47 protein-coding genes and 1 pseudogene (1 of these 48 running past the window's edge) are annotated in these 57,671 nt (G+C 50.8%); 23 read left to right on the top strand and 25 right to left on the bottom strand.

Translation table 11 applies throughout. The features are described 5' to 3' along the window. A partial coding sequence (locus CTZ24_RS24010; RefSeq protein ID WP_208724453.1) for an integrase core domain-containing protein occupies positions 1-259 on the top strand: 259 nt, incomplete at its 5' end. Between the two features lie 137 nt (positions 260-396). Beyond that, positions 397-798, top strand: a complete 402-nt coding sequence (locus CTZ24_RS24015) for an H-NS family histone-like protein (protein ID WP_208726971.1) — start codon at positions 397-399, stop codon at positions 796-798. A gap of 111 nt (positions 799-909) precedes the next feature. On the opposite strand, the gene CTZ24_RS24020 is transcribed toward CTZ24_RS24015, so the two are convergent. From CTZ24_RS24020 to CTZ24_RS24035, 4 genes are all read right to left on the bottom strand, one after another. Beyond that, positions 910-1,206: a hypothetical protein gene (locus CTZ24_RS24020; RefSeq protein ID WP_208726972.1), complete on the bottom strand. Its 297-nt coding sequence runs from the start codon at positions 1,204-1,206 to the stop codon at positions 910-912. 687 nt (positions 1,207-1,893) lie between these two features. Beyond that, a complete protein-coding gene (locus CTZ24_RS24025; RefSeq protein WP_208727108.1) occupies positions 1,894-2,112 on the bottom strand; it encodes a hypothetical protein in 219 nt (72 codons plus the stop codon). Between the two features lie 489 nt (positions 2,113-2,601). Beyond that, positions 2,602-3,162: a plasmid replication initiator RepA gene (gene repA / locus CTZ24_RS24030; protein WP_244634099.1), complete on the bottom strand. Its 561-nt coding sequence runs from the start codon at positions 3,160-3,162 to the stop codon at positions 2,602-2,604. 79 nt (positions 3,163-3,241) lie between these two features. Continuing rightward, entirely contained in the window at positions 3,242-4,075 is an 834-nt protein-coding gene (locus CTZ24_RS24035) for a DUF932 domain-containing protein (protein ID WP_208726973.1), read from the bottom strand. A gap of 630 nt (positions 4,076-4,705) precedes the next feature. Here CTZ24_RS24035 and CTZ24_RS24040 point away from each other — a divergent pair. Further along, entirely contained in the window at positions 4,706-5,239 is a 534-nt protein-coding gene (locus CTZ24_RS24040; RefSeq protein ID WP_208727065.1) for a DUF2778 domain-containing protein, read from the top strand. Next, positions 5,236-5,451 carry a hypothetical protein gene (locus CTZ24_RS24045; protein ID WP_208727109.1) on the top strand — a complete coding sequence of 72 codons (216 nt, stop codon included), beginning with the start codon at positions 5,236-5,238 and terminating at the stop codon, positions 5,449-5,451. Before CTZ24_RS24040 ends, CTZ24_RS24045 begins: the two co-directional genes overlap by 4 nt. A gap of 104 nt (positions 5,452-5,555) precedes the next feature. On the opposite strand, the gene CTZ24_RS24050 is transcribed toward CTZ24_RS24045, so the two are convergent. The 5 genes from CTZ24_RS24050 to CTZ24_RS24070 form a co-directional block, all read right to left on the bottom strand. Next, complete coding sequence (locus tag CTZ24_RS24050; RefSeq protein WP_208726974.1) at positions 5,556-6,122, bottom strand: DUF5983 family protein; 567 nt, start codon at positions 6,120-6,122, stop codon at positions 5,556-5,558. Positions 6,123-6,925: 803 nt separating this feature from the next. Then, on the bottom strand, positions 6,926-8,203 hold the full coding sequence (locus tag CTZ24_RS24055) for a DUF4034 domain-containing protein (RefSeq protein ID WP_244634100.1): 1,278 nt from the start codon (positions 8,201-8,203) through the stop codon (positions 6,926-6,928). Between the two features lie 451 nt (positions 8,204-8,654). Further along, positions 8,655-8,864, bottom strand: coding sequence for a hypothetical protein (locus CTZ24_RS24060; protein ID WP_208726975.1), 210 nt, complete (start codon positions 8,862-8,864; stop codon positions 8,655-8,657). Positions 8,865-9,004: 140 nt separating this feature from the next. Then, positions 9,005-9,583: a hypothetical protein gene (locus CTZ24_RS24065; protein WP_208726976.1), complete on the bottom strand. Its 579-nt coding sequence runs from the start codon at positions 9,581-9,583 to the stop codon at positions 9,005-9,007. Between the two features lie 58 nt (positions 9,584-9,641). Then, positions 9,642-9,989, bottom strand: coding sequence for a hypothetical protein (locus CTZ24_RS24070; protein WP_208726977.1), 348 nt, complete (start codon positions 9,987-9,989; stop codon positions 9,642-9,644). A gap of 388 nt (positions 9,990-10,377) precedes the next feature. Between CTZ24_RS24070 and yidI the strand changes: the two genes are divergently transcribed. Continuing rightward, positions 10,378-10,824, top strand: coding sequence for an inner membrane protein YidI (gene yidI, locus CTZ24_RS24075; protein ID WP_208726978.1), 447 nt, complete (start codon positions 10,378-10,380; stop codon positions 10,822-10,824). An 862-nt stretch (positions 10,825-11,686) separates the two neighbouring features. Here yidI and CTZ24_RS24080 read toward each other — a convergent pair. Continuing rightward, the gene (locus CTZ24_RS24080) at positions 11,687-11,971 is read right to left on the bottom strand and encodes a hypothetical protein (RefSeq protein WP_208726979.1); all 285 of its coding nucleotides are present in this window, start codon (positions 11,969-11,971) and stop codon (positions 11,687-11,689) included. A 292-nt stretch (positions 11,972-12,263) separates the two neighbouring features. Between CTZ24_RS24080 and CTZ24_RS24085 the strand changes: the two genes are divergently transcribed. Then, a complete protein-coding gene (locus tag CTZ24_RS24085; protein ID WP_208726980.1) occupies positions 12,264-12,512 on the top strand; it encodes a hypothetical protein in 249 nt (82 codons plus the stop codon). A 797-nt stretch (positions 12,513-13,309) separates the two neighbouring features. Here the strand turns inward: CTZ24_RS24085 and CTZ24_RS24090 are convergent. The 4 genes from CTZ24_RS24090 to CTZ24_RS24105 form a co-directional block, all read right to left on the bottom strand. Next, positions 13,310-14,098 carry a hypothetical protein gene (locus CTZ24_RS24090; RefSeq protein ID WP_208726981.1) on the bottom strand — a complete coding sequence of 263 codons (789 nt, stop codon included), beginning with the start codon at positions 14,096-14,098 and terminating at the stop codon, positions 13,310-13,312. A gap of 61 nt (positions 14,099-14,159) precedes the next feature. Next, complete coding sequence (locus CTZ24_RS24095) at positions 14,160-14,924, bottom strand: hypothetical protein (protein WP_208727066.1); 765 nt, start codon at positions 14,922-14,924, stop codon at positions 14,160-14,162. A gap of 92 nt (positions 14,925-15,016) precedes the next feature. Further along, positions 15,017-16,483, bottom strand: coding sequence for a DUF1254 domain-containing protein (locus tag CTZ24_RS24100; protein WP_208726982.1), 1,467 nt, complete (start codon positions 16,481-16,483; stop codon positions 15,017-15,019). A 73-nt stretch (positions 16,484-16,556) separates the two neighbouring features. Continuing rightward, positions 16,557-18,008 (bottom strand): DUF1254 domain-containing protein, encoded by a 1,452-nt coding sequence (locus tag CTZ24_RS24105; RefSeq protein WP_437180294.1) that lies wholly within the window; start codon positions 18,006-18,008, stop codon positions 16,557-16,559. 804 nt (positions 18,009-18,812) lie between these two features. On the opposite strand from CTZ24_RS24105, the gene CTZ24_RS24110 reads away from it, so the two are divergent. Both CTZ24_RS24110 and CTZ24_RS24115 read left to right on the top strand, forming a co-directional pair. Continuing rightward, complete coding sequence (locus tag CTZ24_RS24110) at positions 18,813-20,327, top strand: DUF1254 domain-containing protein (protein WP_208726984.1); 1,515 nt, start codon at positions 18,813-18,815, stop codon at positions 20,325-20,327. Between the two features lie 334 nt (positions 20,328-20,661). After that, positions 20,662-21,386: pseudogene (locus tag CTZ24_RS24115) on the top strand (IS110 family transposase). A 568-nt stretch (positions 21,387-21,954) separates the two neighbouring features. Here the strand turns inward: CTZ24_RS24115 and CTZ24_RS24120 are convergent. From CTZ24_RS24120 to CTZ24_RS24130, 3 genes are all read right to left on the bottom strand, one after another. After that, positions 21,955-22,164: a YdgH/BhsA/McbA-like domain containing protein gene (locus CTZ24_RS24120; protein ID WP_013512655.1), complete on the bottom strand. Its 210-nt coding sequence runs from the start codon at positions 22,162-22,164 to the stop codon at positions 21,955-21,957. A gap of 227 nt (positions 22,165-22,391) precedes the next feature. Further along, positions 22,392-22,583: a DUF6404 family protein gene (locus tag CTZ24_RS24125; RefSeq protein WP_208726985.1), complete on the bottom strand. Its 192-nt coding sequence runs from the start codon at positions 22,581-22,583 to the stop codon at positions 22,392-22,394. Between the two features lie 58 nt (positions 22,584-22,641). Beyond that, a complete protein-coding gene (locus CTZ24_RS24130) occupies positions 22,642-22,923 on the bottom strand; it encodes a hypothetical protein (protein WP_071783572.1) in 282 nt (93 codons plus the stop codon). 817 nt (positions 22,924-23,740) lie between these two features. On the opposite strand from CTZ24_RS24130, the gene CTZ24_RS24135 reads away from it, so the two are divergent. The 12 genes from CTZ24_RS24135 to CTZ24_RS24190 all read left to right on the top strand — a co-directional run bounded on the left by CTZ24_RS24135 (position 23,741) and on the right by CTZ24_RS24190 (position 40,518). Further along, on the top strand, positions 23,741-24,481 hold the full coding sequence (locus CTZ24_RS24135) for a YMGG-like glycine zipper-containing protein (protein ID WP_208726986.1): 741 nt from the start codon (positions 23,741-23,743) through the stop codon (positions 24,479-24,481). A gap of 87 nt (positions 24,482-24,568) precedes the next feature. Next, complete coding sequence (locus tag CTZ24_RS24140) at positions 24,569-25,051, top strand: hypothetical protein (RefSeq protein ID WP_036626139.1); 483 nt, start codon at positions 24,569-24,571, stop codon at positions 25,049-25,051. Positions 25,052-25,136: 85 nt separating this feature from the next. Next, positions 25,137-26,279 carry a tellurite resistance domain protein gene (locus tag CTZ24_RS24145; RefSeq protein ID WP_208726987.1) on the top strand — a complete coding sequence of 381 codons (1,143 nt, stop codon included), beginning with the start codon at positions 25,137-25,139 and terminating at the stop codon, positions 26,277-26,279. Positions 26,280-26,328: 49 nt separating this feature from the next. Further along, positions 26,329-27,786 (top strand): SrfA family protein, encoded by a 1,458-nt coding sequence (locus tag CTZ24_RS24150; RefSeq protein ID WP_208726988.1) that lies wholly within the window; start codon positions 26,329-26,331, stop codon positions 27,784-27,786. Between the two features lie 16 nt (positions 27,787-27,802). Next, positions 27,803-30,877 carry a virulence factor SrfB gene (locus CTZ24_RS24155; protein ID WP_208726989.1) on the top strand — a complete coding sequence of 1,025 codons (3,075 nt, stop codon included), beginning with the start codon at positions 27,803-27,805 and terminating at the stop codon, positions 30,875-30,877. Then, the gene (locus tag CTZ24_RS24160; protein ID WP_208726990.1) at positions 30,877-33,570 is read left to right on the top strand and encodes a virulence factor SrfC family protein; all 2,694 of its coding nucleotides are present in this window, start codon (positions 30,877-30,879) and stop codon (positions 33,568-33,570) included. The genes CTZ24_RS24155 and CTZ24_RS24160 overlap by 1 nt, the downstream gene beginning before the upstream one ends. Then, positions 33,564-34,553: a flagellar basal body-associated FliL family protein gene (locus tag CTZ24_RS24165; protein ID WP_208726991.1), complete on the top strand. Its 990-nt coding sequence runs from the start codon at positions 33,564-33,566 to the stop codon at positions 34,551-34,553. Before CTZ24_RS24160 ends, CTZ24_RS24165 begins: the two co-directional genes overlap by 7 nt. Further along, on the top strand, positions 34,553-36,511 hold the full coding sequence (locus tag CTZ24_RS24170) for a vWA domain-containing protein (RefSeq protein WP_208726992.1): 1,959 nt from the start codon (positions 34,553-34,555) through the stop codon (positions 36,509-36,511). Before CTZ24_RS24165 ends, CTZ24_RS24170 begins: the two co-directional genes overlap by 1 nt. Next, positions 36,511-37,239 carry an ABC transporter ATP-binding protein gene (locus CTZ24_RS24175; protein ID WP_208726993.1) on the top strand — a complete coding sequence of 243 codons (729 nt, stop codon included), beginning with the start codon at positions 36,511-36,513 and terminating at the stop codon, positions 37,237-37,239. The genes CTZ24_RS24170 and CTZ24_RS24175 overlap by 1 nt, the downstream gene beginning before the upstream one ends. Beyond that, positions 37,229-38,443, top strand: a complete 1,215-nt coding sequence (locus CTZ24_RS24180; protein ID WP_021184030.1) for an ABC transporter permease — start codon at positions 37,229-37,231, stop codon at positions 38,441-38,443. The genes CTZ24_RS24175 and CTZ24_RS24180 overlap by 11 nt, the downstream gene beginning before the upstream one ends. Before the next feature lie 43 nt (positions 38,444-38,486). After that, positions 38,487-40,070, top strand: a complete 1,584-nt coding sequence (locus tag CTZ24_RS24185; RefSeq protein ID WP_303464524.1) for an SUMF1/EgtB/PvdO family nonheme iron enzyme — start codon at positions 38,487-38,489, stop codon at positions 40,068-40,070. A gap of 1 nt (position 40,071) precedes the next feature. Beyond that, positions 40,072-40,518 (top strand): IrmA family protein, encoded by a 447-nt coding sequence (locus CTZ24_RS24190; RefSeq protein WP_367617730.1) that lies wholly within the window; start codon positions 40,072-40,074, stop codon positions 40,516-40,518. Between the two features lie 119 nt (positions 40,519-40,637). Here the strand turns inward: CTZ24_RS24190 and CTZ24_RS24195 are convergent, their stop codons facing one another. The 5 genes from CTZ24_RS24195 to CTZ24_RS24215 all read right to left on the bottom strand — a co-directional run bounded on the left by CTZ24_RS24195 (position 40,638) and on the right by CTZ24_RS24215 (position 44,657). Continuing rightward, entirely contained in the window at positions 40,638-40,988 is a 351-nt protein-coding gene (locus CTZ24_RS24195; RefSeq protein ID WP_208726994.1) for a hypothetical protein, read from the bottom strand. A gap of 350 nt (positions 40,989-41,338) precedes the next feature. Then, positions 41,339-42,115 (bottom strand): MipA/OmpV family protein, encoded by a 777-nt coding sequence (locus CTZ24_RS24200; RefSeq protein ID WP_021184033.1) that lies wholly within the window; start codon positions 42,113-42,115, stop codon positions 41,339-41,341. An 81-nt stretch (positions 42,116-42,196) separates the two neighbouring features. Then, positions 42,197-43,471 carry a sensor histidine kinase gene (locus CTZ24_RS24205; RefSeq protein WP_208726995.1) on the bottom strand — a complete coding sequence of 425 codons (1,275 nt, stop codon included), beginning with the start codon at positions 43,469-43,471 and terminating at the stop codon, positions 42,197-42,199. 4 nt (positions 43,472-43,475) lie between these two features. Then, positions 43,476-44,180: a response regulator gene (locus CTZ24_RS24210; RefSeq protein WP_208726996.1), complete on the bottom strand. Its 705-nt coding sequence runs from the start codon at positions 44,178-44,180 to the stop codon at positions 43,476-43,478. 135 nt (positions 44,181-44,315) lie between these two features. Continuing rightward, a complete protein-coding gene (locus CTZ24_RS24215) occupies positions 44,316-44,657 on the bottom strand; it encodes a hypothetical protein (protein ID WP_208726997.1) in 342 nt (113 codons plus the stop codon). A 342-nt stretch (positions 44,658-44,999) separates the two neighbouring features. Between CTZ24_RS24215 and CTZ24_RS24220 the strand changes: the two genes are divergently transcribed. The 3 genes from CTZ24_RS24220 to CTZ24_RS24230 all read left to right on the top strand — a co-directional run bounded on the left by CTZ24_RS24220 (position 45,000) and on the right by CTZ24_RS24230 (position 52,594). Beyond that, positions 45,000-48,212, top strand: coding sequence for an autotransporter domain-containing protein (locus CTZ24_RS24220; protein ID WP_208727069.1), 3,213 nt, complete (start codon positions 45,000-45,002; stop codon positions 48,210-48,212). A 153-nt stretch (positions 48,213-48,365) separates the two neighbouring features. Beyond that, the gene (locus CTZ24_RS24225) at positions 48,366-51,356 is read left to right on the top strand and encodes a hypothetical protein (protein ID WP_208726998.1); all 2,991 of its coding nucleotides are present in this window, start codon (positions 48,366-48,368) and stop codon (positions 51,354-51,356) included. A gap of 107 nt (positions 51,357-51,463) precedes the next feature. Then, positions 51,464-52,594, top strand: coding sequence for an HNH endonuclease signature motif containing protein (locus CTZ24_RS24230; RefSeq protein WP_208726999.1), 1,131 nt, complete (start codon positions 51,464-51,466; stop codon positions 52,592-52,594). A gap of 141 nt (positions 52,595-52,735) precedes the next feature. On the opposite strand, the gene CTZ24_RS24235 is transcribed toward CTZ24_RS24230, so the two are convergent. The 3 genes from CTZ24_RS24235 to CTZ24_RS24245 form a co-directional block, all read right to left on the bottom strand. Next, entirely contained in the window at positions 52,736-53,128 is a 393-nt protein-coding gene (locus tag CTZ24_RS24235; RefSeq protein WP_208727000.1) for a nuclear transport factor 2 family protein, read from the bottom strand. 118 nt (positions 53,129-53,246) lie between these two features. After that, positions 53,247-54,938, bottom strand: a complete 1,692-nt coding sequence (locus CTZ24_RS24240; RefSeq protein WP_208727001.1) for an ABC transporter ATP-binding protein/permease — start codon at positions 54,936-54,938, stop codon at positions 53,247-53,249. Then, positions 54,938-57,671, bottom strand: partial view of a M16 family metallopeptidase gene (locus tag CTZ24_RS24245; protein WP_208727002.1) — the 3' portion only. The gene runs 38 nt beyond the window's last position; only the last 2,734 of its 2,772 coding nucleotides appear in the window; its start codon lies beyond the right edge, outside the window; it ends in the stop codon at positions 54,938-54,940. The genes CTZ24_RS24240 and CTZ24_RS24245 overlap by 1 nt, the downstream gene beginning before the upstream one ends.

The following is a 57,671-nucleotide window of genomic DNA, read 5'->3' on the forward strand; positions in this document are numbered from 1 at the left end:
AACGCGGGCGTTCGCCCGGATGCTGGGGCTTGAGCCATGTACGACCGCAGTTCGTAGCCCGGAAAGCAATGGCATAGCAGAAAGCTTCGTGAAAACGATAAAGCGGGATTACATCAGTGTGATGCCAAAACCGGACAGCCAGGTAGCGGTGATGAACCTGGCGGAGGCGTTCAGTCATTACAACGAACATCACCCGCACAGCGCGCTGGGATATCGCTCGCCGCGGGAATATATACGCAGAAAGTTATCACAACCGTAAGAGAGAAAAGGCGTCTGGATATATAGGGTCAAATCCATCTGAATTGTTCATTATCAATATACTTAATGACAGGCTTAATTCTAAAACATAAAGCTAATTCTTTTCTGAATTTAACGACCCAGATCCTGGAGATTTACATGAGTGAGTCACTTAAGGCTTTAAATAACATCCGCACACTGCGCGCACAGGCTCGCGAACTGGCATTAGCTGATCTTGAGGAAATGCTTGAGAAGTTCAGTGTTGTGGTAGCTGAACGTCGTGAAGAAAGTCATGCAGAAGAAGCCGCCGAGCGTGAGAAAGCAGAAAAACTCGCTAAATATCGCGAGCTGCTTCTGGAAGATGGTATTGATCCCACTGAATTGCTGGGTGCTTTGCAGGGAGCAGGTAAACCGCGTGCAAAACGTGCCCCCCGTCCGGCTAAATATAAATATACTGACGAAGACGGCCAGGAAAAACACTGGACCGGTCAGGGCCGCACTCCGGCGGTGATCAAAGCGGCAATCGATAGCGGTAAATCTCTGGATGATTTCCTCATCTAAATAGTCTTTCGATGTGATGTGGGCTAAGTGCCCACATCCATTCATCTCTAAAACGCAAAACTTCATCATCGTCTTAATTTATTCTTCAGATATTCCTTTTTCTGCTGTGATTCAATAGCGCGGTGTTTTCGTGCCCCGTTTACCCGTATAGGGATTGTAATTTCCTTTAGCACTGAAGTTATCATATTGAGTATTGTCTTTATGTGTCCGCATGTATGAAGACACATGATTTCCGTTGCTGCGTGTATAGCTACTGACGTGATCGTGCCAGGCGCTGCTTCCTGTTCCATAGTGACCCGAGGCAGACGAATGGTATGAGCCAGTGGACGGTATATGATAGCTATAGCCCCTGGCGTGAGCAGCACCTGCTGCTGCAAGCATAAGTGCTGTGATAATCAATTTTTTCATAACACTATCCTTTTATTTATTTATGCAATTCATCATTGTTAATGACATTAAAAGTGTCTGTGGTTTTTATATCCTGCCTTAGCCCTTATTCCTGGCCCATTTGTATACGCTGACCTGAAAGGCTGAGATATGCAGTCCTGTTCCTGGCGTTTTTGAGTGTGGGTTACAGCATTTGAGGCACAAAGGCCATATTTTCGGGACAGCAGACTGCTAAGCCATACGGACTAAAAGCGCACAGTAATTATTGTGCGCCGACGGAGTTGGCCCGGCAAGGCAGAATGCCGCCGCAGGGACGTATCTCCGCGTAAGCGGGCCGACAGGGCCGCATACGGGCGTGTTACTCAGGTCGTACAGCTACAAGACGCGCAGCCAGCTTCAGATTATAGTTACATCATACATTTTCAATGCAATAACATAACGGGCCTACGGCCCGGGCGTGCCGCTTCTCAGGAGGTTCATGCGCTCTCATGTCAGAGGTTTGCACGATTTTTGGTGGAGAGGGGCATAGTGGTTGCAGAAGTGTTCCTGTCATATGTTATGGTGTTTATGTTTGTTGTAACTAACCTCAAAGTAAGAGTATACTGTTACTGGAATTTATTATACGAGTTCCTCCCCTGTCTTCTCTTATCATCTGTATTTGGCCTTCTGTTATCCCGCCCAAATCACATCATGCAGAGAGCCAATTTCTTACATCTGAAATGTATTCCCTTTACCCTCCCCTTCAAGTTCCAGTAGCAATGAACTCAGCACGCGACAGGCCCCCCCTTTCACCAGGCGATTTAAACCGGCATTCAATGCCTTGGGACTGTCTTCATGGAAAATTTTGGCCAAATCGCGAGTGGTGAAGACATAACGCCCTTTCTTATCGAATGCGTTTAAGCGCTCAACGGCTCTCATTTTGTCCATCAATAAGTCCTCGCGAATACCACACAAGCATAATATTCATGTAAACATAAGCGGAAGACATCTACCAGGTACACATGAATACCACAAAAATATAGTATTACCGTGAACTTGATAACCCCCTCTCCTCCGTAATGCTGCTGAACATCTTCTAATTCTTTTTAGATTCTTTCATCTGACTGAAAGTCAGGAATGTATTGCCAGTAGCAACATCAACGAATGCCGCTATCGTGATTTCGTCGTTTGCAGATAAATGTGTATAACCCGATGTTGATGCATTCAGCACCCGGCGTGTGTATCGAAATTCGTCCTTCGAACGTTTTAAAAGCCATCGGCCTGACCAGATAACTACGATTTTATCGCCAGCGGAGGTGGTAAAGTCATGTTTAAAAATCAGTGGGTGGGTTCAGGTGTGCGTTCACATCCGAGTCCAAGAAGATTGAGGTTCTGCCAGACCAGCCGGTTAAAACTGTCACTGTCCATATTGAACAACTAATGGTTTGGCAGCGTCCTGATCAGCCATGACGATATCGCCTGTCGACGCTCATCAATACGCAAGGGCGCCAACCGTTTTCTGCGCTTGCCGCGTACGGATCGGATATGTCGATGACGAAGCGTGTTAATCCGCGCGCGTTCATACCATTGATGACGCACTTCACGTACAGACATTGATGTGCCAGCCTCAGCTTTGCACTCCCCTTCTGTCTCGATCCGGGCATTGCGTTGCGCAAGCAGCTTATCCATATTCACGCCGCACAGTTGCCAGAAGCGGTCCGTGAGTCTGATATGACGGGGCATCCAGTATTTCTCGATCGGATCCCATTCAAGCTCCGGCATTTCGATAAGGCCAAACCAGGCGAGTTCCGGAATTAACCGGGACAGACGTGATGGCTCAACCCGTGTTTCAGGAACCACGTTCCTGTCTGCATCTTTCGGGCTTAATTCTTCTGCCAGCCGCCCGATGTTGACCGTTACAATCCAGGTGGCCCGGTCTGGACCATGCCGGAATACAGACCAGTGTGAACGCGCAACGGCTACCCGCAGAAACAACAAACCAGGATCAAGTCAGACATCACAGCAGGCCTAATCGTGGTCAGTGTCGGGCGGTGATGTGCCCCCCGCCCGGCAGGGATCAGGATTTGATATCTTTCATTTTCTCAGCCATCTCCCACAGCGCCCGATTCAGTTTTATATCACCATCAATCCCCGTCACCGGTCGCGTGCGCTGCGATTTTCCTTTCGCCGTTCTTCCCCATAATCCGCCCTTCGTCAGGTTTTCCTGCACACGCTGGTAAGTCGTCCAGAGATCATTTGGCCGATCCTCTTCACGACGAATCGACAGCACATCATCCGGATTCAGCGGGATATGTTTTCTCTCCCCCCTGTCGTCATATTTCCAGTTAAGGGCCGTCTCAGCGAAAATCCGCTGTTCCTCCGGGTTCAGTGCGATGTTTTTCATCTGCTCACTGGAATCGCGGATGCCGTCAAAAATACCCAGCACTTCATAAGCGCCCTCGATAACCCTGCTGACGACATCACCTTTGTGTGGCACACGAACCTCCCCGAATGTCTTGCCGCACACCATGCCATTCATGCAGACGAACCGAAACATGCCGGGGATCATCTGATAGCTGCTGCTCCCGTCGTGGCTGTTAAGGAGGATAATTTCCGGAACTTCGCTGCCCGTGATCTGGCCTTCACGGCGCAGGCGCAACATATGTTTTGTATGCTCACGCTTATCCGCATTACGCACGCGCGTCTGACAGGCAAAGAATGGCTGAAAGCCTTCATGGCGTAAGTTATTCAGCAGGGTGATGGTGGGAATACAGGTGTAACGCTCACTGCGCGACTGATGTTTATCTTCCGAGAAAATACTCGGTACGTAGCGCATCAACTCATCATTGGTCAGCGCGCGTTCCTGACGGATTCCGGTGGCAGAACGAAAAACAGAGGCTAAACGGGCCATATTGACTCTCCTGAGTGGTTTTTAAATGACTTTCTTCTGGCGTTGTCCTTTTGATGGTGTGTTGCCATCGCGGAAGGCCGCTGCCGTGAAAATGACCAGACCCGGTCCATCAGGGATGAACACAAGGGTGCTGACAAAGCCGCAGCGCAAGCGAACGACCACAGGGAGGGAGTGCGAACGGGTGAAGACAGCAGGCGCAGCCTTTACCCTTGTGAGTATCCCGGACCGGGTTAGCGTCTTTCACGGCAGAGGCAGTCCGTGATGACTTCCGGAAACTAAAGGAGAGAACGGGAAGTTAAAACGGGCAACGCCCGTTTCCCTAATGGGGCGGCGCAGGCGTCAGCCTGCTGCAAGCCTGGTGGTAAGATTGCGGTGAGAGTCGGACAGACAAACAGATCATGTTGCCCTGTACTTTTATACCAGGAGCGGAGCTCTTTCGTGGCAGCATCAGACCGTTCGGAATGTTCTGAGAAAGTACGCCCGAAAGAGGAAAACCGGATAATTGACGGCCATAAGATTGTCTGTTGTGTAAGATATTGTTTGCGTTGAACAAGCCGGAAAATCTGTCATCGTTAAGCAGCAATGAATGCTGTCGATTACGACCTCATGACAATTACAGGAGTTTCACTGATGCAGATCTGCATGATGGACTATGGGAGGTTATCCCCGGATGGGAGGACACTGAAGTTGATGTGTTATGGCGTAGGGTATTTTGATGTTCTGTCCGGTATTGAAAAATACATAAATAATCCAGACTGCTCTGATCATGAAAAAGCCGCCATCCCGCCCGGGACATACTGGATAGTAGACCGGCCTCAGGGAAGCCTCTTCAACCAGTTAAGGGCAGAAGCCATTGATATGGCCCATTTATACAGAAATCACCATTCAGAGTGGTTTGCGCTGTACAACAGCCACACAATGAGTGACCACGTCTTCGTTAATGGGGCGCGTCGCGGAAGTTTCAGACTGCATCATCTTAATACTGATGGTTCTGGTGTGTCATGGGGATGCATAACCCTGTACCGGGCAAATGAATTTCAGGTTCTGAGGCGTACACTGCTGAGCAGGCCTAAAGTACGCGTCCCGGGTGGAAATGGGTTGATGGCTTATGGTCGGATTGATGTTCGTGGTGTCCCGGATTTTTCAAAGTGTGATGTAAGATGAAGATAATTATTTTTTTCGCGATTCTGATTGCAGGTGTTTTACTGATACCAGATAGCGTAATTGGCTCTCTGGTTGATCACCTGAATATTATTCAGGGAGATGGCGAAGAAGGAATGAATAATTTCGACTTTACGGTTCTTATAATCAAGCTGGTTATATCTGTATTGGTAGCGTTATTTGTTTTAAGTTTCTTCCGCAAGAGCTTACCTTGATACTAACCGCATCAATGGCTGCTGTTGTTAATCCTGATATAGCGCTGATATGAAGATCGGGCAGCAAAAGGCCCACCATCGGTGGGCCGGGGAATTAACAACGCTTACCATGTGAAGGTTTCGAAAAACTCCAGCTCGTCACCCAGGGATGAAAAATAGATCATACTGACCCTGCCCTTTTTATGGCAGGTATGAATCAGTTTTCGTGCCTGCCGGGAGAGCCCTTCGCTTTTCAACCGCAGAATAGGGAACGATACGGCATCCAGCCTGATTAAATACCCAAACCCGGTCGCCAGAATCCATTCATTGTCTCCATATACCTCGCTGAGATAGCAGAGAATGTCATTGTCTTCTCTGGTGATATGAGCAGTACTGCACTCCAGACAGGTCAGGACACTCCAGTCCGGTAAAGTGACTGTTTTGCCCCATCCGAGTGGTTCGATAAAATCACTCCATTGCCATTCAACGTTCTCAGGGACGTTGTATGAGAATACCTGCAACGGCAGGCCCAGCACCTCAGCCAGCCGTTTACCGAGATCAGTTAATATGTCATCACTCCGGGTGAATTCAGCCCACACCAGTCGCTGACCATGTAAAAAAACAGCTTCATACCCATTACTCAGGGTAATAATGGTCACACCATAGGGTGCATTCACGGTAAATGTCTTCACGTCCTTATTCCTCCAGGATTTTGCCTTGCGGCTTATTCCGGCGTTCCTCTTCCGGTCTGGACCGGTTGCGAAACGCCCCTCATTGCGCAGACGCCCGGGCAGCGGAACGACCGGCTGCAAGGGAAGAGGACTGATTTTTTAGGCTCTTTGAAAAAATCTGGCCGAAAGCAGCTTGCTGCGACCCTTGTAGTGAGGGAGAGAACGATGCCAGTCTGCATTAAGCAATGAGGGGCTTTCGTAATGGCCTTGAGGGGTAAATACGGAAGTTGACCTGGACGTTGCCATCAGATCCCAGCCGACAGGACCAAAACGCTTTTACGATTTGGCAGAGTCTGGCGGCCACTATTCCACCGCCAGACGAAGGGGCACCGCCGACGGCAACACCGGGAAGCAGTCCGGGCCATAAGGAAATATATCAGAGAGTTATGCTACCGGAAGAAGTTATTGATTATGCGCCCAGGGCTTTAATAATCAGCGTAGTTACGGCTGCCACAGCCCCGACCATGCCAGTGGCGATGGCAACGGGCCACCAGGGCAGCAATCAGGCAGGGCTACCCCTGCCTGGTAACCGGATCAGATTTCCCCACTGTCCTCGTAATAACCGCACTCGCAATGGATTCTGTAATACGTGTTGATCGAGCCCTCTGCTCGCTCCCAGGACCGATAAGACGCACCGCCGGCACAACGCGGGCACTCACAGATATCCGTATCATCATCAAGTGTGTCACCAGGCGCCATACTTCCACCAAACGCACACACACCAGGTCTTCGATCCGTTGCAAGGACGTTCTCAATTCCTGGCATCACTCTGAAGCCCGTATCGAACTACCTTCGGTCTGACCTTCAGGAAAAATACCAGATAACGGAAAGTTCGCAGCTAGCGCATTATATAAAACTTCAACCTGAGATGTCAGGTTACGATATCGTGTTTGCCTGGAGAGGTCGTCAAAGACTTGCAACTCATCTTCAAACTCATAAATCTTCATCATGGAGAAGAGTAAATTGAAGACCTCAGTTGCCCGGTAAAAGATGATCCAGGGTGAGGAGAGTCTGACAATATCATGTAATGATTGATAAATACTCCGCACCATCGCCTCGTTTGAGGCCTGGCGGTCGGCAGGCATAGTTGTCAGAACATGGTAACAAAAATCAATATATTCAAATCGGGTCAGAGAGTCTTCTTCAGCACTGAGGTGATCATTAACGAACTCGACAAATTGTTTCTCACTCTTTTCCAATGCTTTTCGTAAGTTGATCGATGGCAGGGTATTATAAGCTGTTAGTCGATCGTATTCTTTCTCCCGTTGTAATGTTTTCATCTGCAACGCAGATAAACCTGAGCAGTAATCACTTGCCAGAAATTGATTAACTTTCTCATATTTTTCATCACCATACCATCTTGACGACAGAAACCTGATGACCGTTTTTCTCGACTCAATATGGTCTGGTACGGTTGTCAGGATGGACCTCAACCAATAGAGTGGAATGAAACTCATTTCTTCTTCAGTCGGGGCCGGTAGGGTTATGTTGATCGTCCCTTCTGGAAGTCGATATCCGGCAAATGAAGATATATAATCCCTGGCTTCTGGATTGTAATCGGTGCAGGAGAAGTTAATCGGCTGATTGACGGAAAACTCCAACCATTCAGGCATACCAAATCGACCTGACGCTTCTAATAACTTATTAAAGGCCGCGACACTTTCAGGATTGAATTCGAGTGCCTTAAGCGCCCAGTAAAAGAACTGGTCGTTGGCAATACTCAATCGCATGCGTTGCGCGGGAGTAACGCGATCTATGGTTTTTATGCCACGCTCATTGGCGGCGGTCATGTACCAGAAACCTGCAATGAAGTCATAAGGATAATAACTCTGCGGCATTTCCTGCTGCCAGGCATGAAGTTGTTTCAGAATCTCATTTGCATCTTCAACCTGAGGGTTAAAAAGGAACTGAATCTGCAGAACCTTATGTAAATCTTGCCCCTTCAGCTGTGCAAACAGCAACTCAAGGTTTTGGTAGTTCCTTTGACTTAAATTACGTTTTGCGTGCTGTTGTAAGTCATATATTTCAACGAGAGATTGCATGAGTAAACGTCCTGTTCCTAAATCATGATGTCATTGTATAAGTGCGAAAACGCCATGTTCTTAAAAAATGAGGAATTAAAGGGATAGTTCAATAAAAAAATATGTCTATGGGGATCATCTGATAACACTTAGTGGTAACCATTGATTATAATCAGACAAATAAATTACTCACACAAATTCTAAATTGACCGAGCCACCTGACCTATGCAGGAAATGTATACCCATATGTTTATTGAAATTTACTGGAATTAATAACCTGGCCAAACGCCATAAGATTCCGCAGGGTGAGATCGCATTAGCAGCTAAATATAGAGGTTTATTATTCAAAACAGCGCAGTCGAGAGAGAAAGAAACGATTCAAAGGCCTGCCAGGAAATGTCCTTAGCAAGCCTCGTATTTCTATTCAGACGATCAAGAAAACATTCAGGCTAAAGTTCCATTAGAGAGGAAATCAACACTCTTTTTTCTTAACATGATCCCATATTGCGCATGCCAGCATGTGAAACAGGAAAGCCCATGCAGCCAGAAATGCACATCCCAATAACCCAAAGTAAAAAAGTAAATTCGGTACACCACCACAAATTATCAGTGTTGCTGTGAAAACGAGCACACACCAAAACCCTTTTAATACATAGCCAGATAACGCTTTAAAATCACTCATTCTGTAATATCCAGATAGCTTTGCCGGTCATGGCCATCATCTTCAGTCCCGCAGGATGATAACAAACATAACAGATAATAATATGCCCTGAACCATACATAACTGGTTCTTTTTGACTTTTTTGGTTCAGGGCGTGCTGATTAATTGTTAATGTGCGAGGCTACGCTTTTAGCAACTTGTACTGCCACATCATCCCATGCACTCTCAAGGATGCCTGTTGCAGAGGTCCCACCAATAGTGGGATCTTTCTTATACGAAGAGAATTGCTGGGTCCAGGTCTTACCATTCAGGTTAAATGATGCATTCAACGTAACTTTACCAACATCTATGGCCGGAGTGATATTGAACATACCTGCCGAGTACTCAAATCCAGAATGAGCCTCAAGTATGGTAATCGTCAGGTCCTTACCATTTGGAACCAGGTCGGCATAGGTAGAAATTGCCTCTTCAATGCGTGATGACAGAGCAACACCCGTTGGTACTCGAGTACGAGAACCACCACCAACAAAGCCATCTGAACCCTGAATATCAATTCGTTGCGGGAAGTCAGCTGGGTTCCATGTGATAGAAAGTCTGGGTTTCTCTCCCTGAATCTGTACCGATTTCATATCGGTGATTGATGAATATGCGAGACGATTATTGAATGGCAGACTTATTGCACACCCCGAGAGCCCAACAGCCATAAAAACAATGACAGCAGAGCTTAAAAGCTTTTTCATCTTCAGTTCCTTGAGTGATAAATTGTTATAGAGTTATTTTTTAATATTCAGAGAGAGGTTAATTGCAGCCAAATCGATTGCAGTTCTTTGAAAAGTAATTTCCGTTTGTATCCCTGCCATGAACCGAATAGTTACCATTGCCGTAACTGGTTGTCGTACTATTCCAGGTGTTGCCATTAGCAGCAGTGCCGTGAGTTTCCGTTTGATTACCGTATGAAGTACTACTTTGGCTCCAGTTATTGCCCGTACTCATATTGCTACCCTGAACATTGGTTGTATTGCCAAAACGCTGTACGTGGTAAGTATTGCCAGAGTTATCATTGCAGGTCTGATATGCGTCAGAGCCAAAACACGCAGCCCATGAGGCGATAGGGAAAAACAGCAAAGCCAACGAGATCCTTTTCATTGAAAATACCTGTGTAAATATTTTGAAAATTCATCTTACCCTGATTGCATTTTCACTTCACTACTAAAATTTTGAGCCCACCCCGAAATCATTAAGTTTTATTTATGGATTGAAAAGGCGGTAATATATGCGTTATTCTCTCTCTTAATGAGAGATGACTCAGGAAGTGTCGATAATGCGCTAGCGCTATATCGCATCAACATTCTTCAGGAACCTCTGATGATTCTAAAGATGCACCTATAGTTTATGGCAACATAAAATGAGAGGCATTTTTCCAATTCATTAATTTTTGATATTCATTTTAGAGGTGCCAGGTGGATGATGTTGTTATCTACCCGCAAAGATTGATATTTTCCTGAACAACATAATGCAATAACAGGGAGGTTTGATGAATACACTATCGCAAAGCAAGTGGAGTTCAGCGGGCATGATTTTAGGCGCTGTGGCCCTGATGCTCAGCGTTTTTCATTTTACAGTAGGCCCTTTCACCTCACCAACGCAGACACTTGAACACATTGTTGCTCACAAAGTTTCTGCCGTTAAAACGGGCATTATTGCCGGTCTGAGAGGCGAAGTACCCCCTGTTACTGACAGAAGATCCACGCCTGATATCGATGCCCTTCTCGACAATGCCGGAATTGGAATGGCAATCATTGCGCTGCTCTGTGCTTTTATCGGTGGTATTCGTAAAGAGAGCGCATGGAGTGTCAGTGGTGCCATGCTGTTTGGTGGCAGTACGCTAGCGTTCTACGCCTTCCTACTATATGTCGGGCTTATCTGTACGGTGCTGCTGATATTCCTGGTCGTTTCCTGGTTCGCTGGTCCACCGGTTTAGCGAGCATATTCTTCGAAACCAAATCGAATATCCTCAGCGGTCAGCCCCGATTGCTGACGGAAGCCAGACATCGACAACGAATCAATGGCGCTTCCGCGCATGAATGAATCAGACAAGGTATGAAAAGAACAAAAGTATCTAAATCGCTATCCGGGATATTCCGGATAAAGAAAACAAACTCCGCAAAATGATCTCGTGGGAAAAAACATCGCATCTAAAATGCGCCGTTCAAATTGCTGACTCACTCAATACCGATGCGGAGACATCTGCAATGAATGATTGCTGGCTTCAGAGTATTTAAAAGAAAAGTCCTTTTTCGAATCCCTTACCTCTGATAATCCCCTGCAGTTTTTAAAAAAATTATCTGCTGAACCAGAGGAAGGTGGAGGCAGGCCGCGTCGACGTAGGCGCAACGTCTGCTCCACCAGCAGGGGAAGCCTGCCAGGGTTTATCCGGTTGCAAAGCGGTTAAGGGGCTTTGCGACCCAGCGCCCTAAAGATGGTGACGGCTTCCGGATTGCTATCCGCAAATACCATCAACTGCGAACCCGGTATCAGGAAACCGTGCCGGCCTAAGCCCGTAACGGCCCTACCCTGTGGTGTTTCCAATCTGAAGATTGCGGTGTACGGTATTTCCTTATCAGTCTGAAGGTCAGTGAGGATGTCTGTTACTGCAAATCACCCACCTTGCCGGGCGCGGTCACCCTGCATCCGATATTTTTAACGCCATTTTTCCCGACCTCACCGTAAACCGCATTGCCGTCACGTAAAATCTGAATGGCACCACCGTCCCCGCCACCAGCAGGATGGGGGAAAGAAAGATAAATGCTTCCGGCTTTGCCTGGCTGGATTGCGAGGATCTCTTAGGCGTGCTTTTCAGGGGTTAACTGGTCAAATGTCGCAACCGTACCCTCATCAACATACGTGACCGCCGTTACCATAAGATACCCGGTAACGGATTCAATTTTTCCACTTCCTTTACAGTTAATCCCGACAGTCTCAGAAATCCGTTTACCCGTTTTCTCTGCGGTCTTAATGTGTTTAATAAAGCTCAGGGCCGCGTCAGCGTCAGGCGCGGGCGGTGCAGCAAGGGCAGGAACAGAGACAACGCCTACGGCCAACATTACAGCAACAACAACTCCCCTCATGATACCAACTCCCTGACTGGTTCAGTTCGAATCCGCCACTTTTGCGGTTGTCTCTTGCAGTATCTGCGGATCAATTCAGACATGGCTGCGTCAATATGTATAGCGCCGTTTCTCTCCGGTTCGCAAAGGTCAGGGTCAGCCCTTTCGGTTGCTTATCACAAACAGAACAACTTATTAATAATATCCTTACACCACTGTTATAGAGGCATCCGGTTTTCCATTGTGTTACGTACGTTAATCTGAGTTTTCAGACCAGAGAAATTAAGTCAGCCGACCCGGAGAGGATAACGCGATGACACCTGTTGAATTTAAAGAAAGGTTAAGCCGCTGGCCCGGCACATCATTCATGCACATTGAATGGGAATTGCATAACAATCAGTATGAAATTTACGCAACGGGAGACTGTCATTTTACACGGAGCCGCTTATTCCTTTGCCGGGTGCCTACTGAACGCCAGTCACGCACGCTGACCAGCAATTTCCGGGAATGGCTGCCGCGCATCAACAGGATATTAAGGAAGGAAAAGAAAAAATATAGCTGATTCCAGACTCCCTATACTGTTCACCGAGACCTTGCGTATCCGGCAGTAATTTCGGATGATCCAGCATCCCGGCACTATCTGAGAAATCCACAGCCTGCCTGTCAGCCACCGCCGGCAGGCAGCATGACAGCGACGCGCAGTAATATCCTCAATTTACGGTTGCAGGAACATATTTAAGAAGCGTAGAACTGTCAGTGTTTGATTTACTGACACAAACAGGGAGTGTTATGACAAACAAAGCCATTTACATGATTCATCGCCCCAGTCCTATGTTAGGTCGTTCGCCTATACAGGGAGGTTTTTTCCCCTACAAACTTACCGAAAAGTATATCGCAGCCCTTCAGAATGAACTTGACAGGTCAGCCCCTGGATGGACAGTTTTCGCTGACGACACCGAGTCAGATATTAATTTACTGGCAGAACGAAATCCCACTCTTCTCGTTTGCGCTCCCGGTCTTCGGTATCAGTTTTACCATCAGGGATTCGACGAAGATAAAATCATCTGGTTGAGCGTACTGGAGTATGCGTCTGCTGATCCTGAATCCGTAATCAAGAGACTGAGAGAACTCGCCTGTTACGGTTCATAACTGCACGGATACAAATCTCCTCGCTCATAGCAGATCGTATCTGTATTCAGCCTTTATGTTAGCTTGCAGATTAAGAGGTAATGGTATGAGCACCTCCCACTACATGAAAGTATGAGATGCCTTCCACAATGTAGTTATCCGTAATGTCCCCTGAGTATTTTAAAGCTAGTTTGACTCAAGGCGAGATGCCTTAGCACTGAGGCAGACGCATCAGTTGAACTGATAGCTGTAAGAAAGCACGAACCGGTTATCAGGGCTGTCCAGGTACGTATTGTTGTCCATGATAAACGTCAGCAGATTGAATGACTGATGTTCGGTCAGTTTGACTCCTAATCCAGCACCGCCAAAGTAGCCTTCATAGTTATCACCATCGTCGTTTTTGGAACCGTATGAACCTGCCGCAAATGCGATTATCGTCAATGAGGGTGAGAGCGGTCTGAGGGTAAAGACGCCAAGATAGCCACTACTTCCTGAGGTGGTAATCGTGTCATAGCCAAACTCAGGTGAAAGGGAGTCCGCAAACTGAGGTGCGACACAGGAGCCATCTGATTTACAGCCTCTAATTTCCCCGGTGTTATAGGTATAACCCGCCATGGGGAAGATCTGAAATCCAGCCGGAGCAATGCCAAAGACGCTGAGAGGAATAAAGGTTCCTACCGAGTAGTTTGTCTGTGTTGCGCCATTGGTGTATTCATTTTTCCCAAAATTGAAATTCACAATCCCCACTGGAAAAAGCCATGACCCACCTATGCGCCATTCGCTGACATCGCTGTTAATGCGTGCATTTAGTTTACGGGCCTTATCCAACGCAACCGAACCGGAGAAGGAAACGTTGCTGTCGTCCATATCATAGGTGTCTGACCATGAGACGCCGAGTTTCGTCGTCACTTTGGTCGGGTCGTCGTCGAGCTTTTCAGGTTCATCACTCGCGGCCGCCGCCGCCAGTGCTGGCAGTGACATCACTATCACCAGAATAATGCTGCTATACGTTGCACGCATGATCTCTTCTCCTGCGGCTTTGCCTTCAGTCCTGAATAAGGGGGTATGTACGTGGGGGTTATCAGTTCAGAAACTGCAGGTTGAGCCCAAAGAAAATCTGCCACCGGGCCTGACCCGGTCCGTGATCGGCGATGCTTCCCTGAGGTTCCACGAATAAGTTGTAAACCGTTTTGCCGCTCTTTATCACCTGACCCACACCCAGACCGAGCGGTACGCCATAGCTGTCATTCTGGAAGTTATAATTCCAGATGGGCGCAGAGCGCAGATAGGTGCCCCCACCCAGCTGATAAAACAGGAATGGCTGGAAGGCACTCACATTCACATCATTACGGCTGTTGTCTCCCGCAAAGCTGTGCTGCCATGAAGCAAGATAGCCGAACTGAAATACCGGTGAGCTGGCATTAAACAGGACATTGACCAGGCCAGCTGACCACTTTTCAGAACCCAGCGCGTTCCGGCTGGCGGTGGGTGCGGTAATTTGTGGACCGAATCCAAAGCTGACGGCCGGATTGCCGGTATCAATGAGCCAGGCGGTAAACAGGTTGAGGTCGCCCAGACCGGTCTGATGTCCGCCCGTCGGCGGCGACGGATAGATGTTTAACGGCAGGGACGCGCGCAGCAACCAGTTGCTCTCTCCCAGAGAAAACGGCTGGGCATAACGCAGCCAGAACTGGTTTGCATCCTTATCGGTACCACTGACGTCGCCAATATAGTAATTCTGCATATTAAAGGCGGTCATGTTGGCCAGCGGGTTGTTAGCCTGAGCCGCGCCGGTGGGGCTGTTTTCCGCCGCTGAGGATGCGGCGGCCACGGTGAGCAACGTCATTATCAGAGGGATATTCGGAAACGTCATCATCTGCCCCGTGTCACATGAATTTAGCGGAAAATGCCGGCAGCATGGACTGCCGGCTGACGAATTTACTGTGTTTTCTCAATGCGTGGCGGCTGCCAGGTGCCGTCTAAAATGGCTTTCTCACCCCAGTAAGCACGAATGTACAGGGAGAAAGTTCCCTCTGGTGCCGGCAGCCAGTTGTTCTTTTTATCATCCCCTGGAGAGGTACGGCTGACGTACAAAGTCAGCGAGCCGTCCGGATTATATTTCAGCGACTTGTTTTTGGTGCCCAGTGAGTAGCGGTTAAGCTCATTCGGGCTGAACAGATGACGATCGTTATAAAGCGTCAGCGACCAGAAGCCTTTTACCGGTGGGATCTGACCTTTGGCAAAGGTAACGGTATAACTGTTTTTGCCGTCAAGCTGGGTATGGGTTGCATCATTGTCGGTATAGAAATACTGGGTCTCATCCGGCTTGTTATCGAACATGTTGGATTTAGAGGTGCCAGTGCGGTTGTAATAGTCGACACCAAAATCTGCGTTATTTTTCGAGCGGTTCCACCCGTTGCCCGCAGGCACCCCGTTGTTCTTCCACTTAAAGAAGTCGGCAATCACGGTTTTGTCGGTCTGCTCTGCGGCCTCGTCCATCCATTTACGTACCTGAGGATCTTTATTGCCGGCCGCGACAAGGTGGCGGAACTGTGCGTACATCGCCTCTTCTCCCGGCAGCGGCGGAACCTTGTTCAGCACGTTTTCCAGCTGATCAAAGAATTTGTCAGGTATGACCCAGTGGACCTCCCCGGTACTGGGATCCGGCTTGTCTCCGATGGCGGGAATTTTAGAATACTCAAAGGACTTCATCTTGCCGTCAAACTCGCTCAGCGGATACGACATCACCTGACGAATAGATGCCTGAATCGCAGCCCTGTCTTCCGGAGTATCGTCCATCTGGATACGCGGTATCATATTGGCCATCTCGGTGGGCGAGTGGATCACGCCGGAAATGCCTTTGGGGGTTTTACCCTTCCAGTCCGGACCGACCAGCAGATAAAAACCCGCTTTTGTGCCGTAAGGTTTGCCAACGTTACCTATCTGATCGGTGCGGGCATCGTAGATGGCATAGACCCAGAAGCGGTCGCCAAAATCGGGCACCTGAATAACAATCGGACCGTTTTCCAGCGCGTAGAAGCCCAGCCCGTAAGCCACATCCTGATTGGGGCAGGTCACGAACGTCTCTTCAGGTTTAATGTAATCCGTCAGCATACTGAGCTGGCCCATCGGCGCCACCGGTACCATGCCGCCATTCAGCGCAGGGTAAGGGGCTTTGGTAATGGTCATACGACGATTAAACTGATTGACCATGGGATAACCCCATATATAGGCCTGCTGGGCTATCGCCTTGACATAGAATTCCGGCATGGTGACGTCAGGTGATGGCTGGCTGAGTTGTTCGAACTTTTCCGGATGGGGTATTGTTACCGGCTCGGTCTGTGCAAGGTTGAAATGACTGGTGGTCAGCAGGGTTATCGCAAGTGCGATCGTTGTTTTACGCATATTCGTGTCCCTCTCAAACAATAAGCGGTGACTGGCACTCGTGACAGCCACCCGGCCCACATTCTCACTGGCATTAATGACTGGTTTTGATCAGATCGTCCGGCACCCAGGTCTGGTCGTAGAAGCCGTCTTCGGTACCGTACAGGCGCAACGCAACCAGGAAGTTACGTCCCTTGATGGTTTTGATAAACGCGTTGTCTGCCACCCCGTCAGGTTTTGCCGGCCCAAACCAGATATCAATCGAGCCGTCCTGATTCTTCGGCAGATCGTAATAGCCATTGGTTGAGGGCAGCAGTTGGTCGGTTTCCGGCATGGTGCCGTCCGTTACGTTGTAGGCAGTGACTGCCCAGAACAGCGCGGCGGGCGGGTTTGGTGGCAGATGGAGCTTGTAGGTATTACCCCCTTCAAGGAAGTTCCCCTCCTTATCATGCGTAGTGAAAGGATATTTTGAACCGGCACCGGTGGTGTGCATCACCATGGCCGCCGCACTGGAATAGGCAATCTGGAAGAAGGCCGCGCGCTGATTTTCATCCAGCGTGCCAAACTGCATCCATTCTGCCGTCGCGCCAGCCCACGAGTTTTCCCAGTGGCGGTCTTTGTAATACAGCTGACGCTGGTCTTCTCGACCCAACTGACGGCGGGCGAAGATCATCTTCGGGGCCATTTCCACGGCCTTATTCAGCAGCTCGGTCTGTTTAGGTGACGGATTAAAGGGCTTTCCTTTGACCATACCAATGCTGAGCAGGGCGCTCCGGGTGGCATCCGGGATGGCGGTCAACGGCTCGTAATCCACAAATGCTTTGAGCTTTGTCCAGTAAGAGGCGTCTACCGGATACATCATGTTAACCCGCTTGCCACTGGCGTCCGGGAACTGCATCGGCTTCACATCTTTCTCCACGTCCCAGAGCGGATACACCCTGGTCGTCTCCGCATTTTTTACCGCCGGGGCCGGATCGGGTTTCCCCTCACCTTTGGCCATAACGGTGCGGAAAAACAGAAAGACGTTATAGGTCGGAGATTTAAAGGCGAAATAGCCCTGTGGCACGGGCCCCTCATAGTCCGGTGGGAGCAGAAGATAGAGCCCACCGCGCGCGCGGTCGGGACCGACTGCGCCCACATCGGTGATGGTATGCTGGAAGAAGTCGGTGAACATGCCGATGACGTCATGCGGTGCTTTGACCACAAGCGGTCCTGTTTCTTTCAGGTCCAGATAGCTCATTGAATAGATCACATCGCCGTTAGGCGTAGGCACCACAGCGCGGCTGTCCATACGCTGCTTCCAGATCGGAAGAATGTTATAGCCTTTTCCGAATGCCGCCTCAGAGCCATCCCGCAGACCAATGGTATTCAGTAGCGGCAGCGTAGTGATGTATGCATGAATTGCATCCTGATAGTAAAGCTCATCACTCAGTGACTGTGCATCATTTTGCGGGAGCCAGTTTCCGTTATTGATTTGTGCCATAAGCGGCGACTGTGGCGGGGCATCGGCGGAGAACACAGGGGTGGTAATGAAGGTCGACAGCATACCGCCTAAAGCAAGGTTTAAGGCCAGGGGGCGAAGTTTCATTTGTTTCCTCTTGAGCAATGAATTTCGTTACCGAATACAGCAAAGAGGCCCGCCGGTTAATCCCGTGTGCCGGCAGGATATAAATGGTGAAATGGCTTAAACCTTACATTTCGAATTAACTGTAGAAAGAAGTATTACAGTTGCCAGTTTGGCTTAATCATTTTGAGAGTGAGTTATCAAAACTTTCAGAAACAACAAAAGAATTACTGATTAATCATGGTTCCGATCACAGCCCATTAAAACAAAAAAATAATTATATAACAGTTGGTTATGTTGATTTTAATTAAAAGCATAAGATCCAGCATGTACTTAGATTTGCGCCAGGCTTAAAAACCAATTTTCAGAAAAGTGCCACATCCCTGGTGGGCAGTTCTGTCTTGTTTCCCATTGATTTTTCAATGATGCGTTACATTAAATTCCAACCTTTTAATTCAGGAGAGGCTCTCTGGATATCTTCAGTGGACGTTTGAGCAAAAATATTATGTACTGATGAAATCCTCCCTCTGGAAAAATCGTATTGTTGATCATGAAACCCCTTCATATATCACAAGTTTGGGGGCTGTGACTTAGTTAAACTGAAAGTACCCTGTGAAATTTTCCTCTTGCTCCCAGCCATGCCAACTACACTGAAATCACGCGCTAAAACGCCGTGTTCTCAACGGGTTCCTGTCCTTCAGCAATGTATTTGTCCATATAGATTTGGGTTGAAACATCTGCCATGCAGAAAGAGTCGCACATTTAAATCCATTCAAGGAAATCATCATGGCCATATCAAGACGAGGTTTTTACAAGCTGGTTCTGGGCAGCGCGGCAGGTTTCGCCGTGATGAAACATGTCAGTGCCAGACAGCCTGAAGTGCTGCAAAAAGTCCCCTTGCACCATGGCGCGGGCGATAAAGGCGAAACACAGGGCGGTTTCCCGCCCTCAGGCGCCACCTGCTCGGTCGTTGATTTTGACTATCAGATTAAATATCAGCGTGCGTTTGAAGCCGTTCTCTGGAACATACCTGCCGTGGCGATATACAGCTTCCGGCGCGCCGCCTTCGATAACCTGGGCATGAAAGATAACGACATCATTGCCTATTCCCACACGGCAACGCCCAGGCTGGAAGCCATCACGGCCAACAGTACCACGCCTTACATCACAGCGTTTACCGACCTGCAACACGGGCCTGTGGTACTGGAGGTACCCGTTGCAGGCGCAGAGGGCAGTCTGTATGGGCAGATTGTCGATGCCTGGCAGTTCACTATCGCAGACGTCGGCCCGGCGGGTATGGATAAAGGTCAGGGAGGGAAATATCTGCTCACGCCTCCCAGCTATAATGAGGCGATACCGCAGGGGTATCTGCACGTTGCTTCGCCCAACTATCGGATTGCTTTCGCCTTCCGGTCAGTGCCCGCGACAGGAAAATCACTGCAGGATGCCTATCTTTACTCGAAAAAACTGCGCATGTATTACCTCAGCGACGCCGCGAATCCCCCCACCCAGCGCTTCGTCGATCCCAGCAATGATGTCTATCCCACACTGCCGTTCTACGATGAGCGGCATTTTGAGGATATGCATGCCGTAGCCAGCGTTGAGCCGGTACAGGAGCAAGACAAGGTGATGATGGGTATGCTGATGTCACTGGGGATTGAACGCGGTAAACCCTTTGCCCCCGATGAAACCACGCGCAAAGCCATGCGCCAGGCCGCGATTGACGCATGGTTTTATCTGCAGCACTGGTTCGACAACTTCCCCCGCGAAAAGCTCTTCTGGCCAGACAGACACTACGCTTCGCTGTTGCTGGCCGATGCAAACCAGCGCTTCACGTTTGTTTACGATGACAAAATTGACCTGATTAATCGTGCTGCAGAATATTTCTGGTGTACCTACATGCCGAAAGATCTCAGCCCTTCACCTGCAACGCAGTATCTGATGGCGATGGCAGACAGTCAGGGCCAGTTACTGCAGGCTGGCGTCATGTACCGACTGACCGTACCCGCACAGATGCCGGTGAAACAGTTCTGGGCCTTGACGGTGTACAACCGTGACACCATGTCCTTTATCTACAACACGCTCGAACGCACAACGCTCTCTTCCTACGATCTGGACGGGATGAAGAAGAACGCCGACGGCAGCGTGACGATTTACATCGGCCCACAGGCGCCAGTCGGGCTCGAGAACAACTGGATACCGACCAGCGGAAAGCGTCCGCTACCGGCAATGCGGCTGTATGGCCCCACTGATGCCATCAACAATAAGTCTTTTAAACTCGCCGACATTGAGCGCGCATAACGAGTCAGCCCGGAACCAGAGTCGAAGAGGAACAGAACCCTGATTGTCATGCTGCTGTCAGCCTTAGCGTCACTTAGCTGGTGCAGAGAAGCAACCAAATGGCAGAGGATGCCTATATTGATGGCTATTCCTTGGATTAAGCCTCCGGGCTCTTTTCTTTGCAATCATTATGTAAGGGCGCGTAAGTATCACCACCACGCTTGCGCTTTGTGTAGTGGTTTTGACATTTTCCCAGTGGATCGACATACGGCATTGTTAGCAAGTACCGTGTCGCAATCCTTTCAACCTTATGCATCCATAATTTCTCTAACAGTTCGTCAGAGAGTTACCGGATATGAACCGCATGGTCGTAGGCGCTGACATCGCCAAAAACGTGATTAAGCTTCACTATGTGGATACTGAAACCGGGGAAGTAGTCAATAAGGCGGTTAAACGCGCCTCTTTCCTGAGCTTCTTTCAGAACCGGGAACCCTGCCTGGTCGGCATGGAGGCCAGCGGCGGCGCGCACCACTGGGCCCGTCAGCTGAGCCTTCTTGGGCATCAGGTCAAGTTGATGCCCGGTGCCTATGTGAAAGCATTCAACATACGAAACAAAAATGATATGGCGGACGCTGAAGCCATCTGGCGCGCCGCTCAGCAGCCGGGTAAAGCGGTGGCGGTCAAGACGGAGGCTCAGCAGGCGATGCTGGCGTTAAAGCCATCAGCGCCATCCCCGGCGTGGGTTTCCTGACCGCCACGGGAAGCGCCGGTGCGTTTCGTTCCGGTCGGGAGTTTGCCGCCTGGATAGGGCTGGTTCCACGACAGACCGGCACGGGTGGCAAAGTTATACTGAAGGGCATCAGCAAACGGGGTGATAAATACCTGCGCAAGCTGCTGATCAACGGCGCGCACAGTGTGATTCAGAATGCGAATGAGCCGGGAGCGTGGGTAACGGATCTGCTCAAGAGGCGGCCCGTGAACGTGGCATCCGTCGCGCTGGCCAACAAAATGGCCAGAACCATCTGGGCGGTTCTGGCTCACAATACGCCGTATACCATAACACCGCCGGACACGGTGTAGCGGTTCTAGAGCCCCTGATTGATAAGTCTCCTGCGATTGCGCGGGTAGTCGTACGTAATGACAGACAGGTCGGACCGTGGCGCGCTAAACCTGAAAAAAGTATCGAACTCCAGGTTCGCAGAGGTAATGAGGCGTGCGCCAGCGGAATTCATTAGGGCCCGCGACAGTGCTAACTGCCGCAACAAGGCCGGATATATAACTGCAATCGCCTAACTGTCATCACCGAGACTGTCCGGCATACGGGAGGTGCTCATTTATATCTTTTTGTCGGGTTGTCCACATTCCGGGTGCATAGCCTCCCGTGAACCCTGTGGATAAAATCAGCCCCGCCGTGAACCGACAGGGCTGTAGCGTGATGGTTAATTATTGACCGGCGCTATCGCAGGTACTTCTGTATCAGCGCTGCCCCGTGATGAAGATGACGTGCCGTCACGCAGATGCAACTCACATCCAGAGCCAGTTTTTGTTGGCGATGGTCAAACTTGACTCACTGAATTTATGGTACAGCAAATGCGAAAAAGGCCGCCTTTTGGCGACCTCTTCCGGCACTTCTCTGTACGACCATCCGTTATTTGTACAGTTCTGCGGTCATGTGAACACGGTTATTGGTGTTCGCTTCGGTGATTTTGTACTGCGCACCCTGCTGAGCGGCCTGTGCAGCGATTTTCGCTTCTGCACCATCCAGGGTAGAAGCGGAAGCAGTGATGCTCTGCGCAAAGCTACCGAAAGAAATCAGTGACAGGGCCGCAACTGCAACGAAAGTTTTGATAGATTTCATGGTCATTCCCTCATAAGTTTGTTTAATCGGTGAGGCGTTGTGCCTCGATGTGAGAGAGAATAGACCTGTCGACGGGTGAGTAAAAGCTGAGGGATTTGCTGAAAGAACTCAAAAAAATTGAATAAATGTTAACCAGCAAACTGCTTCATCGATCCAACACAACGCGTATGACACGTCGGTATTACTTCCCTGTCAGATGAGGTCAATGAAGCCATACTGCATTTACGTCAAAAAAGATGCCTGATATACCTCAGAAGAAAAACTCCGGATGCGTAAAGCGGGCCTGAAATGAGGGATATGCAGACCGCTTTTCGGGATGAAAGCCCTGCTTTCTTCCACTGCGCAAACCACATGGCCATGCCCCACAGCACGGAAAAACATACCGCGCTAAAGACGAATTCAATCACATAATGCTTCATAACACCTCCCTGATTTTATCTGTTGTTCCTGTCGGATGTTGACCACTTTCTAAAAGTCTCAGCCTGGTTCACCCAGCAAACGATGTCTGTAATATTTGCGGGCAACGTGAATGAGAATTTGACTATAAACAAAGCCGCCAATCGCTCCCATGACGATAACTCCGGGGAAACCCAATAATTTTGCGCCCGCGCCGGATAACAGTGCACAGAGTAGCAGCCCGACCCATGTTTCCCAATGCCGAAAGGTTGAGGTATAGATATCGTTCCAGCGTTTGCCACACTCTTTTGAAGAAAGTTGTGATAGCTCGGGGATGCTTCTGAGTGACCAGTAGATTTTCATGCTGATGTCCTTATTGCGATGAATACAAACAGGAGAACATAAAAACGGGGCTTATAAAAGACTTACACACTGTTGCGGGTACGCCTGACATCGGACCAGTGGTCCTCTTTGGCGATAAAATTAATGCCAATTGAGCACGTTGCTAACCCTGCGCAACCTTGACATTAGAATATTCATCTGGAAAACAGCGTAATCCAGCCTCACATGTCATGTTAATGCGTAAAGAAAGTGTAAGGTGTGGGAAAGTGTATAATTTAGTTGTATTGAAATATATTGTTTCATACCTACTCGTGCAGCCTATAGAATACTAATCATATCAGGTTGATTTCACTGACCTCTGAAGGAAATTAAGCATGGATCGTGTCTTGAAATACTTTCCTTTTTAAGTTAAATACAAAAAAAATCCCTATCGGCAACGATGAAAATTAAAGATGCTTTTGCATCTGTTTCGACGAATATTCCCAATCTGCATAGAGGTTTTCCAACCTCTGGCTACGCAATTCTTTTTGGGATATTGGGTTAGGACTGCTCCTTGTGTTTTGGTGAAAAAAACAACACGACTATTTCTTCTCTGATACTAAAGATCTCAACAAACACGCCGATAACCTCTCCGGAAATAGATGCGACGTATCTCATCTAGTTTCAGAGAAGAGCGAACACTCCAGAAAATAGGTTTATCTGTACCTGTGAGATGTATCGCCACGGATTTGCCTTAACAGATGACAGTCAAATCCTGATTTAAAATTTTAACAGCAAAAGTGTCTATGGACAGCACACTCATTAAGCGCTGATCCATTCGACCATTTAAGGAAAAAAGATGTCGAATAAGTTTAAACGTAGCACTACCTGTCTGCTTGTTTCTCTTTCCCTTCTGCTTGGTGGTTGTGCTAATACCGGAAGCTCCCTGCTCTCCAGCACCAAACCCGATCCACGACTGACCAGTGGCGAACAATCCCAATTATTTAGCAGTTCAGCAGCCCAGGGCTGTGGCATGGGGGCTTTGGCGGGCGCAGGCATTGGTGCCCTGGCAGGGGCTCTGGCCGGAAATGGCAAAAATGCGTTGGTGGGTGCCGCCGTGGGCGGTGCTGCCGGTTGTGCTGCCGGTGTAGCGACCAACTATTACCTGGACAGTCTGAAAAAAGATTACGCCACCACCGCCGATCGACTGCAAGCGATGGATAAAGACATCAATAAAGATACCGCAGATATCGCCAAAACTACCGCAGCGATGAAAGCGGTGATCAGTGAAAACAGCGCGACCCTGACCCAAATTAGCATCCAGAAAGACAAAGCAGGCTTTGATAAAGCCAGTGCCAAAAAAGAACTGTCTCAGGTTGATGCCAATATCAGCGTCATGAAAGACAAAATTAAGAATATGAAAGAAAAAAGTGCTGCTTATAAGGTCGCGTTGCAGGGACAAACCACCAGCACAGCGGCAGATAAAGCCAAGCTGAAACAACTGAACACCGAATATAGCGAACTCAATGGCCAGATTACCGCGCTGGAATCTGAAGCGAATGGCTTGTACAGCCAACGCCAGGCTATTTCATTAGGTTGATAATGACGGGCCGATATTATTATCGGCCCTGTTTAGATTTATTGCTGAACACATTTCGTTCAGCACGCTCAATTCATGGACGCCCTTATGAGAATTTATGTATTAGTCACTTCCCTGCTACTCGCCGGATGTGCCACATCTCCTCAGGATTGCGATTTGCATGCTCAGGATCCCAGCTTTCTCACCAAGTTGAGCTGCACAACTTCTGGCGGATATAGACAAAAAGTCGACGAGCAAGAGCGCCATGTGCTGCAAAGTCAGCGGGACAATAAAATTGCCCAACAAAATCTCGCGGATACCCAAATCAGGGAACAAGCCTCCAGCCAGAAATTGGCAGATGAACAATCCAGGTTAAAAGCGGCGCGATCTGATCTGGCTCAAACGCTGAAAAAGCTCAAATCGAGCAAAGCCAATAATCAGCAACGCCAGCAAGAAATTAAGCAACTGGAAGCGTTGCAACGTCAGTCTCAGCAGGCCAACAGCGCAGATGAAGTCGCGGTCATTGAAAAGAAAATTGCCGCAGCCAAAGCACGCGTCGCCGAGCTTGAGCAAGCTAACGCACTTCAATAATGCGTCACCTGAGTGGCGGCATTTAATGCTCGCCACCTGGCCAATCAGCATCTGCTGCTAATAACGACAAACATGAATCCGGGCTATGCAACGATTAACAAGATCAGCGCAAATTGATGATGCCACCCTCGCCATTTATGAAGAAACGGTTGCGATTATTCACCGTTATCTTCCGCCTTCCCTCGCGCTGCTTTATGCCACTGCACGTCGAAGCGCCGAAGGGAATCTGGAGTGGTGGACAGCGCGACAAGGTCTTGCCACTCCGCTGTCAGCACTGAGCGACACCGAACAAATCGAAACTCAGCGTAAGCGTCAGCAGTATCAGGACACGGTCGCTGGCTTAATTGACCAGCTTACCGCGCGTGGGGAAACCCAACCGGCTCAGGCATTGCAAACGCTGCTCACCCATTCACAGGATCTGGATTGTTATCGCGTCGGTGGCGAGCCGGTATTAATCAATTGGGCCATCCCGGTACCGGCTCCCTTGACTCAGGTGCCACCACCAGCGAGGCGGTGGAGATTCCTGCCCTGGTTGCTGCTGGGATTATTGCTGCTGATTGCTCTCGCATGGTGGTGGTTCTGTTATCACCACCGCACCGATGCTGCCCTTCCGGTACAGCACACGCCACCTGCGGCAGTTGGCGATGCCTCGCCAAATAAGACCGAGTTAACGCAGGATAATCCCAGCGTCAGCCTCGCTAAAACAAACGACTTCGGCCGTATCAAAGTCAATCTGACCTGGCAGCAAGGTCAGAATCACCAACCGGTAGATCTGGATATTGCCGCGTTCATTAAATTGAAAAATGGCAGAAACACCGGTGTTGAGGCACTCAGTAAATACCTGGGTGACTATGAAAAAGCCCCCTTCATGCTGTTGCAAAAAGATCTGCGCGATGGCGGCAGCAAAGATGGCGAATGGCTGTTCATCAACGGCAGCCAATGGCAGGAGATTGATGAGGTACTGATCTACAGCTTCATTTACGGCGGCGCGAATAACTGGCAGGGACTGGATGCCACGATCACGCTCTCTGTGCCGAATCAGCCACCTATCTCAACCACTTTGGTCAATAGCGGTGAACGCAATGAAGTTGCGGCAATCGCGCGAATAAAAAACGTCGATGGCGACCTCAAAGTTGAGCGGCTTAACAGCTTCTTCCCGGACCGGGAGTCACTGGCTAAGCACTATGGCTGGAATTTTGAATGGACGCCTGGCGCCAGCAAAAATTAGCCACCGTCATCTGACTTGCGTTAATTAACAGCCCTACAAGGTTTAGACAATGCGAAATTCGATTCAGGGACCACTGTTACGTACCGGAAACAACTCGTCTTTTAAGGCGCTGGGGGAGACGGGTTATCCAGTGTTTAAGATGGCCTTTCAACTCCGTGAAGCTATTTACCGTCTTGATGCCGGGCGCGATTTAGCCCGCCATCTTGCCATCCCGCAAAATGAGCAAGGTGGCGATCGTACAGATTGGTACAGCAGCTTTGCAGGCGATGTCATTCCCTGGCGCAGTGCCACGGAAAGCGAGCGCGCCTCAGCACGTCAGCAGTTCACCGGATTCCAGATGGCGGTTCAGGCGTTGAGTGAGCAGATGCTGAACGCTGAGAACAGCGGTGCAGGCGGCGATCGGCGGGTATTCGCTCAGTTATTAAAATCCGTCGTTAACTTCCCCGATGATGATTTTCTTTATCTGGTTAACGGCGTACTGGTGATCACCTTCTGGGGTTTTGTCCATCCAACAGGTGAGCAGAGCAACCCGATGCACTGGCTGCAACCCAGCTCAGTACCCGAGCCAAAAGCCGTCGCCCCCCTCACCCAGCCACTGGCGCAAGCGGCTCCAACGGCTGTTCACACCGTTGAGACGGTGACACACACCCAACGGCGGAAATGGAACTGGCGATGGTTACTCTGGCTGCTGGTCGCCCTGCTGGCTCTGGCGCTAATCCTGGGATTACTGCGTGGCTGCGTTCCGTCGCTTTCCCTGCCGGGACTGCCGAAATTGTCCGCTGAGAATAACCCTAGCGAACCGGTCGGCAACCTGGACAACAGCCAAAACGTGGCGGTCAATCCTTCAGCCAACTCCGGCTCTCCTGTTGCGGGGAGCACGGATGCGACCAGCAGTGGAGCAGTGGCGAGCACCGCTGAGGTGAATCAAACCGGTACAGGGGGTGTCGATGAGCCGCCGATTGTGGATACCTCCACATCAGATGCACCGGCACTGACGGACTCCCGTGAGCTGCCAGCACCTGATTCCGCCGCGACAACTACACCACCCGTGATGCCAGAACCACAAAACGTTGAGCCGCAAAATCCTGCGGTCACGCCCAATAGCGTGCCCCCCGTCCAACCCGTGCAGGGTCAACCACTGACGCTTCCTGGTACGTTACCTGATGGACCTGCGCAGTTTCTGAACGGGCAGTGGCGAGTCAACGGTGGAATCCAGGACAAACTCACCGGCCGTCCGTTGCAGTTGCAATACAACTTCAAACAAGGCGAAGGCACCGTCAGCGTCCGTCAGTCCAATGGCGTCACCTGTACCGGTGCGGCTAAAGGCAATGTGCAACAAGGCGCGCTCAATATTACAAATCCTGAGCAGATGAAGTGTACCGATGACTCAAACTTTATTGGCCCAACCATAGAGTGCAAAGCGCCCGCGGCTGGTCATACCGATTGTGTCGGCAAGAATGAGGGAGATAAAACCTTCCCCATTCGTATGCTGCAAACCCATTCTTAACAGGGACGAATAGATTATGTTGCCTGAAATTGTTTCTTTTGATCGCCAGGTCACTCTGGTCGGCGACTCCGGAATTCAGTTTATGGATTTCGGTTTGACCTTCAAACGCCAGACTGCCGGGACGGGCGAATTTGTCAAACTCGCCAACGGCGTACTGACACGTCTGATTTACAACGAACCGCGTGATTACTATTTCTATCAGCCGACGCCAGACAAAATTGAGAAGGCGAAAAGCCAGTACGACATTCCTGTTGAGCAGAGCCTGAAACTGCTGGACAGCGTCTGGTTGCCGCTGCCCCTGTTCCGTTTTAGTTTGCCCAATATTTACCAGGAAGGCCCGCTGAACTGGGCGCGTTTTCGCCTTGTGAAACTGCCTGAAGCTGACCTCGATGGTCACACGCACCGCATGACGCTGGCGATTGATACCCGCATCATGGCTAAACAACAATCGGCTGCGGATCTTAGCCCTAATCATGAAGATGTGAATGCCGGTGCGACCTTTGCAGTAGCCACTGCCACTTACGCGCTCAACTGGTACTTAACCCAGGAGTGGGTCAAAGATTGGCTGGTCGATGTCTTTAATGAAGCCAGCAAAGGGCGGGATATTGACGATCGAGAGGAAGAGATCGCCCAGCAGTATCCGCTGGCGCACTACCTTAACCTGCTGTCCCTGATGGCAGAACCGCTTGAGGGCCTGCAAACCCAAACGGTAGCCTCTATCGCGATACCCCAGTTTAAAGTGATTGCCAATCGTGAAGTGAACGCCATTAAACCGATCCCGGTCGATCTGATTCTTGATGTGGGTAACTCCCGCACCTGCGGCATTTTGATTGAAGATCACGGGCAGTCAGGATCCGGCCTGATGCACAACTACGTGCTGAAGCTGCGCGACCTTAGCACACCTGAACATATCTATATCGACCCGTTTGAAAGTAAGGTGGAGTTCGCCCAGGCCTTTTTTGGCAAAGACCTTTATTCCGTGCGAAGCGGTCGCCACGATGCTTTCCAGTGGCCAACCATCGCCCGCATTGGGGGTGAAGCCAGTCGCTTAGCGTCACGCCGCCGGGGGAGCGAGGGTTCTACCGGGCTTTCCAGCCCTAAACGCTATCTCTGGGATGAGAAATTTTATGGTCAGGGCTGGCGCTTTAACGGCAGCTCATTGCAGGAAACCAATCCCCTTGCCACTGCCGCTCCTTTTGCCAATTTAATTAATGAGAAAGGCGATGCCCTGCATACCATTGAGGATGAGATGGATCGCATCCCGGTGTTCACACCACGCTATTCCCGCAGTTCACTGATGACCTTTATGTTGGCAGAAGTGTTAACGCAAGCCATCAGCCAGATCAACAGTCCCGAGCAACGTATTCGTGAAGGCCATGCCGGTCTTCCGCGTCAACTTCGCCACATCATCCTGACGGTCCCACCGGGTATGCCGATGGCGGAACGCTGCATTCTTGATGGAAGAATGCGTCAGGCCGTGGGCCTGGTATGGAAATCACTGCGCTGGCATGCGGGTGAGAATGATCCTTATATTGATGAGAAGGAAGAACACAGCAAGGGCAACATCAAGATCCCACTGCCAAAAATCCGCGTCGAGTGGGATGAAGCGTCCTGTGCTCAACTGGTGTACCTGTACACCGAGATCAATCAGAACTTCGCCGGTCATCCGGAAGTCTTTTTCAATACGCTTGGCCGCCCGGACCGTCAGGATCGGGAAACCCTCACCATTGCATCAATTGATATCGGCGGCGGCACAACAGATCTGGTTATCACCGATTACCGCCTGGATCGCAATGGCGTGACCGGCGGCGGCGCCAACGTGCATATCATCCCCCACCAGCGATTCCGCGATAGCTTCAAAATTGCCGGGGATGACATTCTGCTCGACGTTATTCAGTCGTACGTATTACCGGCTTTCGAGCTGGCGCTGCGTGAAGCAAATGTACGTTCGGTAGATACGTTGCTGTCCCAACTGTGCGGTTCACAAAATATCAGTGCCGCCGAAGCGGTTCTGCGCCAGCAACTGACCCTGCAAGTGTTCGTGCCACTGGCGCTGCACCTCCTTGCCCGCTATGAGCAATATGATCCGCAGAATGAACAAACCTATCTGCTGATCAATCAGCGCGTCGGTGAATTACTGCCCGCGAACAGCATCAGTGACGAGGTTGATAGTTTTGTACGTCGTGAAGTGAAAAAGGCGGGAGGCATAGAGGATTTCAAACTCGCGGATATTGCCCTCAATATCACGCTGACGAAAATGCACACCGATATGTGCTCAGGCAAATTCAACATCGACAAAGTGCTGACCGCATTGTGCGAAGTGTTGTCCTGTTACCAGTGTGACCTGCTGCTGCTGACCGGGCGACCGTCGCAACTGCCAGGGATTCAGGCGATTGTCCGTCGCAACCTGCCGTTACCTCCAGGACGCATTCTGGCGTTGCATGGTTACCAGACCGGCACCTGGTATCCGTTCCATAAAAACGGTCATATTCACGATCCCAAAAGTACCGCCTCGGTGGGTGCGATGCTGTCGCAATTATGCGCGAACCACAGTATTCCCAACTTCCATTTCCGTATCTCGGCGTTGAAACCGTATTCCACCATTCGCCATCTCGGCACCATTGATATGGATAACCTGATCCACGATGCCGACGTTATCTACCGCGATATCAAATCTGAAGACGGACAAATCATCCTGCCGGTATTTATGAATGATGAGGGTGAAGCAACCACCGCAAGCATCGTGATGCGCGGCGACCTGCGCCTGGGTTATCGCCAGCTGGACGCAGAGCGCTGGTCTGCATCCCCCTTATATACGCTGCGGTTCACCGAGTCTGGGCGTGAAAATTTCTCTAAGGCGAAATCCATCGACAGCGGCTCTCCGTATATCAAAGTCAGGCTCACGATTGATAAAGGTAAGGCTGCGCAAAAATTAGGGCTGATCAGCGATCGTCTGACCATTGCTGATGTCAGCAGCAACACCGACCGATCTTTCGGCAAGAAAGATGTCGAGCTGGAACTCAATACCATGCCCGATACAGGACTCATTGACAGCCGGCACTGGCTCGATAGCGGGAGCGTAAAAAAATAATGAACAACGAACAAACTACTCTTCAACAAGGATGGGCGGCTATCGCCCAGGGCTGTCAGGATGCGCTGGGCTGGGTGGACAATGTCCGCACCGGCTCTCGTCGCCTGGACACAGAAGCCGACCAACTGAATCTGAGTTTGCTGCGTACCCGTAATCTGGCGAACAGCCTCTCTCAGGTTTCTGGCACGCCAATGACGGTAGGCTTCTTCGGCATCTCTCAGGCCGGTAAGTCTTATCTTATCTCTTCAGTAGCCGCAGGTAGCAATGGCGAACTGAAAGCACGCTATGGCACCAGGGTGGTGGACTTTATCAAAGAGGTCAATCCGGTTGGCGGAGGGAAAGAGGCGACCGGTCTGGTCACGCGCTTTACCCGATACGCGCCCGAAGCCCCGCAGGGCTATCCGGTTCCTTTGCGCCTGTTCAGTGAAATCGACCTGGCCAAGATCCTCGCCAATACCTGGTTCAATGACTTCAACCATGAAAATCTGACTTATCAGCTTGATGAAAACCACATTGAAGAACGCCTGCGACCTTTCCTGCAACGCGTCGGTCAGGCTGATGCCAACAATGGTGTCAGCAGGGAGGACGTTGTTGCCCTGTGGGATTACCTCAAAGATTCATTCAAAAAATCAGTAGAAAAGTTTGAGCACGCCTGGTGGCCGCAGGTGCTTAAAATCGCCCCCACCCTTACTCCCCATGAGCGTGCAGACCTTTTTTCTCTCCTGTGGGGAGAACAACCGGAACTCACTGAAACATACCGTTCCCTGGCCCATGTGCTGGCAAAACTTAACCACGCAAAAATGGTGTTTGCCCCATTAGAAACGCTTACCGAGCATAGCAACGGCAGCATTATGAATGTCGACAGCCTGAATCGCCTCGGTTCAAGCCAGGACCGCCTGGTCGAGATACGTTTCTGGCAAGAGAACCAACAAACCGGTAGCGCCCACTTGTCACAAGCGGAGCTCGCGGCATTGACCGCGGAGCTCATTTTCCCGCTGGCAGAGGTCACGCCAAACAGCGTGATGGAACAGGTCGACTTACTCGACTTCCCCGGTTATCGCGGTCGCCTCAAACTTCTCGCCCTGAAAGATGCGGCTCAGTCGGGTAAAAATCCGGTATCGCAGCTGTTGCTACGCGGCAAAGTCGCCTATCTGTTTGAGCGTTACACCGATAATCAGGAGATGAATGCCCTGGTGGTCTGTGCCAGCTCGTCTAAACAAAGTGACGTCTCCGATGTGGGTCCGGTTCTCACCCGCTGGGTCGAGAAGACGCAAGGCAAAACGGCTGAAGAACGTGCCAAAAGTAAAGCTGGCCTGTTCTGGGCCATTACCATGTGCGATGTACGCATCCAGGACAATCTGACGAAAACGGAGAGTCAGCTCAATGAAGCCTGGGAAGGCATGATACATATGACTCTGCTGGAACGTTTTGCCCAGTATGAGTGGTTGAAAGAGTGGTCCCCGGGCAAACCCTTTGATAACTGTTTCCTGGTACGTAAACCAGGCATAGATACGCCGTTCCTGAAGCTTGAAAATGTCCCAGGGCAGGAGACCCTGAAAGAGGTGGCGATTACCGATCGCTACCAGGACATCATCGACACTATGGGGCGCGCCTTTGTCACCCGTCAAAATGTCCAACGGCATGTTGCCGCACCCAATGAGGCATGGCAGGAGATGCTCAAGCTCAACGATGGCGGCGTTTCTCGCCTGACCGGGGCACTGCGTGGCGTCGCCCACCTGACGTTTAAATTAGATCGCCTGCGTGAGCAGCTGAAACAATGTCGCATCGAAACCGCAGAAAAACGCCTTGGCCGCTGGTACCAGCATGACGGCGACGGCCAGTTAGAAAAAAAACAAGCCATTGCCAAAGAACTGTGGCAGGGCTTAACCGCCAGCCCGCAGAGTTTGGGGGAGATGATCAGTCGTTTAGATCTGCCTTCTCATGAGCTGAACAATATCTATCTGAGCATTCGCGATCAGGATCAGGTGCCGCAAGTCAGCGAGGTTGAGCGTCCGCAAAACACCTTTGCTGCGAATCCCTTTGGAAGTAACCCGTTTGGCAGCAATCCTTTCGGTCAGGATTCGGTCGAGGAACAACCCTCCGCGATTGCACCCACGCCAGAACGCATCGGTCAGGATGACGAATTCGCTCATCAGGCCTTTAAAGCCTGGGTCGCGCATTTGAGAGAACTGTCGCAGCAAACCACGTATTGGCAGCAACTGGGGCTGAACAGTGAAACCATCAATTTGTTGTGTGAAGAGTTGATTACCGCAGCCACACGTCTGGATCTGGAAGGTACGCTCAAGCGCGCGCTGGCAGGTCAGGAACAGGCGGGAACACGTCGGGAGCAGTTGCTGGCACGCCAGACGCAACGTGCTCAACTGGCGCTGCGAGACTTTATTGCCTGGTTTGGCTACCTCACTTTGCCCGAAGCGCAAATCCCTGACAGCTACGTTGGCGAGAAAAAGAAAGTGTTTGCCCGCCAGGCCACGCTTGCCCGCGATGAATTGCCGCAACTGGCAGCGGTCGCGCCTCAACCGGGGATGGCCTATCTGGGCGACTGGCTCTCGGCATTAATGGCGCTCACGTTGAACAACGCCGGCCACAGCGCAACCAGTGATATCTCCCTTGAACAAAATCAGCAACTGGGCCAGATCATCGGCCAAATGAAACAAGAGAACCCGTCATGCTAGCTAAAATTTTACCGTGCCAACCTTCAGAGCCGGGATTTGCACAATTGATGATTCGCCTGCGTGGCGAAGACGCCTTGCTGGCCAATCTGAACTTTACGTTGTGCAACAACGAGCAGAATTACTTGCAGCCTGACGGCCACTGGAGCCCGGAGCCACACTGGTTTACCATCAATGGCGGGTATGCATTCAATAATGGCAGCGGCTTCCGTATCGGCCCGGACATCCTTGACCCCCTGCTGACCAGCCCCAGTCAGGTGCAAATTCAGGCTAAGTTGGCCACCGGTAAAACCCTGATCACCACACTCCAGTTGGCACGCGATGAGTTGTTCTCTTCTGGTGCCCGTGGGCAAACCGCCCACTACGGTGGCAGTAGCGTGTTGGATACACCGGACACCGCACCTGAAACCGTTCCGGAGACTGAGGCCGAACCCACGCCTGATGAACCCATCCGCACACCAACAGCCGCGCGGCCCAAACGCAATACGTCTCTGGTTCCGATCATCATCGCCGTGCTGCTGGTGCTGTTGATTGCCGCCGGTGCGCTCTGGTGGTTTATGGGACGCGACAACGCCACGCCAACCGCGGCAGCGAAACAACCGGAAGCCCCGGTGGTGGCAGAGGCAGCCAAAGCAGATGCTAACGCGTGTTCACCCGCTAACCTGACAAGTCAGACCGAGCTCGATTTTGTCCAAAACTGCGTACAACAGAAGCTCGACAGTGACAAGTTGCTGGCCATCATTCAGGCAGCCAAACAGGCGAAGCAGTGCGGTGTAGCCCAGCGTCTGTACGCCCACAGTGCTCAGGGTGGTGATACCAGGATCGCGCTCGCCTATGCCGCTGAATATGATCCTCAGGGTCACCAGCCAAGCGAATGTTTCAAAACCCCGGACCCGGATACCGCTGCTTACTGGTATGAAACCGTGCTGCAAACCGATCCAGAAAATCAGAAAGCCAAACAACGCCTTGCGGAGCTGAGAAAATAATGACCAGACATTTTCTTCGGCTCGCCCTGCCGTTATGTGGCCTACTTCTGACCAGCCAGGTGTTGGCAGCAGAGGGAGACAAACCTCTGCTACAGGAAGGCAAGAAAACCTTATTTCAAAGGGTTCTGACGACGCCAGGCTGCAAACTGGCAACGACGGCTGGCGATGATAAGGGCCAACTGCAACCCGCATTTAGCAGCTTTTATGTCTATCAAAAAGCGGATGTGAACGGCCAAAGCTGGGTCAAAGTGGGGCCTGATAGCTATGGCAAAACCATTGGCTGGTTACCCCAGTCCTGCACCGTTGACTGGAAAATGCAGCTGACCCTGGCCTTTACCAACCCGGCGAATCGCGACCGGTTAGTGTTCTTTAAAGACAAGAAAAGCCTGGATGATATTCTCTCTGCGCCGGACCCCGTCTCAATAGTTGCGCCGCTGCGCGCTCATCTCAAACGCGACGGCCATGCTGACGGTGTTTTAGCCCAAGAGCCGGAATACTTTGTTGATCTGCAAAAGCAGTTCTACCTGTTGCCGATCCTCAGTGGCGAAGAGATCATGACAGAGAGTGGGTTTTATACTCGCTTACTGAACGTCGCCTCTGTCAGCAAGGCAGACCCCAACGCGAAACAGGCCGATGACGTTAATCAGCTTAAAGGCTTTAATGCCTCGGTCGTTTTCGTCATTGATTCCACCATCTCGATGGGTCCGTATATCGATCGCACCAAAGAAGCGGTCAACAAAATTTATGACAAGATTAAACAGGAACACTTGCAGGATCAGGTTAAGTTTGGTCTGGTTTCCTTCCGCTCCAACACCAAAGCCGTACCCGGCCTGGAGTTCACCTCGAAGATCTTTGCCGACCCCAACCAGGTGAAGGACGGCAATGATTTCCTGCAAAAAGTCGCGGGCCTGAAAGAAGCCAAAGTATCCAGCTCTTTGGTTGATGAAGATGCTTACTCCGGCGTTCTTTCTGCTATCGACAGCATCGACTGGACGCCTTTCGGCGCGCGTTACATCGTATTGATCACCGACGCGGGTGCCATTGATGGCAGCAACAAACTTTCGTCTACCGGGCTTGATGCGAAACAGCTGCGCCTGGAAGCCGGTAACAAGGGGATTGCGATTTATACCCTGCATCTGAAAACCCCGTCAGGCAAGAATGACCATGCGAAGGCGGAAGGCCAGTACCGCGACCTGTCTAACTTTGACAGCACGCAGTCCAATCTCTACCAATCCGTTGATGCCGGTGATCTGAAAACCTTCGGGCAACAGGTTGATACGTTGGCAGGTGCCATTACCGAGCAGGTCAAAGCGGCCTATATGGGCGATCCGGCCATCGGCAGCGCACTTTACTCTAAAGATGATGGCAAAAAGCAGACGCCTGAAGAGAAATTGCTGGGGGATACAGCCCTGATTGGTCATGCCATGCAACTGGCCTGGCTGGGTAAAAAGAACGACACTCAGGCTCCGCTGGTGTTTAAGGCCTGGATCAGCGATCGCGATCTCATCAAGCAAAACATCCCCACCACTGACGTTCGTGTACTGCTGACCAAAGGGCAACTGAGCGATTTAAGTGATGTGGTGAGCCAGATCCTGCAAGCCGCTAATGAAGGCATGATTTCGCCGAATAAAATGTTTGAGCGTCTACGTTCCGTTGCCGCCACAATGGGTGCCGACCCGAACCAGCTTAAGCAGCAGGATAACGCCAAAATCAACGATCTCGGCGTGTTAGGCGAATACCTGGCAGACCTGCCCTATCGGAGTGACGTGTTGAATCTTGATGAAGAGACCTGGAAAAGCTGGGATGGCTTGTCGCAGGAGAAATTCATCCGCACGCTTTCCACCAAGCTGCGTTATTACCAGAAATACAATGCCGATGTTGACCGCTGGGTGGAGCTGGCCAAAGGCAGCGATCCGCGCGATCGCGTCTATCCGGTCCCACTGGAAATGATGCCCTGATGCTACACATAGACAACTTGTGTGTGGTGCGTGGTGAAGGGGATCACGCGCATCCTGTCTACCTGCCGCAGTTGAGGCTACGGCCAGGCCAGGTCATGGCGGTAACCGGCGAAAGTGGCTGTGGCAAAAGCACCCTTCTGGAAGCGATCGGCTTGTTGTTACGCCCGGCCAGCATTGGGCGTTTTATGCTGGATGGCGAAACGCCGCTGGATGTGGCTTCCTTACTTACTCACAACCAGCAAGCCGAACTGGCTGAGATACGCGCGCGCCATCTGGGCTTTGTGCTGCAAAATGGCGGGCTGCTTCCCTTTCTCAGCGTGCAGGACAACATCCAGCTTCCGTGCCAGTTGCTTGGCAAGTCAGCGGATAAAGCGATGTTGAACAGGGTCGTTGATGCGCTGAAACTTGGACCTCTGCTACATAAACAGCCAGCGCAATTGTCATTTGGTGAAAGGCAGCGCACCGCCTTTGCTCGTGCCATTCTGCATCGTCCTGCATTGGTGCTGGCCGATGAGCCTACCGCGGCACTGGATCCCCACAATGCACAGCAACTTTTTCGCCTGTTTATCGACCTGGTTGCTCAGGAAGGCATGATGGCATTGGTTGTCTGCCATGACTGGCCACTGGTGCAACGTTTCAATTTACCCTGTTTAGTTGCCCGGCCTGGTTCTGGTGCATCTGACCTGTCAGGGGAACAATCCCAAAGGGGAAGCCACTTTGTCCTGTAACCGTATCCTGTTGCTGGGACGCCTGGCACTGAAAGACCTGTGGCACGACCGCATCATCTCTTTCTGTATTACGTCATCTCTGGTTGCGGTAATCGCCCCACTCCTGCTGCTGTTCGGCTTAAGGTTTGGCATTGTCAGCCAATTGCAGGACGAGCTTGCCAATGATCCGCGCAATCTCGAAATCAGAATGTTGAGCAGCGGCAGCTATGACCCGGAATGGATAGCGCAGCTACGCCAACGTCCCGACGTGGGGTTTGCTATTGGGCAGACGCGGTCGCTCAATACGCTGACCGACTTACAAGTGGACAGCACCCATTTCATTGAAAATGCCGAAGTGATTCCGACCGATATCGGTGATCCGCTATTGGGTCATCTCAAAATCCAGCAGGAAAATGAGGTGGTGTTAACCCAGGAAGCCGCACGAAAACTGGCGGTTAAGGTCGGTGATAACGTGACTCTGCGTGTCAGCCGTCAACTGGATCAACGCCAGGAATGGGGGCGACGGAGCCTGGTGGTGGTCGGCATTTTACCCGCCATCTATTTCAACCGCGCAGCAATCTTTACCCAATCCTCCCTGCTGCTGATGCTTGAACATTTCAGAGACGGTTACGCGATCCCGGCCCTTGGCGTGAGCAGTGGGCAACCATTAAGTGACAAACCCACCCGCTATGCGCGTGCCAGATTATATGCACGGAGCATCGATGACGTTGCCAGCCTTGAACGCGATCTGCGCGCACAACGCATCGAAACCTCGAGTCGTCTCGCCGACATTGAAAACGTGAAAAGCATCAACCGCGTGCTGGGGCTAATCTTCAATACCATTGCCGCCACCGCCCTGATTGGCTGTATCGCCTCTCTTATTGGCTCATTTATCGCCAACGTCGATCGCAAACGCAAACATATTGCCGTGCTGCGGCTTTTGGGGTTTACCGGCCCTGCCGTGGGAGCCTATGTCATTGTGCAAGGATGCCTGCTCAGCCTGCTGGCCTATATCGGGGGCTACGGCATCTATCTGATCGCCAGTCAGATTTTTAACCGGGCGCTTGCCGGTAGCCAGGCGACCGATCAGATGTTATGCCGAATCACCTGGGCGCATAGCTTGCTGGCCATGACAATAACCGTTGTCGTGGCGGTAGTGGTTGCCAGTATCGGCGCTTATCGCGCCATTAATATTGAACCTGCGCAGAGTCTGCGTGAGGTGTGAATCCCCCCCCTTTGAGTTATTTGATGATTAGCGGAGATTGTTTGTGACCTTAACGCCTTCCTCACTGCCTTACTGGTTAGTTCTTGGCTTGCTCGCCAATGTCTCTTCTGCGCTGGCGGAGCCCTGGACAGAAAATAGCTGGAACCCGAAACCGGATAGCGAAGATATTATTCTGCCCATGCCCTGCGAAGGCTCAATGGCGTTTCGTCGCGTCGAAATCCCGATGACAGGGCCACTCGATGACCTGCCGATTACGCTGGGCCAGGACAATGGGGATTGGGGGGTGATCGAACACAGTTATCCCGCTTTTATTGCGGGCAGTTTTACCGACAAAAAAGCCAGGGGGCGCTATTACCTGATGGCGAAGTATGAACTGACCACCCTGCAATATCAGGCGTTGACCGAAGGCACCTGCCCTGTGCCATCCCGCAAGCTTAGTTTGCCGGTGACAGGGATTAGTTGGTTCGATGCCGTGAGTACGGCTGATAAATACAATCAGTGGTTGCGCAGCCATGCTATGGATAAGTTGCCGCAGGAAGACGGTGATGCAGGCTTTTTACGCCTGCCGACAGAAGTAGAGTGGGAATTTGCCGCACGCGGCGGTCTGAAAGTGAATAGCGCTGAATTCCGCGACCAGCACTACCCGATGGACGATATGAAGAATTATGAGTGGTTCTCAGGTGCGCAATCTTCCAATGGCAGAGTGCAGCTTATTGGCCTGCTACAGCCCAATCCGCTGGGTTTGTATGACATGCTGGGCAATGTGTCAGAGATGATGTTCAATCCCTTTTACCTCAATAAGCTCAATCGTTTGCACGGCCAGGCTGGCGGCTTTGTGGTGAGGGGCGGTAACTTCCTCTCTGGCCCAACAGAAATTCGCAGCGCGACGCGTAAAGAGGTGAATTACTACGACCAGGCCACCCCTGCAAGTAGCAAAACGACCGGTCTGCGTCTGGTTCTGGTGGCACCAACCATCACCTCAACCGATAAAGTGAAACAGCTGGAAAAAAGCTGGGAAACACTTGGCGCGGACAGTCAGGCTAACGCTAAAAAAGACGATGACGCTAAAGACACGGTCAAAGCGCTGGGCAGCCTCGCATCAAAGGTTGATGACTCTGCCCTGAAGCAGAAATTGAAAGACCTGGAAAACCAGTTGCGAGCCAGCAACCAGAAACAGCAGGAAGAGCGTGACCAGTCGATTCGCGCCAGCCTGAATTTGGGTTCCTTCCTCTGTACCAAATTGCAGGATGATGGCCGTTTCCTCGACTTCTTAAACCATAACTACGAACTGCTGTGTAAAAATAAAGACGCCAGCGACGCCAACTGCGCCATTCGCAAAACCAAGCTGGGCGAGCAGTCCGACAGACTCCAGCAGCTGACAGGCTATTACGCCAGTAGCCTGGTTGATGCCGCCACCCTGTATGGTAAAGAGGGCCTGCAACATGAAGTCACGGTGTTTGATCAAATGCTCACGCTGAACAAGCGGCTTTCCGGGCTGAAGCCCTTCCTGGCCGCACACTGGCAGAATCAGCAGGCGTATCTGGCAAACGGCAAAATAGATACTGCGGGCTGGCTGGAAACCTGTAAACAGATCAACGCCCCTAAAGCTACCGCACAGGAGAAGTAACATGAACATGGGACGCTCAAGCAGACTTTTATTGGCAGCGGTATTACTCGGGTTGGGCTGGCAGTCGACCAGCCTTGCCGAAACACAGCGCTATATTAGTATTCGAAATACCGATAACGTGTGGATTCAAGGTGTTTGTTCGCTGGTATTCAGGCTGGATAATGGAGGTGCCGGAGAATTTAACGCACTGGCGCTAACCATCCAGCTGAAAGATAAAACAGGTCATCCCCTTGGCGAAGGCACGTTAAACGTGCCACCTTTTGGTGACAGTGACGCTACTCGCTCTGTAGACACCTCAACAGAGTTTGACTGCGAAGCTGTGCAAAACGCTGACTCAGTGAGCATTACTCAGGCCGAGGAATTATTGGGTAACAACACTAAAAAGCCTTTGCCCCTGTCCACGTTCGACCCGCAATACTATCAACCACTGAAAATAAGTATCAATTAGCCCTGAAGACCACGGGTGACAATGACGCTAACTGAAATCAGCACTAAAACACCTTGCGTCACCGCAAGGTGTTTTAGTGCAAGAATATGCTGTTGATTGCGTTGTCGCTGATACTGACGTTAAGGGGCGACAGTACTGCAATTGTTGCTGTTGAGCTTCAGACCAAGGCGTCCAGCAGCCAGCTCATTTTCGGTGTGCGTGGCAGCAAAAATAAACCCTTTTTTCAGCAACCCGGTTGTATAGTATTTATTGTACATAAAAGACCATATCAACATCATAAAGAAAGGCGCGATACCCATAGTAAGAAAGGCTAAAATAACCCAAACCACAAACACACCAATGAAAGTTATAAAATCTTTGCGAAATAAAGCTGGAAATGCACCGAATAAAAGCGTTGTCCATGAATATCCATAGAAACCAAAAACACTTTCACCCGTCTGAGGATTTTCCATCTTAATTTTAGTTGCCATGTGTAATCTCCATTTTTAAATAATTGATCTGACCAGATTTGACCAAATTTATCCTTTCCCAACCCAGAAAGTACGCATTGGTTGCCCTATTCACATCCATACAGGAACATGAGGATGCAGGATTTGCCTTACTTTGCGAATGGCAATCAACGCCTGGACTGTTATCGGCAACGATGAGTTTTTCTTTAGCTTTAATGACCAATCAGTTTGATAAAAACACCGCCGGTCATTCGCGTTACCTGGCAAGGCTGAGGAGAAAGACGCTGGCGTTCTCAGGGTGAGTGGAGCTGCATGGTAAGGGATTCGGTTATCAGATGACCTCAGTAAGTCGGTGTCACCCGCCAGGCTTATCAGAAACGCCAGGCCAATAATAAGGCATAACTCAGTTGCTGCTTCTCCTGAGTCAGCGGGCTGTCTGCGGCGTCACCTTCCAGACGTTGTGCCATGACACGGGCCGATACCCGCCAGGATGAGGTCAGGTCATAATCGGCCCCGACTTCCCATCCCATCTTCTCCAGCCCTGCGCCTGCGTCATAACGGGCTAAACCACTACGTGATGATTGTTGCGCGGAGACACCATGTTGTGTCTGCATATAATCGCTATCCGCCCAGCTCAGGCTTGGGCCAGTAAAGAGTCGCAGATCCTGCCAGGGACGCCACGACAGATTGGCGTAAGTTGTCAGCAGAAACCCCTGCTGATTTCCCCCCACATCCTGTGAAAGGATCAATCCGGCGTTGAGGATATCATTGCGGTAAATTGCTGAAGTAAATGCACGCGGCGAAGTTTTAATATCGCCCATGCCACGCAGATATTCGTCATCTGACTCATGGCGTGGCGAAAGATCTGCACCTGCTCCCAGGGCGAATGTCCAGTGTTCGGTTTTGGCAAACTGCCAACCGAACGCCGTCAGGGTATCGACGCCACCGATAAAAAACGGGCCGTAGTTCACTCTCACCGCAGGAAGAAAGGTTGTATCGTTCTTTTTGGCTCCTGAGTACTTCGGTTTTACACCGACGCCTCCACCAATAAATCCGCTGAAGGCGTTATCTGACTCCTCAGCGAGGGCGGGTAAAGCTGCCGACAGAATTAACAACAGCAGAGCAGACTTCACGGGAATGGAAAGCATGGTACTTCATCCTTTTCGTTACAGGGCTGGCGCAAGTGTTGGTCTCCATTACATCAGCCGCCTGTAACGCCTCTTTTTACCTCAGGTAAAGTTATGTAACAGCGGTATGCGTACTCTGAAGCTGGCACCTCCGCCACCGCGATTAATGACACTTACCTCGCCATCGTGATATTCGCTAATCGAACGCACCAGTGCTAACCCTAAACCTGTGCCATTTTCATTGCGACTCAGGCGGAAGAACGGCTCAAAAATGCGTGCCATTTCTGATGTAGGAATGCCTGGACCACGATCATCGACAGTCAGCAACAAATTATCCGGATCGCTACGGTATAAACGCATAACCACTTCTTGACCGGCATAGCGCAAGGCGTTTTCAATCAGATTGCGCATTAAACGGCGTATCAGGCGGGCATCAACCTGAGCAACAATATGTTCAGCAACCAAATCGATTTCAGCCCTGGCACACTCTTCCGCAGCCAGTGCCGTGACATCGGTGGCGGTAAATTCACCTGCGATGACCTTTTGCGCCATTTCCAGCCGACTCAGGGTAAGTATCTCTTCAACCAACGTGTCCAGTTCAGACACGCTGCGTTGCAATTCATGTTGCGCCTGAGCAGGTTCCCCCGCCAGGAGTGCTGAGGCCATTTGGATACGCATTAACGGTGAACGTAGTTCGTGTGACGCATTAGCCAACATGGTTTTCTGCGACTGCACCAGCGTTTCGATTTGCGCGGCCGACCGGTTGAAGCTGGCGGCCAGTTGACTGACTTCATCTTTCCCCGTCACCGGCACGCGTGCGGCCAGGTTTCCCCTCCCCAAAGCTTCAACACTTTGTTGCAGGGATTCCAGACGCGCCGTTAGTCGGCGAATCACCGGAAAAGCTATCAACGCGACAGTGACCGCCAATGCGAGCTGCATGATGATAAACAACCACGGACGTTCCCTGCGGTCAGAGCTGAACTCAATAACCAGCAGGCGTTTATCCTGCAATTGCCAGACGAAACGTGTTCCATACCCGTCATCAAAGAACCCCCCTCGCCTGGCTTGTTTCGGTAAAGGAATCTCTGGCGAAAGCGGTCGGCTCAGCAACTGACCATTGGCATCAAATAGCGCGAAGCGCGCATGAGTACGTTGCATCCAGTCATCTATTGCAGCTGACTGCACACTTTTTTGCGCCGATGCAGGAGGCAGATTTTGCTCGACCAGTTCGCTGAAGGTAGCAAATGCACTGAGATTACGGTTGTTATCGTCATTCCATAGCCAGAGGATAATGGTACAGAGTACGACCAACACGATGGCGCTTAGCACAGCAAAAAAGATCTGCAAATGCATGGGAAAATCTGCGATGCGTTTCATGGCATTAGCGTTCCGATAATGCAGAAAACACGTAACCCACTCCACGCACCGTGATAATGCGTTTTGGGGAGCGCGGATCGTCCTCAATCAACTGGCGGATACGCCCAATATGCACATCAATAGCGCGGTCAAAATTGTCATAGCTCTCCCCGCGTACCGTCTGCCATATTTGCTCGCGACTCAACACCCGTCCAGCCTGGCGAGCCAGTGAAACCAGCACATCGAATTGCAACGAGGTGAGCAGGCAGGGCTGTTGTCGTAGTGTGACGGTCCGTGCAGCAGTATCGATCTCCAGCTCACCCGACTGGATCACGCTGATGTCACCACGTTGGGACGTCCCTGGACGCAAACGGCGAAGTACGGCGCGCATACGCGCCAGCAATTCACGCGGCTCAAAAGGCTTCGGCAGATAATCATCAGCGCCAACCTCCAGCCCGATGATCCGGTCCGCCGGGTCGCCTCGTCCGGTGACCATAATAATTGCCGGGTCGTTGTGAGACTCAGCCCTTATCTGGCGACATAATGCCAGGCCATCGGCATCTCCGAGCATCAGATCCAATAATACGACATCAAAATCCTTCATTTTCATGCGGGACTGCGCGTCTGAGGAGCTGGCGCTATGAAGTACATCAAACTCATATTGCTCCAGGTAAGGCACGATCATTTGCGCCAGACGGGTATCATCCTCAATGAGCAAAACTGTCGTCATGTCTTTAATATTCCTGTCAAAACGAAGCGGAGACATTTACAAAAGACAGCAGGAAAGGAGATGAGTTTCAGAAATTACAGGTGCAGGATAAAATCCCTGTATGTCAGATAGCTCAACGCGAGCAAGTCACAGACGTTAAATGTTGGTTGAAGGGTCGTACTCCCACTGCAATTCGTCACTATAAATCGTACCATCGTCATCCATTACCTGGGCGTTGAGATGCTTCGCAATTTCTAACATCTTTCTAAAAAGATATGTATCTGGCCATGTTGTATAAATATTACCTGCGCGCCAGTCAAGCCACGACTCATCATACAACGAGGGGCCAGACCACAATGAATGATATTCACCGTTTTTAATATCTCTTTTTAGTTCGTGATCGCTCTTAATATAACTAAGCCATTCGTCAGAAGTTATCTGTGCGTCATCGTTGTCGGCCCAAAACTCAGCTCTGGTTATGTGAAACTCAAGACCCATAATATTCTCCACTCACAATTTCAGCCTGTGATGTTGCCCAATGTATAGCAAGATTTGACTCTGGTGTTAGACCTGAATAGAAATCGATAAGATATCCACGACAACTCATTTAAATAAATTGGTGACACTTATAACTAAGCATACCACGCACACATAAGATGAATTAATAAACCACAGTAACTTTATGCCTACCCATGACACCTGGCAGATTTCTGCAATCCCGTGAATTGAAGGAAAAAAAGCCGCCACTCTCAGCTATCACTCGCCACACTTTCATGATATTTGTATTGAATAAGATTAATCTTAATTAATATAAAAAATATTCAATAATCAGGGTGAATGATGATGCGTTACGTTGAAAGGCTGCAACGGGCAGTGGGCTGGGTATTCACTTTTCTCATACTTTTCATATCCACGCTCACCTCCGCTTTTGCGCTCTCCACCGGTTGTACCGCACTCAACGCGCTGTCCGGTTCAACGTCACTGAATTACATAACAAATGCTTATCCTGCATCAGAGTTTGATGCTGGCGATACGCTATCGGTTTCCGTCACCGATAGCGGTGGCGCATATAATGGAGACCCATCTTCCTCCGATAGTTTTGGTATGACTGATTACGAGGAAACCTCATTCCAGAACTACTATGCCTCATCGTCAATCAGCAACTCTGCGCATACCGTGACGTTGAGTTATATGGCGGGAACCCTCTCAACCGATGGTGTTCGTCTGAGGCTGACCACATCACATGGTCAATTCAGCAATTTTGTTGTTACCTGCTCCGGTACGGCAGCAACTCCGTCCAGCGATGCAACATTGAGCAGCCTGGCACTTTCGGATGGTACACTTTCTCCCTCCTTCAGTGCCGGTACAACCAGCTATAGCGCATCCGTAGCGAACAGTGTCTCCACCATCACCGTTACCCCAACCACCACCGATTCCAATGCGACGGTCACGGTGAATGGCACCGCAGTGACATCAGGTTCTGCTTCTGCCGCCATCAGTCTGACAGCAGGTGCATCAACCGCCATTGCCATCGTTGTTACGGCCGAGGACGCCACAACCAAATCCTATACGCTGAATGTGACGCGAGCGGAAGCCGCTGTAGTGGCAAACAACAGTACCGCCACTGTCGCGGCGAACAGCGCAGATAACGTGATAACCCTCTCCACCAGTGGTGGCACAGCAACCTCTGTATCCGTTGCTTCGGCACCCGCACATGGCACAGCCACCGCGTCGGGAACCAGCATTACCTACACTCCGACCGCGGGATATTCTGGCAGCGACAGTTTCAGCTGGAACGCGACCAACAGCGCGGGAACATCGGCTAATGCCAGCGTGGACCTGACAGTCACGGCACCCACATTCACGTTCTCCCCTGCGGCCGGTGCGCTTCCCGCCGCCACGACAGACAGCGCATGGTCCCAGACATTAACGGCCACGGGCGGCACTGCCCCCTACAGCTGGAGCGCGACGGGATTGCCAACAGGGTTAACACTTAACAGCAGCACCGGTGTTATTTCTGGCACGCCGACTCAGACAGGAAGCTTCAGCATCCAGGTCACAGCAACGGACAGTAACAGTGCCAGCAGCACGGTTAACTACACTCTGAATGTCACCGCAGGTGGCACTGCGCCGGTTGCAAACGATGTCACAGCCACGGTCGATTCAGGCAGTAGCGACAACAGCATCACTCTGGCAATCGCCGGTGCAGTCACCAGCCTGCAAATTGTCCGTAAGGCCAGTCACGGTACGGCGCTGGTTGCAGGCACCAGCATCCGCTACACCCCAGTAAGTGGCTATTCCGGTAGCGACAGCTTCACCTACAGTGCAACCAACACATACGGTACCTCCCAGGAAGCAACGGTATCGCTGACGGTGACGGCCACCAGCCTGACAATGTCACCTGCCAGCGGCACATTGCCAACAGCGACGGCGGGAACCGCATACAGTCAGACCTTCAGCGTTTCAGGTGGCACGGCCCCTTACAGCTGGCAACTGAACGGGTCATTGCCCCAGGGACTGACTTTTGCGAATGGCGAGCTGAAAGGCACCCCAACTGCTGCGGGCAATGTTTCTTTTACCCTCATCGCAACTGACGCGAACGCGGCAGCCGTGCAGTCAACCTATACGCTGACCGTTAACGCCGCTGTCCCTGTGGCTGCTGATCACAGCGCCTCGTTGTATGCCGGACAGTCAGTGAAAGTAAATCTGGTTGAGGGTGCCACCGGCGGGCCTTTCACCGGTGCGCGTTTGCTCGATCAACCACAAAGCAGCCTCGGTACAGCGACTATCCAGTCCTCGGGGGCAACGTATCAGCTACTGTTTACCGCTGCGGCTCAGGCGAGCGGTACCGTTGCACTTCGCTATGAACTGAGCAGCGCATCAGGCACTGCTCAGCCAGCAACCGTCACCCTGACCATTGCCGACCGGCCCAATCCGGCCAGCGATGCTGACGTGATTGGCCTGATCAGCGCACAGGTACAGGCAGCGCAGAATTTTGCCAAAGCACAGATCCGCAATTTTAACGATCGTCTGGAGCAGCTTCACAGCGGTGCCAGTCTCCCTTCCGGGCACAATGGCATCCATTTCTCCATGCCGACCAGTCGCTCCGAACGAGATACCGATAAAGACCTGTGGGCCAGCGCCTGGCAGCAACAGCGCCACTATCAGGATGACCGCGCACAACCGCAACCGCCAGCCACACCTTTCGCCCGTCAGAGTGAGGACAGCCGCCTGTCATGGTGGACCGGTGGTTACATCGATTTTGGCAGTGATAAAGACGATGCCGTGCGTTTCAGCCATACCCTGGTGGGTATTACCACCGGCAGCGACTATCGGTTCACGCCATCCTTTACCGCAGGCATGGGGATTGGCTTTGGCCGCGACGTTAGCGACGTAGGCGACTCCGGTTCTCGGCAAAACGGACGCTCAATCAGCTCCGCCCTGTATGGCAGCTGGCACCCGGATGCGTTCTTTATTGATGGGTTGCTGGGTTATAGCAGTCTTGAGTTCGACAGCAAACGTTATGTGAGTGAGTCAGATGCATTTGCGCGTGGCAGCCGCTCCGGCCGTCAGTTTTTCAGTTCGCTGACATCAGGTTACGAGTTCCGGACTGCCAACAGCCTCATCTCACCCTATGCGCGCATTCAGTATTACCGTACCTGGCTTGATGGCTATGCCGAATCTGATGCTGGTGTATTCAACCTCGCCTACGCACCTCAGACGCTTGCACAGGTCGTGACAGGAGCCGGTCTGCGCGGCGAACACAGCGTGCCGACCCGTTGGGGCTTTGTGAAACTTCAGAGTCGTCTTGAGTATGCCAAACTGATGAATGACAACGGCAAAGCGCGCGTAGGCTATGCGGATGTGGGTAACGATACCTGGAGCATGTCGCTCTATCAGCAGAGCACCCAGACGCTGGCTCTGGGGTTCGGCATTGATTTTCTGCTCCCGCACGATATCACGCCAGGCATCGCCTACCAGGGCACACTCGGACTGGATGAGCAGCAGACACGTTCACAGATGATTATGGTGCGTGTGAATATCGGTTTCTGATTTACGCATAACATTTGCGTAGCGCTGCATACCCCTGCCCGGTGAATTCAGAGGCATGAAATCCAGGGCAGGATGTTATTGGAAATTTTACAGCGGAACTCTGTGTCAGAACTGCAGAGGGTCTCACCACGTCATCATGGAGAAGCCGGGCTCATGCCTCAGGATACTAAGCAACCACAGACTCAGATCGAAAAAGATCAGCAAGCCGCTCTTGAGGGTGTGTTACGTCTTAAACAAGAACTCGGGATGAAAACGTCCGGTTCTTCCAAAGCCCTCAACACTGCGACATCGCATGAAGATGAAGCGATTGAATTAACACAACGAGAACTGAAGACGGAAATCGCCAGTAAGAAGCAATCTGTCGAACAGCGTGAAAAGGAAGCTAAAGACCGACGTTCGCAGCTTTTGAATGCCGTACGGGTGTCCGCACCGGAGATCAACAAACCCCTTGTTGAAACATTCGAACGTTTAAGTCTGGAAAAGCAACAATTTGCTCAGAAGGAACTCGTCCGACTCTTTAAAAACGACGCGCAACTCCAAAGTGCGACTGATTTCTTTGACCTCAACCTGGCACAAAGAGAAGATCTGCTTGACCGGATCGGTTTCTATAAAGGACTCATCATTGATCACAGCCTGTCAAACCCGGTTGAAACAGGATTCAGGGAAGTTCTGAAGCGCCACGATTCTGCAAATCCGGGGCCTTGTAAAGTCGCCACCCTCCTCTACCGTAAACCTAACTTTTCGGGCTATTTCGAGAATTACTACACCTCATCGGAATCCCTGCATCAGGTCCAGAAAAATGGGGTTACGAATATCTCAACTTCACTTAATGTTGCGGCTGGAACGGTGGCCACCGTGGGTGTTGGCATATCGGGTGCCTACCATAACGCGGAGTCACAAAACGGCGGCGTTAAAGGGCAAACGATCTATACAACCGCAAACTTCTTTCTGCCTAAAGTTGAACTCTCATTCGATGAGTCTGAACCCTGCGCCAGTGATGAATTCGAATATGCCTGTAACCAGGCTCTGCTTAAAGGTGGGGTCGCCGAGTGCTTCAAAGAATTAGTGAAAGTGCTGGGAAGTTTTGGCCACTTTGTTTCTACACAAACGCTCGTGGGTGGTCGATTGTTTGCTACTGATGTCAAGGAGCTAACCGGTACCGAAAAGGATGCATCAATGACCACAAGCTTCGCGGCGAAGGTCAAAGTCGGTGTGGAGACATGGTCAGCATCGGTGGAAGCAGGGGTTTCGGCAGATTATGGCAGACAGACTGACACCCGCAGTAAGGATGTTGATGAAACGCAAACATACACCATTCATGCGGTCGGCGGCGAAGGTACGGTCGTCGAACAAGCCGGTCGATGGGCTGAGTCCCTGTATGAATACCAAAGATGGGCTGCTGTGCAGCGTGAAAAACTCATCCCCAGTATTGAAGTATTGAGTGAGGAACTGAGCAAACGGGTATGGGACATGTTAAAACAGTATGTCTCAAGTAATACCACGTCGCACCTTACTGGCGAATGTAACGCCTACTTCCTCTTTTATGGTGCTTACCAGACTGAGGTGGGTTACCTCGCAAGGCCTGATTATGTGATCATAAAAAATCTTGCCAGCCAGCATTGCCTCTCTCTCAAGGGCGAAACACCCCAGAATCCCGAATTATCAGCAAAACTCTTTGACTGGACACGTCAGCAGCTGTGGCGGGTAACGCCAGAAGGCCATCTCGTCAGTGCTATACCGGTAAAAAGTGGATTCCCAGGCCATAAGAAGTCAGTAGAATTTGCCCTGAGCGTGCTTGAACCTGTTCCCTCTTCAGTACCCGGCCCGACCGTCAAGAAAGATAGTGGCAAAGACACTGATGAAACCCCGGCAGTGAAAATCGAACCGAAGAAAGAATCATTGTTGCTGGGCCTGAGTGAATTAGGCTCCTCTCCGTATCAACGGTGGGAATTCACCGGTCGCGGAGAAATACACAATATCGCTTACGGCGCTGATTATGTCCTCTCCTTACCATTGAACGGTAAGCCTGAATTTCGCCTGCGCGGCAATACCCCATCAAGCACTGGATTGTGGCGTGTTGATGAAGCAACACCCGATGACCTGAAAAATATTGATGCATATGAGTGTTATGGCAAGCTGGTTCATCCAACTGGCCTGGTGTTGTCGGTGGAAGGATGTGAAGACACGGGATACAGCTTTGGGCGTTCAGAACAACGCAGAGTTCTCCTGCAACCCGATATTGGTGGACGACATCAACTGTGGAATCGCAAACAAGACGGGACGATAGTCTCGGCCATCCGTATTGGTAGCGATAATCCAGCACAATCATCCGATGTGTATCTCACCCTTGATCCACAGAAGAATGTGATCGCACGGGGGAAAAGTCTTTCTGCAGAGGCACTCAAATGTGATACCGATGACATGTTCTACGCCGGAGAAGTGCCTGCGAATAAGTTTTATCTCTACGCTGCCGTCAGACCAGATGAGACAGGCCAACCCGTTAGTATGGACGCAAAGGATGCTCATATTATCCGATATCATGATGTCGCTGTCGGAATCGTTCCCGCCAGCTTCAGCTCTGTCACCCCTTCCGGGAATATGCAGAGCTGTGAAAAGGTTAAAACCGTCGATAAAAGAGAACTGAAAGTTGACGGTTATTTAACCGGGATAGAGTTCATTCTCGAAAAACGTGGTAAAGACCGTAAATTGGTCAGTGGTGAATACCATCGACTTAAAATGAAAATTTCCGCTCAGAGACTAAGTGGAAGTGCGACAGAGGTCTGGGAGGACGAACCAGATAAAGATAAGGAAGATCGTGATTTCTTACATGACTATGGTGAAGTCTGTGTTGACGACCGTTTCCTGATTCTTCCCGAAGATCCTATATACGCCATCAGGTTGCGTGTCCACGAAAGTCCAAAAAAACACCTCGCCTTTGAGTATCAACTGGTTGATAAAGGCCCCTGGTTCGGTTTGGCAGGAATGAGTGAGAGCGCCAGGACACTGAATATTGATGAAATTAAAGTGCCAGGTGGTATGGATGCGGAAGCAGCGAATAAGACCAAAATTCGAGGTGTCGCTCTGGATTACGATCCGGCAGCCAGAACGCTAAGGCCGAAGGTTCTGCGTCGAATCACGGGATAATTCATGTTGATATCTTTTGGGTACTAACTCGTCACTCATTCCAGCAAAATCAGCGCTGATCGTTCCCAAGCGCTGAAACTTGCGTACTTATATAGTTCGGGAGAAATATGCGATTCATAGAAAACACAGACCAATTTAGATATGAGAATGCTGAATTACAGCCTTTTCCCGAAAATTTGGATGATGATAAGAAAACGAATGGCTTTGCCCCTGCCGTAAGGGACCATTTTTTAAGTTTATTACCTCAGGTAACCATTAATGAAGAGGTTGATGTTATTCTGTGCCCCTGGTGCCTTGAATTCACCGGTCATCATGCAACTCAAGTCGATCACATTATCCCAAAGCAAATCTTCCTTCGATATCAGCTTTATAAAAACAGAAACAGGCTGCATAGCAACACCAATATTAAATTAGAACTCGAAAAATATCTTCATGACACTGACAACCTGATAATTTGTTGCAATAAATGCAATAATGAGAAAGGTGATGATTTCCCGAAAAAATCCACAATGGATGATGCAATAGAATTTCATCGTCCGGCACTGTCAGACCTGTCTCATCTTGAACGGAAAACCCAACTGGCCTGGGAGATCATGTCAGTATATATGCCACAGGGAGACAAAAAACTCTTCAGCTATCTCGCGAAATGGAACGAGATGACGCTTTCTGAAGGGATTTTGACAAATAATTTATTGAATGAAGGTGAGAAGCAAATCCGTGCCTGGCGCGCGCCGGGATCAGGTATGCCATTCAAGGCACATCAGGTCTTCGAAGAGTTGGTAAACCATCAACTCCGAGCCGACTTAAATAACTGGACAGGCCGACTCTGCTTTTATTGCCTCGGTGTTTATCAGGATATGGCTTTTCAGATAGACCATATCGATTCCCGTTTGAAAGGACGTAACTGTCTAATAAATAATACAGATTACAACTTACTTGCAGTCTGCCGCGGATGTAATGGTGCAAAATCGGATAATATCATCACGGAAAGATTTTTAGTTTCACGTATTGAAGAACGAATTGAGAGAGGATGGCCTGGAATTGAAAGCGCAGGTTGGCACCCGACGTTAAGCAAGGAACAAACGATTCTCAGGGCGCATGATATACAGAAAAAATTACTCAACCTCCATCTCTACAAGCGACCAACAGAAGGTGAAATCAATAAATTCATCAAAGAATCTGAAGTCGCGATAAGAGCAAGAAAAAACAAAAGTAAGACGATGGAAATAGAAGAGTAACTAAGAGGTAAAGCGCTTCGCTTAATGCTCTGTTGCAAGGTTTTGTTCATAGCCCTGTCACATTTCCTGAGGGACTTTTATACGGCCCTCAGGGCATTATTTCTCAATGCATAGCGCTTAGGCAAAGTTTATGTTCAGGTATTAACTTCTGCTCCCCAGATCATGGTCCTGCTTATTTCCGCTGACCAGCCGGGTTAACTCGTCACAACGAATAATCCGATCTGATTCCAGGGTAAATCGTGCCATCACCTCTATTTCACTTTTTGTGTTGTCGCATTTTTCCACCTTCACGCGGTGGTGAGTGAACACCGTATCTCTTTCAGCAACAACGCTTAACAGCACCACCTCCATTTGCCTGGTCAGCGTTTTAAGCAATGCCATATGGCTGACAAAGCCCGGATAATCCAGGCATTTTCCGTCAACCTGCTGTTGATAGCTTGCGGCGAAATACGAGGCGATCATTTTCTCATCATGGCGTGGATTGCTCACAATCTCCTGCAAAGCATGAATGACGAGCTGACTTTGCTTATTCATATCCTTTCCTGCCTGATAAACACGGTTGTACCGACGCAGATTACAGGAAGCGCTGCGCGGTACAGTATCCGTAACAGGACAATGAATACCGATAACTGGCCATAACGATCAGCCGAGGTCAGCCACTCATTTTTTCTGCTCTGCTTACGCCTGCCACGCTATCCAGATTAAGGTGCTGACCAAAATGCTCATCGATTTCAGTCTGGTGTGTTACTGCAACCACGGTACAGTCCGGTAGCCAGGTTTTCAGAAGTTGCAGCATCTCCCGCGCCGACTGTGCATCCAGATTGCTGGTCGCTTCATCCAGCCACAGGATGTCCGGTTTCAACAGCAACGCGCGGGCAAATGCGAGTCGTTGTTTCTGACCGCCTGACAGTACCTGCTCCCAGTTCAGCCGCTTATCAAGCGCCCCACTCCACTCACCAAGACCGGTCTTACTGAGATACCGCACCAGTTTTTCCGAGTCTGGATCGGCAGGCTGCGGATAGCAAAGAACATCTCGTAATGTCCCTTGTCCGATATAAGCGCGTTGTGGCAGCAAAAGACTTTTGCCTTGCTGGCTTTGCCAGTGCCCTTCAAACCACGGCCAGACCCCGGACAGGGTTCGTAGCAATGTTGATTTCCCGATACCGCTTCTGCCGGAAAGTTTGCTCCAGCTCCCGGCAGGAAAACCGAATTGCATGTCTGACAACAGGGCTTTTCCCTGCGGAGTGGCAACCGTGAGTTTATCCACCTGTGTCATTTCACCCGACACACTGAGGTCCCGGTTGTTCTGGCACTCCGCGATTGCCTGGGAGAACTGCTCCAGACGCGAAATACTCGCCGACAATTCTACCAGGGCCTTATAAACACGGATGAACCAGCTCAGTGCCCCGTGAACCTGACCAAAAGCGGAACGTACCTGCATCAAACCACCCAGGGTGATCGTTTTTGCCATAAACAGGGGTAACGCGGCAAACACCGGCACAATCAGGCTGATACGGGTATAACCGGTGGTAAAGAAGCCAAGGTTACGCTCCCCGTTCATCAAGGCACGCCAGTTTTGTACGATGGCACCAAAGGCGCGATTCAGATGCTGTTTCTCCCAGGACTCCCCCTGATACAGCGCGATCTGCTCAGCGTTATCGTGCTTACGCAACAGGGCTGCGCGAAAGTCGGCTTCGGCGCGTTGTTTCTGATAATTCAGGCCATGCAGTTTCTTGCCAATCAGATGGGTCACCAGACTGCCCACCAGCGTGTAAAGCAGCGCAACCCAGACAAGATAACCTTTAATCACCCACTCCTGTCCGAACAGGGTGAAGGTCTGAACGCCCGAAAGCTTCCACAGGATCCAGACAAACGAGAACAGCTGAGCGCTGGTGATCAGGAACGACACCAACAGGCTGATGGTCTTATCAACGAAGAAGTTGATGTCTTCGGCAATACGCTGATCCGGGTTATCGACCTTTCCGGTGAGCGACATGTGGTAGTACGCCTGTTTCGCCAGCCAACTGTCCACAAGCTGGGCCGTCAGCGATTTACGCCAACGAATAATGAGCAGCCGGGTAAACCAATCCTGGTACACGAACACCCCGATATAAATCAGGATGAAGACGCAATATTCCTTAACCAGGCTGTAGACCTTTGAACCATCAAACTCACCCAACGCATCATAGAAGGATTTGCTCCAGTCGTTGATCAACACGTTCAGCCAGACGATCGATCCCCCCAGGCTCAGAATGACGGCCAGAATTAACCATGCACTCCAGCTCTGCTTGCCACCCCAGAACGCCTGGCTGAGTTGCCATACCGTGGCCAGTTTCTTCTTCATTATTTCGTCTCTTGCGGCAGAACCGTGTAAATCACCAGATTGTCCGGGTTGTAGATACGCGATGCCATCGCACGTACGCCGTCTGTCGTGATGGCTTTATCCAGTGATGACACGCGGGAGAGATAGCCTGGATTATCATAATGGCGATAACTCAGTATCAGACGTCGCTGTAGGGTGTAGTAATCATGCTGCCGTGAGGTCTCTGCACGCTGGAACGAAGCCTTCATTTCCTGCACGGTGCGATCATTTATCTGGCTGTCAGCATTCTTAAACGCTTTTTTGGCGATCTGAACCAGTTCCGCAGCACGTTCAGGAGAGGTACTGAAACGCAGTTCGGTTTCAATACGATTGGTTTTATCGTTGAGTACGGTTTCTAAACTCAGGCTGTAGATCCCACGGGCATCATCGCGTAAAACGTTTTTCAGATGACGGTTGACAAGATTTTTGGCGATGCTGACCTGGGCTGCCCGTTCCGGTGACCATACTTCGTTGCTGAAACTCCACAACCTCACCTCGGCTTTCGGCTCTTTGTTGAGTTGACTACGTCGTTCTCGATGTCCGGGCAAAGCGAGATAAGGTTCGGCAGGCAATCCGGCTCCGCGTTTAATGCCCGCCAGATACCGTTCAACAGCCTGTCTGAGGGTGGCTTCGGGAAGATTGGCCATCACAAAGTAAGTCACCGGTGCCGCGCTGATTTTTTGCCACTGCGTTGTCAGTTGCTCAGTATTAACGGCCGACAGTTGTGTTGCATCTGGCAGTTCAAGTGCCGGGCCGCCATAGCGCAAATCCGTCACCTCTATTTGGCGGAGAGCAAACAACGAACCTTCCTGCATAAGCCGTCGGCGCGCCAACATCATTACGCTGCTTTTCAGCGAGGCAGCATTCATATGATTATCAGTATGAAGTAGCTGATACGCGTGCAACAGGCTGTCCAATCGCTTGTAAGGTGCACTTCCGGTCACTTCCAGTGTGTCCGGTTGCTGACTGATATTCAGCCAAAGCTCCTGATCCCGTTTCCATTGCGCATAACCGTCGTCGGTCCAGCCGGTCGGTGCACCAAATCCTGCCAGTTGTGCAGCCAATTGTGCCTGCCAGGCGTTCAGCCCACGGCCCAGATAGCCCGCCTCGCTTTGTGCCTGGAACCACACGCGGTCTTTGGCCAACGGGGTTTTCATCCAGACCACGCGGTCGCCATTACTGAGTCGCCACTCCTGCACCGACTCTGCCGGGAAATTTTTCACGGATGTGCGTTTACCCGAGGTATCGTGTTCTGGTAATGGGACTGAGACCGATGTTTTTTCCTTCGCTACCGGAGTTAATGGCTCACCGGCGATCGTCGTCACCATCCGCTGAATTTCAGAAGGCAACGGCACACTGTAGACATACCTTCCCGGTACGCTGAACTGCACCAGTTGATCCGTGGCCTGTAACCACGTATTCAGGCGAGTGTTGATGTCGGCCATGTCGATGGTTTTAAGTTCTGCCACCGCCCGGACTCCGCGCTGTTGCGCGTCGGCATACGGCTGGTTCTGCTGCCACGCAATAGCCAGGGTCTGCACCCACTCAGAGAAAGTCCGGTTTTCCGGTTTTTCTTCCAGGCGCTTTGCCGCATCGAGGATGTCGCTCTTCACCCGTGCAAAGTCATCGACACTCAGTCCATAACGCATTAAGCGTTCGCGCTCACGAATCAACGTTGCCAGGCCCAGTTGAAAGTCACCCGGCATCACATCAACAAACAGGCCAAACGCGACGGTAGAGCGGCCTGTTTCGGATTTCCGCGCAACAATATTGCCAATGGAGTCTGGCAAGGCACTTTGCTGACGTTTGAGCTGACGGCTCAGCATAGTGAGGGTGATTTGGTTGATGAGGCGATCCCGATACCCTTCGGTACCCTGCATCTGTTTTTCATCAAAACGGTTTACCCACGAGACCTGGCTACCACCACTTTCCGAGTCCTGTAGATGGATCACTCGAAACTGTTTTTTCAGCTGCTGGTTGTATTGGCTTTCCTGACGGACCGGCACGGCAATGGCGGGCAACCCGGCAAAATGTTTTGTAATCAGCGCTTTGACTTTCTCTGGTTCAAAATCGCCGATGATCAGCAGGCGCATATTGTCCGGGTGATACCAGCGCTGATAAAAGGCTTTCAACGTGGCTGCCGGGGTAAGCTCAATCGACTCAACTTTCCCGATGGTTGGTCGGTCGGGATAAGGGGAATCCGCACGCAAGGCCGCGATGCGTTGCTGGTTCATGCGGGCTGCCACTCCGAGTTTGCCACGCCACTCTTCGAGGATGACTTTACGTTCATCATCCAGATCAGGCTGCGTTATACGCGCATGTGCCGTCATCTGTGCCAGTGCCTGTAAGGCCAGATCTAACCCTTTTACACCATCAGGCGGGCTCATCATGAACTGCGTACGTTCGTAGTTGGTTACCGCGTTATAGTTAGCACCGCGTGACCACCCCTTCTTAGCCAATGCCGCCGAAACGCCCTCAGGCCAGGCGTCACTGCCGCGAAAAACCAGATGTTCGACCATATGCGCCACGCCTGACTGATCGTCGGTTTCATCAAGCGACCCGGCTTCTACGCTCAGACGAATATCAATACGCCCGGCATCTGATTTAATCGGTGCCAGAGTGTACTGAAGCCCATTATCCAGTACGCCTTCAGTCACCACCGGCAGCGTTGTTTTTGCGTCTTCACTCAGCACGGGCTGGGATAAGACCAGCAGA

The sequence above is a fragment of the Pantoea phytobeneficialis genome (genome assembly GCF_009728735.1).
GTDB classification, from domain to species: domain Bacteria; phylum Pseudomonadota; class Gammaproteobacteria; order Enterobacterales; family Enterobacteriaceae; genus Pantoea; species Pantoea phytobeneficialis.

What these genes read in the sequence shown, in the direction of transcription:
- CTZ24_RS24155 (WP_208726989.1), top strand. Translation starts at nt 27,803, where the DNA reads ATGTTGCCTGAAATTGTTTCTTTTGATCGCCAGGTCACTCTGGTCGGC.
- CTZ24_RS24120 (WP_013512655.1), bottom strand. Translation starts at nt 22,164, where the DNA reads ATGAAATCTATCAAAACTTTCGTTGCAGTTGCGGCCCTGTCACTGATT.
- CTZ24_RS24020 (WP_208726972.1), bottom strand. Translation starts at nt 1,206, where the DNA reads ATGAAAAAATTGATTATCACAGCACTTATGCTTGCAGCAGCAGGTGCT.
- CTZ24_RS24225 (WP_208726998.1), top strand. Translation starts at nt 48,366, where the DNA reads ATGCCTCAGGATACTAAGCAACCACAGACTCAGATCGAAAAAGATCAG.
- CTZ24_RS24230 (WP_208726999.1), top strand. Translation starts at nt 51,464, where the DNA reads ATGCGATTCATAGAAAACACAGACCAATTTAGATATGAGAATGCTGAA.
- CTZ24_RS24065 (WP_208726976.1), bottom strand. Translation starts at nt 9,583, where the DNA reads ATGAAAAAGCTTTTAAGCTCTGCTGTCATTGTTTTTATGGCTGTTGGG.
- CTZ24_RS24240 (WP_208727001.1), bottom strand. Translation starts at nt 54,938, where the DNA reads ATGAAGAAGAAACTGGCCACGGTATGGCAACTCAGCCAGGCGTTCTGG.
- CTZ24_RS24150 (WP_208726988.1), top strand. Translation starts at nt 26,329, where the DNA reads ATGCGAAATTCGATTCAGGGACCACTGTTACGTACCGGAAACAACTCG.
- CTZ24_RS24100 (WP_208726982.1), bottom strand. Translation starts at nt 16,483, where the DNA reads ATGCGTAAAACAACGATCGCACTTGCGATAACCCTGCTGACCACCAGT.
- CTZ24_RS24160 (WP_208726990.1), top strand. Translation starts at nt 30,877, where the DNA reads ATGAACAACGAACAAACTACTCTTCAACAAGGATGGGCGGCTATCGCC.
- CTZ24_RS24070 (WP_208726977.1), bottom strand. Translation starts at nt 9,989, where the DNA reads ATGAAAAGGATCTCGTTGGCTTTGCTGTTTTTCCCTATCGCCTCATGG.
- CTZ24_RS24215 (WP_208726997.1), bottom strand. Translation starts at nt 44,657, where the DNA reads ATGGGTCTTGAGTTTCACATAACCAGAGCTGAGTTTTGGGCCGACAAC.
- CTZ24_RS24015 (WP_208726971.1), top strand. Translation starts at nt 397, where the DNA reads ATGAGTGAGTCACTTAAGGCTTTAAATAACATCCGCACACTGCGCGCA.
- CTZ24_RS24110 (WP_208726984.1), top strand. Translation starts at nt 18,813, where the DNA reads ATGGCCATATCAAGACGAGGTTTTTACAAGCTGGTTCTGGGCAGCGCG.
- CTZ24_RS24090 (WP_208726981.1), bottom strand. Translation starts at nt 14,098, where the DNA reads ATGCGTGCAACGTATAGCAGCATTATTCTGGTGATAGTGATGTCACTG.
- CTZ24_RS24040 (WP_208727065.1), top strand. Translation starts at nt 4,706, where the DNA reads ATGCAGATCTGCATGATGGACTATGGGAGGTTATCCCCGGATGGGAGG.
- CTZ24_RS24085 (WP_208726980.1), top strand. Translation starts at nt 12,264, where the DNA reads ATGACACCTGTTGAATTTAAAGAAAGGTTAAGCCGCTGGCCCGGCACA.
- CTZ24_RS24135 (WP_208726986.1), top strand. Translation starts at nt 23,741, where the DNA reads ATGTCGAATAAGTTTAAACGTAGCACTACCTGTCTGCTTGTTTCTCTT.
- CTZ24_RS24035 (WP_208726973.1), bottom strand. Translation starts at nt 4,075, where the DNA reads ATGGCCCGTTTAGCCTCTGTTTTTCGTTCTGCCACCGGAATCCGTCAG.
- CTZ24_RS24140 (WP_036626139.1), top strand. Translation starts at nt 24,569, where the DNA reads ATGAGAATTTATGTATTAGTCACTTCCCTGCTACTCGCCGGATGTGCC.
- CTZ24_RS24235 (WP_208727000.1), bottom strand. Translation starts at nt 53,128, where the DNA reads ATGAATAAGCAAAGTCAGCTCGTCATTCATGCTTTGCAGGAGATTGTG.
- CTZ24_RS24045 (WP_208727109.1), top strand. Translation starts at nt 5,236, where the DNA reads ATGAAGATAATTATTTTTTTCGCGATTCTGATTGCAGGTGTTTTACTG.
- yidI (WP_208726978.1), top strand. Translation starts at nt 10,378, where the DNA reads ATGAATACACTATCGCAAAGCAAGTGGAGTTCAGCGGGCATGATTTTA.
- CTZ24_RS24165 (WP_208726991.1), top strand. Translation starts at nt 33,564, where the DNA reads ATGCTAGCTAAAATTTTACCGTGCCAACCTTCAGAGCCGGGATTTGCA.
- CTZ24_RS24200 (WP_021184033.1), bottom strand. Translation starts at nt 42,115, where the DNA reads ATGCTTTCCATTCCCGTGAAGTCTGCTCTGCTGTTGTTAATTCTGTCG.
- CTZ24_RS24105 (WP_437180294.1), bottom strand. Translation starts at nt 18,008, where the DNA reads ATGCTGTCGACCTTCATTACCACCCCTGTGTTCTCCGCCGATGCCCCG.
- CTZ24_RS24205 (WP_208726995.1), bottom strand. Translation starts at nt 43,471, where the DNA reads ATGAAACGCATCGCAGATTTTCCCATGCATTTGCAGATCTTTTTTGCT.
- CTZ24_RS24130 (WP_071783572.1), bottom strand. Translation starts at nt 22,923, where the DNA reads ATGAAAATCTACTGGTCACTCAGAAGCATCCCCGAGCTATCACAACTT.
- CTZ24_RS24095 (WP_208727066.1), bottom strand. Translation starts at nt 14,924, where the DNA reads ATGACGTTGCTCACCGTGGCCGCCGCATCCTCAGCGGCGGAAAACAGC.
- CTZ24_RS24060 (WP_208726975.1), bottom strand. Translation starts at nt 8,864, where the DNA reads ATGAGTGATTTTAAAGCGTTATCTGGCTATGTATTAAAAGGGTTTTGG.
- CTZ24_RS24080 (WP_208726979.1), bottom strand. Translation starts at nt 11,971, where the DNA reads ATGAGGGGAGTTGTTGTTGCTGTAATGTTGGCCGTAGGCGTTGTCTCT.
- CTZ24_RS24175 (WP_208726993.1), top strand. Translation starts at nt 36,511, where the DNA reads ATGCTACACATAGACAACTTGTGTGTGGTGCGTGGTGAAGGGGATCAC.
- CTZ24_RS24025 (WP_208727108.1), bottom strand. Translation starts at nt 2,112, where the DNA reads ATGGACAAAATGAGAGCCGTTGAGCGCTTAAACGCATTCGATAAGAAA.
- CTZ24_RS24055 (WP_244634100.1), bottom strand. Translation starts at nt 8,203, where the DNA reads ATGCAATCTCTCGTTGAAATATATGACTTACAACAGCACGCAAAACGT.
- CTZ24_RS24145 (WP_208726987.1), top strand. Translation starts at nt 25,137, where the DNA reads ATGCAACGATTAACAAGATCAGCGCAAATTGATGATGCCACCCTCGCC.
- CTZ24_RS24170 (WP_208726992.1), top strand. Translation starts at nt 34,553, where the DNA reads ATGACCAGACATTTTCTTCGGCTCGCCCTGCCGTTATGTGGCCTACTT.
- CTZ24_RS24210 (WP_208726996.1), bottom strand. Translation starts at nt 44,180, where the DNA reads ATGACGACAGTTTTGCTCATTGAGGATGATACCCGTCTGGCGCAAATG.
- CTZ24_RS24125 (WP_208726985.1), bottom strand. Translation starts at nt 22,583, where the DNA reads ATGAAGCATTATGTGATTGAATTCGTCTTTAGCGCGGTATGTTTTTCC.
- CTZ24_RS24190 (WP_367617730.1), top strand. Translation starts at nt 40,072, where the DNA reads ATGAACATGGGACGCTCAAGCAGACTTTTATTGGCAGCGGTATTACTC.
- CTZ24_RS24195 (WP_208726994.1), bottom strand. Translation starts at nt 40,988, where the DNA reads ATGGCAACTAAAATTAAGATGGAAAATCCTCAGACGGGTGAAAGTGTT.
- CTZ24_RS24220 (WP_208727069.1), top strand. Translation starts at nt 45,000, where the DNA reads ATGATGCGTTACGTTGAAAGGCTGCAACGGGCAGTGGGCTGGGTATTC.